Source organism: Pukyongiella litopenaei (genome assembly GCF_003008555.2).
In the GTDB taxonomy this organism is placed as follows: Bacteria; Pseudomonadota; Alphaproteobacteria; order Rhodobacterales; family Rhodobacteraceae; genus Pukyongiella; species Pukyongiella litopenaei.
In genome coordinates this window covers 615,247-671,398 of sequence record NZ_CP027665.1, presented here as the reverse complement: position 1 = coordinate 671,398, position 56,152 = coordinate 615,247, and the positions used below count along the sequence as shown (strand labels likewise).

At 67.3% G+C, this 56,152-nt stretch carries 56 protein-coding genes (2 of these 56 running past the window's edge); 25 read left to right on the top strand and 31 right to left on the bottom strand.

Annotation, left to right across the window (positions count from 1 at the left end; all coding sequences use genetic code 11):
* From C6Y53_RS03355 to C6Y53_RS03325, 7 genes are all read right to left on the bottom strand, one after another.
* On the bottom strand, positions 1-270 hold the 5' portion of the coding sequence (locus tag C6Y53_RS03355; RefSeq protein WP_106471129.1) for a hypothetical protein. Its footprint begins 198 nt before the window's first position; the window shows 270 of its 468 coding nt (coding positions 1-270); it begins with the start codon at positions 268-270; the stop codon falls past the left edge of the window.
* The gene (hemP, locus tag C6Y53_RS03350) at positions 267-431 is read right to left on the bottom strand and encodes a hemin uptake protein HemP (RefSeq protein WP_106471128.1); all 165 of its coding nucleotides are present in this window, start codon (positions 429-431) and stop codon (positions 267-269) included. The genes C6Y53_RS03355 and hemP overlap by 4 nt, the downstream gene beginning before the upstream one ends.
* Positions 432-598: 167 nt before the next feature.
* Positions 599-1,840: an efflux RND transporter periplasmic adaptor subunit gene (locus tag C6Y53_RS03345; protein WP_106471127.1), complete on the bottom strand. Its 1,242-nt coding sequence runs from the start codon at positions 1,838-1,840 to the stop codon at positions 599-601.
* A gap of 5 nt (positions 1,841-1,845) precedes the next feature.
* On the bottom strand, positions 1,846-4,209 hold the full coding sequence (locus tag C6Y53_RS03340; protein WP_106471126.1) for an ABC transporter permease: 2,364 nt from the start codon (positions 4,207-4,209) through the stop codon (positions 1,846-1,848).
* A gap of 7 nt (positions 4,210-4,216) precedes the next feature.
* Complete coding sequence (locus tag C6Y53_RS03335) at positions 4,217-4,924, bottom strand: ABC transporter ATP-binding protein (RefSeq protein WP_106471125.1); 708 nt, start codon at positions 4,922-4,924, stop codon at positions 4,217-4,219.
* A 58-nt stretch (positions 4,925-4,982) separates the two neighbouring features.
* Positions 4,983-6,584, bottom strand: coding sequence for a glycerol-3-phosphate dehydrogenase (gene glpD, locus C6Y53_RS03330; RefSeq protein WP_106471124.1), 1,602 nt, complete (start codon positions 6,582-6,584; stop codon positions 4,983-4,985).
* The gene (locus C6Y53_RS03325) at positions 6,574-7,395 is read right to left on the bottom strand and encodes a DeoR/GlpR family DNA-binding transcription regulator (RefSeq protein WP_211299448.1); all 822 of its coding nucleotides are present in this window, start codon (positions 7,393-7,395) and stop codon (positions 6,574-6,576) included. Before C6Y53_RS03325 ends, glpD begins: the two co-directional genes overlap by 11 nt.
* Positions 7,396-7,525: 130 nt before the next feature.
* Between C6Y53_RS03325 and C6Y53_RS03320 the strand changes: the two genes are divergently transcribed.
* The 6 genes from C6Y53_RS03320 to C6Y53_RS21385 all read left to right on the top strand — a co-directional run bounded on the left by C6Y53_RS03320 (position 7,526) and on the right by C6Y53_RS21385 (position 13,633).
* Positions 7,526-9,265: an ABC transporter substrate-binding protein gene (locus C6Y53_RS03320; RefSeq protein WP_106471123.1), complete on the top strand. Its 1,740-nt coding sequence runs from the start codon at positions 7,526-7,528 to the stop codon at positions 9,263-9,265.
* Positions 9,266-9,366: 101 nt separating this feature from the next.
* Positions 9,367-10,446, top strand: coding sequence for an ABC transporter ATP-binding protein (locus C6Y53_RS03315; protein ID WP_106471122.1), 1,080 nt, complete (start codon positions 9,367-9,369; stop codon positions 10,444-10,446).
* Positions 10,439-11,512: an ABC transporter ATP-binding protein gene (locus C6Y53_RS03310; RefSeq protein WP_106473941.1), complete on the top strand. Its 1,074-nt coding sequence runs from the start codon at positions 10,439-10,441 to the stop codon at positions 11,510-11,512. The genes C6Y53_RS03315 and C6Y53_RS03310 overlap by 8 nt, the downstream gene beginning before the upstream one ends.
* Positions 11,513-11,559: 47 nt before the next feature.
* Positions 11,560-12,420 carry a carbohydrate ABC transporter permease gene (locus C6Y53_RS03305; RefSeq protein ID WP_106471121.1) on the top strand — a complete coding sequence of 287 codons (861 nt, stop codon included), beginning with the start codon at positions 11,560-11,562 and terminating at the stop codon, positions 12,418-12,420.
* The gene (locus tag C6Y53_RS03300; protein ID WP_106471120.1) at positions 12,417-13,214 is read left to right on the top strand and encodes a carbohydrate ABC transporter permease; all 798 of its coding nucleotides are present in this window, start codon (positions 12,417-12,419) and stop codon (positions 13,212-13,214) included. Before C6Y53_RS03305 ends, C6Y53_RS03300 begins: the two co-directional genes overlap by 4 nt.
* A 152-nt stretch (positions 13,215-13,366) precedes the next feature.
* Positions 13,367-13,633, top strand: coding sequence for a DUF2160 domain-containing protein (locus tag C6Y53_RS21385; protein ID WP_342212777.1), 267 nt, complete (start codon positions 13,367-13,369; stop codon positions 13,631-13,633).
* A 110-nt stretch (positions 13,634-13,743) separates the two neighbouring features.
* On the opposite strand, the gene C6Y53_RS03290 is transcribed toward C6Y53_RS21385, so the two are convergent.
* Positions 13,744-13,959 carry a DUF1127 domain-containing protein gene (locus C6Y53_RS03290; protein WP_106473940.1) on the bottom strand — a complete coding sequence of 72 codons (216 nt, stop codon included), beginning with the start codon at positions 13,957-13,959 and terminating at the stop codon, positions 13,744-13,746.
* Between the two features lie 345 nt (positions 13,960-14,304).
* Between C6Y53_RS03290 and ruvC the strand changes: the two genes are divergently transcribed.
* From ruvC to folD, 17 genes are all read left to right on the top strand, one after another.
* A complete protein-coding gene (gene ruvC / locus C6Y53_RS03285) occupies positions 14,305-14,796 on the top strand; it encodes a crossover junction endodeoxyribonuclease RuvC (protein WP_106471118.1) in 492 nt (163 codons plus the stop codon).
* Complete coding sequence (gene ruvA / locus C6Y53_RS03280; protein ID WP_106471117.1) at positions 14,793-15,455, top strand: Holliday junction branch migration protein RuvA; 663 nt, start codon at positions 14,793-14,795, stop codon at positions 15,453-15,455. The genes ruvC and ruvA overlap by 4 nt, the downstream gene beginning before the upstream one ends.
* 55 nt (positions 15,456-15,510) lie before the next feature.
* Positions 15,511-16,539 carry a Holliday junction branch migration DNA helicase RuvB gene (gene ruvB / locus C6Y53_RS03275; RefSeq protein WP_106471116.1) on the top strand — a complete coding sequence of 343 codons (1,029 nt, stop codon included), beginning with the start codon at positions 15,511-15,513 and terminating at the stop codon, positions 16,537-16,539.
* A gap of 60 nt (positions 16,540-16,599) precedes the next feature.
* The gene (locus tag C6Y53_RS03270) at positions 16,600-17,223 is read left to right on the top strand and encodes a hypothetical protein (RefSeq protein WP_106471115.1); all 624 of its coding nucleotides are present in this window, start codon (positions 16,600-16,602) and stop codon (positions 17,221-17,223) included.
* Complete coding sequence (ybgC, locus tag C6Y53_RS03265; protein ID WP_106471114.1) at positions 17,220-17,609, top strand: tol-pal system-associated acyl-CoA thioesterase; 390 nt, start codon at positions 17,220-17,222, stop codon at positions 17,607-17,609. The genes C6Y53_RS03270 and ybgC overlap by 4 nt, the downstream gene beginning before the upstream one ends.
* Positions 17,610-17,716: 107 nt before the next feature.
* The gene (tolQ, locus tag C6Y53_RS03260; protein WP_106471113.1) at positions 17,717-18,412 is read left to right on the top strand and encodes a protein TolQ; all 696 of its coding nucleotides are present in this window, start codon (positions 17,717-17,719) and stop codon (positions 18,410-18,412) included.
* A gap of 3 nt (positions 18,413-18,415) precedes the next feature.
* Positions 18,416-18,886 carry a protein TolR gene (gene tolR, locus C6Y53_RS03255; RefSeq protein WP_106471112.1) on the top strand — a complete coding sequence of 157 codons (471 nt, stop codon included), beginning with the start codon at positions 18,416-18,418 and terminating at the stop codon, positions 18,884-18,886.
* Between the two features lie 9 nt (positions 18,887-18,895).
* Entirely contained in the window at positions 18,896-19,966 is a 1,071-nt protein-coding gene (locus tag C6Y53_RS03250) for an energy transducer TonB (RefSeq protein ID WP_106471111.1), read from the top strand.
* Positions 19,963-21,279 carry a Tol-Pal system beta propeller repeat protein TolB gene (tolB, locus tag C6Y53_RS03245; protein ID WP_106471110.1) on the top strand — a complete coding sequence of 439 codons (1,317 nt, stop codon included), beginning with the start codon at positions 19,963-19,965 and terminating at the stop codon, positions 21,277-21,279. The genes C6Y53_RS03250 and tolB overlap by 4 nt, the downstream gene beginning before the upstream one ends.
* 92 nt (positions 21,280-21,371) lie before the next feature.
* Positions 21,372-21,869 (top strand): peptidoglycan-associated lipoprotein Pal, encoded by a 498-nt coding sequence (gene pal, locus C6Y53_RS03240; protein ID WP_106471109.1) that lies wholly within the window; start codon positions 21,372-21,374, stop codon positions 21,867-21,869.
* A gap of 4 nt (positions 21,870-21,873) precedes the next feature.
* Complete coding sequence (locus tag C6Y53_RS03235) at positions 21,874-22,716, top strand: tetratricopeptide repeat protein (RefSeq protein WP_106471108.1); 843 nt, start codon at positions 21,874-21,876, stop codon at positions 22,714-22,716.
* A gap of 14 nt (positions 22,717-22,730) precedes the next feature.
* Positions 22,731-23,951, top strand: coding sequence for a tRNA lysidine(34) synthetase TilS (tilS, locus tag C6Y53_RS03230; protein WP_106473939.1), 1,221 nt, complete (start codon positions 22,731-22,733; stop codon positions 23,949-23,951).
* Between the two features lie 78 nt (positions 23,952-24,029).
* Positions 24,030-25,946, top strand: a complete 1,917-nt coding sequence (gene ftsH, locus C6Y53_RS03225) for an ATP-dependent zinc metalloprotease FtsH (protein WP_106471107.1) — start codon at positions 24,030-24,032, stop codon at positions 25,944-25,946.
* A gap of 84 nt (positions 25,947-26,030) precedes the next feature.
* A complete protein-coding gene (locus tag C6Y53_RS03220; protein WP_106471106.1) occupies positions 26,031-26,609 on the top strand; it encodes an MOSC domain-containing protein in 579 nt (192 codons plus the stop codon).
* Positions 26,610-26,789: 180 nt separating this feature from the next.
* Entirely contained in the window at positions 26,790-28,466 is a 1,677-nt protein-coding gene (locus C6Y53_RS03215) for a formate--tetrahydrofolate ligase (RefSeq protein ID WP_106471105.1), read from the top strand.
* A 60-nt stretch (positions 28,467-28,526) separates the two neighbouring features.
* Positions 28,527-28,832, top strand: coding sequence for a chorismate mutase (locus C6Y53_RS03210; RefSeq protein WP_106473938.1), 306 nt, complete (start codon positions 28,527-28,529; stop codon positions 28,830-28,832).
* A gap of 47 nt (positions 28,833-28,879) precedes the next feature.
* On the top strand, positions 28,880-29,782 hold the full coding sequence (folD, locus tag C6Y53_RS03205) for a bifunctional methylenetetrahydrofolate dehydrogenase/methenyltetrahydrofolate cyclohydrolase FolD (protein ID WP_106473937.1): 903 nt from the start codon (positions 28,880-28,882) through the stop codon (positions 29,780-29,782).
* A gap of 6 nt (positions 29,783-29,788) precedes the next feature.
* Here the strand turns inward: folD and pdeM are convergent, their stop codons facing one another.
* The 17 genes from pdeM to C6Y53_RS03120 form a co-directional block, all read right to left on the bottom strand.
* On the bottom strand, positions 29,789-30,415 hold the full coding sequence (gene pdeM, locus C6Y53_RS03200) for a ligase-associated DNA damage response endonuclease PdeM (RefSeq protein ID WP_425300356.1): 627 nt from the start codon (positions 30,413-30,415) through the stop codon (positions 29,789-29,791).
* A gap of 98 nt (positions 30,416-30,513) precedes the next feature.
* Positions 30,514-32,922 carry a ligase-associated DNA damage response DEXH box helicase gene (locus tag C6Y53_RS03195; RefSeq protein ID WP_106471103.1) on the bottom strand — a complete coding sequence of 803 codons (2,409 nt, stop codon included), beginning with the start codon at positions 32,920-32,922 and terminating at the stop codon, positions 30,514-30,516.
* Positions 32,923-33,049: 127 nt separating this feature from the next.
* Positions 33,050-34,600, bottom strand: a complete 1,551-nt coding sequence (locus C6Y53_RS03190; protein WP_106471102.1) for an alanine/glycine:cation symporter family protein — start codon at positions 34,598-34,600, stop codon at positions 33,050-33,052.
* 24 nt (positions 34,601-34,624) lie between these two features.
* Entirely contained in the window at positions 34,625-35,059 is a 435-nt protein-coding gene (locus C6Y53_RS03185; RefSeq protein WP_106471101.1) for a universal stress protein, read from the bottom strand.
* Between the two features lie 126 nt (positions 35,060-35,185).
* Complete coding sequence (locus C6Y53_RS03180) at positions 35,186-36,493, bottom strand: ATPase (RefSeq protein ID WP_106471100.1); 1,308 nt, start codon at positions 36,491-36,493, stop codon at positions 35,186-35,188.
* Between the two features lie 77 nt (positions 36,494-36,570).
* The gene (locus tag C6Y53_RS03175; RefSeq protein WP_244614929.1) at positions 36,571-37,065 is read right to left on the bottom strand and encodes a prepilin peptidase; all 495 of its coding nucleotides are present in this window, start codon (positions 37,063-37,065) and stop codon (positions 36,571-36,573) included.
* A gap of 4 nt (positions 37,066-37,069) precedes the next feature.
* Positions 37,070-37,915, bottom strand: coding sequence for a tetratricopeptide repeat protein (locus C6Y53_RS03170; RefSeq protein WP_106471098.1), 846 nt, complete (start codon positions 37,913-37,915; stop codon positions 37,070-37,072).
* A 27-nt stretch (positions 37,916-37,942) separates the two neighbouring features.
* Entirely contained in the window at positions 37,943-38,527 is a 585-nt protein-coding gene (locus tag C6Y53_RS03165; RefSeq protein WP_106471097.1) for a tetratricopeptide repeat protein, read from the bottom strand.
* A gap of 19 nt (positions 38,528-38,546) precedes the next feature.
* Entirely contained in the window at positions 38,547-39,515 is a 969-nt protein-coding gene (locus tag C6Y53_RS03160; protein ID WP_106471096.1) for a type II secretion system F family protein, read from the bottom strand.
* Positions 39,516-39,524: 9 nt separating this feature from the next.
* Positions 39,525-40,493, bottom strand: a complete 969-nt coding sequence (locus C6Y53_RS03155) for a type II secretion system F family protein (RefSeq protein WP_106471095.1) — start codon at positions 40,491-40,493, stop codon at positions 39,525-39,527.
* Positions 40,493-41,932 carry a TadA family conjugal transfer-associated ATPase gene (locus C6Y53_RS03150; RefSeq protein WP_106471094.1) on the bottom strand — a complete coding sequence of 480 codons (1,440 nt, stop codon included), beginning with the start codon at positions 41,930-41,932 and terminating at the stop codon, positions 40,493-40,495. Before C6Y53_RS03150 ends, C6Y53_RS03155 begins: the two co-directional genes overlap by 1 nt.
* Before the next feature lie 43 nt (positions 41,933-41,975).
* Complete coding sequence (locus C6Y53_RS03145; RefSeq protein ID WP_106471093.1) at positions 41,976-43,217, bottom strand: CpaE/TadZ family protein; 1,242 nt, start codon at positions 43,215-43,217, stop codon at positions 41,976-41,978.
* 192 nt (positions 43,218-43,409) lie between these two features.
* A complete protein-coding gene (locus C6Y53_RS03140; protein WP_106471092.1) occupies positions 43,410-44,054 on the bottom strand; it encodes an OmpA family protein in 645 nt (214 codons plus the stop codon).
* A gap of 16 nt (positions 44,055-44,070) precedes the next feature.
* Positions 44,071-45,465: a type II and III secretion system protein family protein gene (locus C6Y53_RS03135; RefSeq protein ID WP_106471091.1), complete on the bottom strand. Its 1,395-nt coding sequence runs from the start codon at positions 45,463-45,465 to the stop codon at positions 44,071-44,073.
* 189 nt (positions 45,466-45,654) lie between these two features.
* Positions 45,655-46,512 (bottom strand): Flp pilus assembly protein CpaB, encoded by an 858-nt coding sequence (gene cpaB, locus C6Y53_RS03130; protein ID WP_106471090.1) that lies wholly within the window; start codon positions 46,510-46,512, stop codon positions 45,655-45,657.
* A 30-nt stretch (positions 46,513-46,542) separates the two neighbouring features.
* Entirely contained in the window at positions 46,543-46,743 is a 201-nt protein-coding gene (locus C6Y53_RS03125) for a hypothetical protein (protein ID WP_106471089.1), read from the bottom strand.
* A gap of 103 nt (positions 46,744-46,846) precedes the next feature.
* A complete protein-coding gene (locus C6Y53_RS03120) occupies positions 46,847-47,089 on the bottom strand; it encodes a hypothetical protein (protein WP_106471088.1) in 243 nt (80 codons plus the stop codon).
* 338 nt (positions 47,090-47,427) lie between these two features.
* Between C6Y53_RS03120 and C6Y53_RS03115 the strand changes: the two genes are divergently transcribed.
* Positions 47,428-48,246, top strand: coding sequence for a lytic transglycosylase domain-containing protein (locus tag C6Y53_RS03115; RefSeq protein WP_106471087.1), 819 nt, complete (start codon positions 47,428-47,430; stop codon positions 48,244-48,246).
* 63 nt (positions 48,247-48,309) lie between these two features.
* On the opposite strand, the gene C6Y53_RS03110 is transcribed toward C6Y53_RS03115, so the two are convergent.
* The 3 genes from C6Y53_RS03110 to C6Y53_RS03100 all read right to left on the bottom strand — a co-directional run bounded on the left by C6Y53_RS03110 (position 48,310) and on the right by C6Y53_RS03100 (position 50,172).
* Positions 48,310-48,951 carry a 3-oxoacid CoA-transferase subunit B gene (locus C6Y53_RS03110; RefSeq protein WP_106471086.1) on the bottom strand — a complete coding sequence of 214 codons (642 nt, stop codon included), beginning with the start codon at positions 48,949-48,951 and terminating at the stop codon, positions 48,310-48,312.
* On the bottom strand, positions 48,951-49,655 hold the full coding sequence (locus C6Y53_RS03105; RefSeq protein WP_106471085.1) for a CoA transferase subunit A: 705 nt from the start codon (positions 49,653-49,655) through the stop codon (positions 48,951-48,953). The genes C6Y53_RS03110 and C6Y53_RS03105 overlap by 1 nt, the downstream gene beginning before the upstream one ends.
* A 91-nt stretch (positions 49,656-49,746) precedes the next feature.
* The gene (locus C6Y53_RS03100; RefSeq protein ID WP_106471084.1) at positions 49,747-50,172 is read right to left on the bottom strand and encodes a VOC family protein; all 426 of its coding nucleotides are present in this window, start codon (positions 50,170-50,172) and stop codon (positions 49,747-49,749) included.
* Positions 50,173-50,237: 65 nt separating this feature from the next.
* On the opposite strand from C6Y53_RS03100, the gene C6Y53_RS03095 reads away from it, so the two are divergent.
* Entirely contained in the window at positions 50,238-50,834 is a 597-nt protein-coding gene (locus tag C6Y53_RS03095; protein WP_106471083.1) for a TetR/AcrR family transcriptional regulator, read from the top strand.
* Positions 50,835-50,873: 39 nt separating this feature from the next.
* On the opposite strand, the gene topA is transcribed toward C6Y53_RS03095, so the two are convergent.
* The 3 genes from topA to tldD all read right to left on the bottom strand — a co-directional run.
* Complete coding sequence (topA, locus tag C6Y53_RS03090) at positions 50,874-53,426, bottom strand: type I DNA topoisomerase (RefSeq protein ID WP_106471082.1); 2,553 nt, start codon at positions 53,424-53,426, stop codon at positions 50,874-50,876.
* A 182-nt stretch (positions 53,427-53,608) separates the two neighbouring features.
* Complete coding sequence (gene dprA / locus C6Y53_RS03085; protein ID WP_106471081.1) at positions 53,609-54,763, bottom strand: DNA-processing protein DprA; 1,155 nt, start codon at positions 54,761-54,763, stop codon at positions 53,609-53,611.
* A 118-nt stretch (positions 54,764-54,881) separates the two neighbouring features.
* Positions 54,882-56,152, bottom strand: the 3' portion of a protein-coding gene (gene tldD, locus C6Y53_RS03080; protein ID WP_106471080.1) for a metalloprotease TldD. 151 nt of this gene lie beyond the right edge of the window; the window shows 1,271 of its 1,422 coding nt (coding positions 152-1,422); the start codon falls outside the window, past its right edge — the gene reads right to left on this strand; it ends in the stop codon at positions 54,882-54,884.

The following is a 56,152-nucleotide window of genomic DNA, read 5'->3' as shown; positions in this document are numbered from 1 at the left end:
GGCGCCCAGGCAGCGGCAGGCAACGTCATGGCGCATCATCGCGCGCCGCCCCTGCCGGGCGATCAGCGCGCAGACATCTTCGAAGGCGCCGAGGGCCGCGCGCGCGGGCTGCGCGCCCAGGGTCGACGCGAATTCGTTCCACATCCGCGCCTTGCCGTCCGGCCCGTCCGACCACAGCCGCAGGTAGAGCACCGCGCCGGCTTCGACCGGGTCGAGATCGGCGACCATCCCGACGGGCGCGCCGCCGCGATTCTTGTGGCAGGTGGTCATTTCGTCAGGATCAGCTTGCCGGCGCGGGTGATGCGCAGCGAATAGACCATGCCGTTGAGCACGATATTCGCCAGCGGTCCGCCGCCGGTCAGGTCGGTGGCGTCATAGGTGGGCAGGGCGGGAACGGCAGAGGTTTCGATGATCTTTGCCATATTGGTCATGTCCGGGTCTCCGAGGCCGAGGCACGCCGCCGGTCACGGGCGGCGGGCGCAGGTGGGGTTGTCGGCTTCCCGCAGGCTGGGACGGGTGGCTGATTCAATAGTTGATAGAAATAATAAGGTATGTCAACCGCGCGTGTTCCGCCGGTGATCGGACAGCGCCGTTCAGGTCAGTCCACCTGTCGTTGCGCGATCGCGGTGCCGTCGACCAGGTTGGCGGACGGGAACAGCACGACACGGTCGCCGGGCGCCAATCCGTCGAGCAGTTCGGCGTCCACCCCGTTGTTGCGTCCGATGCTGACGGGGGTCAGCGCGGCCCGCCCGTCGATCTCGCGAAACACCGCCCAGCCCCCGGGCTGCTGGAACAGCGCGCTGGAGGGAACGATCACGGCATCGTCGCTTTCCCACACCACGATCCGCACCTCGACGCGATAGCCGTGGCCCAGGTTGCCCCGATGGGCGGCGGGATCGGTGAAATCCACGGTCGTTTCCACCCGCTGCTCCTCGACCCCGAGCGCGGAGAACTTGGTGAAGCCATAGGGGTCGATCCGGCTGACCCGGCCGTCGAGATCGCCGGACCCGCCCCAGTTGGTGATGATGACCCGGTTGCCCTCGCTGACCTGCACGGCATCCGAGGACAGCAGTTCGGCCATGACCTCCAGCCCGCTGTCCACATTGCCGATCTCGAGGATCGGTTCGCCGGCGGGCAGGGTGGTTTCGCTCTTGTGCATCACCCGCAGGATGGTGCCGTCGATCGGCGCCTTGAGCGGGATCGCGGGCGCCAGCCTCGTTTCGGTGGCCAGCGCTTCGGCCAGGCCGACATCCTCGAAGCCGATCAGTTGCGCCTGCGCGTTCTTCAGTTCCGCCTCGCGCATGGCGATCGCGGCGGTGACGGTATCGGTCGCGGCCTTGGCCACCCGCGCTTCCTGTTCGGCCCGTTCCAGCGCGACGCGGCTGGTGATGCCGCGTTCGACCAGTTTCTGCACCCGCTGCAATTCGCTCTGGGAATAGTCGCGGGTGGCCTCGGCGGCGGCGAGATCGGCCTTGGCCACGAGCAGCGCCGCCTCGGCCGCCTTGACCGCCGCCTCGGCCTGTTCGCGGGTCCGCACATCGAGCGCGGAGGGGTTGGCGGGGCGCATCTGCGCCACCACGGTCTGGCCCCCGGCGACACGGTCGCCCGGCAGCACTTCGACCCGCTGCAATTCGCCGGCGACCGGCGACGAGACCACATAGGGCTCATGCACCCGCGTGCGCCCTTCCTCGTTGATGGTCACGACCATGTGGCCCCGGCGTATCCCGGCCATGTCCACCAGCATCGGGCGCGGCCAGAAGGCCGCCGCGAGCGCCGCCGCCACCAGCAGCGCCGCGCCCAGTGTCAGCACCGACCGGGACCATTTCTTTCTCTGTGCCATTCGCCTCACTCCCGCGTTTTCAGGGCCTCGACCATGTCGGTTCTGTAGATGTCGCGTTTCACCAGCCAGCCCGAGACCAGCGCCGCGACCAGCACGACGGCGATCGCCGTGCCATAGCTGGCGGCATCGAAATGCGCCGGCACCTGGTAGAGATCGGTGCTGAACCCGGCGGAGATCGCATGGGCCAGGCCATAGCCCAGCACCCCGCCCAGCGGCAGCGCCAGCAGCACCACCACGCCCAGTTCGCCCAGCAGCACGAACGACACCTCGGCCCGCGAAAAGCCCAGCACGCGCAGGCTGGCGAGATCATGGGCGCGTTCGGCCAGCGCCACGCGGGCGGCATTGTAGATCACGCCAAAGGTGATCACCGCGGCGATCAGCGCCATGACATAGCGCATCCCGCCGGCGCCCTGGTCCATCAGCTTCTGCATCGACGCGCGGTTCTCTGCCTTGACGCTCACGCCGGCCAACATCGGCATGTCCTTGAGCGCCCTGTAGATGGCGGCCTGCCGGTCCGCATCCACGCGCAGATAGGCGCCCGAGACGCGCAGCGGTTCCTTCAGCAGCCGGTTCAGCGCGGCCAGGTCCATATAGGCGGGGGCGCCCATCAGGCTCTCGGCCACGCCCGTCACCGGCACCTCCACCACCGGCCGGCGGCCTTCGCGGATGTCGAGGCGCAGAACCTCGCCGGCCCCGATGCCGAGCGTCCGTGCCAGGCCGGTGGACAGGATGATGCCATCCCCGGGCAGGTAGATGTCGCGCCGGTCGCCGTCGAGCGCCCGGAACAGCCGCGCGTCAGGCGCGAGCCCGGTCACCTGGCCGCGATAATCGTCCCGCCCGTTGCGCAGGATCGCGCGGACCATGCGCACCGGTTCGACCTCGATCACGCCGGGCAGGCTTTGCAGGTCGAAGACGCTGCGCGCCTCGATCGGGTGGATGAAGCTGACCATCACGTCGGAGCGGTCGAGCACGTTGAAGGACAGGTCCATCATGTCGTCGAAACTGTTCAGCACCGAGGTCATCGCCGCCGACAGCGCCACGCCCGCGGCCGCGCCCGAGACCGCCCCCAACATGCGCCAGGGCTGGCGGGTCAGGCGGCGCAGCACCATCCGGCTGGGCTGGTCGAGCAGACGCGCCAGGACCGGCCCCAGCCTGCGGGCGCGGCTGAAATCCTCGGGCGCTTCGGCCTGCATCGCATCCGCGGGTGTCAGCGAAAACACCCGGCGCAGAACCACCACGCCACCGGCCGAGGCCGACAGGATCGAGATGCCGAACCCGATCAGGAACGAGGACGGTTCGACCCGGAAGATCAGGAAGGGAAACTTGAAATAGACCAGGTAGAATTCGACCATTGCCCGCCCGGCGGCGATGCCCAGCAACCCGCCCGCCAGCGCGCCGCCGACCGCGATGCTGAGGATCAGCTTGAAATAGTGCCAGCCGATCTCGGTATCGGTATAGCCAAACGCCTTCAGCAGCCCGATCTGGCCTCGTTCCGCCTGCACCAGCCGCGAGATCACGATATATAGCAGGTAGGCCGCCACCGCGAGAAACACCGGCGGCACCGAGGTCGAGGTCGAGCGCAGCCCGCCGATTTCCTCGGTGATGTAGCGGTTCGAGACCAGGTCCTCGATCCCGTAGGCGCCGCTGCCGCCATAGCGGTCCAGGACCAGGTCGATGGCGTCGATCACCGCCTGCGGGCGGGCGTCGCGGGTCAGCGCGACCAGCGCCTCGTTGAACGCGCCCTTCATGTCGAAGGCGGCGCCGAGCGCGGTGCGGCTCATCCAGATCACCGCGTATTTGCCGTCCTCCGACACCATGTCGCCGGGTGCGGCGGAGACCAGGAACTCGGGCGCCTGCGCCAGTCCGGCCACGGTGAAGCCGCGGCGGAACCCGTTCATGGTGGCGCTGATGCTGTCGCCGGGCCGCAACCCGTGGGCGCGGGCGAAACTGTTCAGCAACACCACCTCGTCGGCGCGGTCCCCGGCGAACATCCGCCCGTCCGTGAGCAGTATCCCGTTCAGGCCGGGAGCGCCGAAATCCGGCAGCGACACCGCCCGCGCCTGCACCGGCACATCCCGTCCGGGCAGGTCCACCAGCGCGTTGCCGGTGACGCGGGTTTCCACCGCCGCCACGCCGGGGATCCGGCGCAGGTCGGCCTGCAACCGGTCGGGCGCGCGGGCCACCGGGGCAAAGATACCGGCCAGCCGGTAGCGTTGGTAATAGGCGGCGCGTGTTTCCTCGAGCGAGGCCACGAGGCCGGTCATCATCACCTGCAGCAGCACGCCGACCGCGATCACCGCGCCGATGGCGACTGCCTGCCCCTTGATCCGCCAGAGGTCGCGCGCGAGTTTCCTGTCCAGCGGGGCCATGCCTGCGTTACCAGCTGATCTCTTCCGGCGTCAGTTTGTCGGCGTTGACGGTCACCTCGTGTACCGCGCCGTCGCTGAACCGGATCACCCGGTCCGCCATTGCCGCCTGGGCGGCGGCATGGGTGACGATCAGAACGGTGGACCCGAGCTGTTCGTTCACGTCCTTCAGCACGTTCAGCACCGACCGGCCGGTGGCGCTGTCCAATGCGCCGGTGGGTTCGTCGCAGAACAGTACGTCGGGCTGTTTGGCCACCGCGCGGGCGATGGCCACGCGCTGCTGTTCGCCGCCGGAGAGCTGGGCGGGAAAATGATCGGCCCGGTCCGCCAGCCCCACCAGCGCCAGCGCCTCGTCCGGGTCCATCGGGCTGTCGGCGATCTCGGTCACCAGTTCCACGTTTTCATGCGCGGTCAGGCTGGGCATCAGGTTGTAAAACTGGAACACGAACCCGACATGGTCGCGCCGATACCGGGTCAGCTCCCGGTCGGTCATCGCGCTCAGGTCGCGGTCGCGGAACAGCACCGTTCCCTCGGTTGCCCGGTCCAGCCCGCCGATGATGTTGAGCAGGGTCGATTTGCCGCTGCCCGACGGCCCCAGCAGCAGCACGATTTCACCCTCGGGGATTTCGAGATCGACGCCGCGCAGCGCGTGCACCGCCGCCGGGCCTTCGCCGTAGATCTTGCGCAGCCCGCGGGTGGTATAGGTGTTGGTGGTCATCGGTCCGCCTCCGTCCGCCGAAGGCTAGACCCGTGCGTTCGATATTGGCAAGGGCCGCTCAGGCAGGGTCGAGCGCCGTCAGTTTGGCGCGGGCCTCGATATGCGCCTCGATGGCGGCGATCTGGTCTGCGGTCAGTTTCAGACCCAGCCGGGTCCGGCGCCAGACGAAATCCTCGGCCGTCCGCACCCATTCGTGATCCATCGCCCAGTCCAGTTCGCGCGCGGTGATGCCGGCCCCGAACGCCGCGCCCAGGTCGTCGGCCGATGCGGCATCGCCCAGCAGGTCACGCGATTCGGTGCCGTAGGTGTGCACCAGGCGCCGGGCCTGCGCGTGATCGAGAAACGGGTAATCGGCACAGAGCGCCGCCGCCAGCGCGGGCGCGCCAGCGACGTCGAAATCGCCGCCCGGCAGCGGCACGCCCGCGGTCCAGTTGCCCCGCGCCTGCGGGAAATGCGGGGCGAGCCGGGCCAGAGCCGATTCGGCCAGCTTGCGATAGGTGGTGATCTTGCCGCCGAACACGTTCAGCAGCGGGGCGCCGCCGTCCTCGTTCATGCGCAGCACATAGTCGCGCGTGGCCGCCGTCGCCGAGGACGCGCCATCGTCATAGAGCGGCCGCACCCCGGAATAGGACCAGACCACATCCGCCTCGGTCACCGGCGTGAGGAAATATTCCGACGCGAAGTCGAGCAGATAGCGGCGCTCGGCCCCGGTGCAGACCGGCGGGCTGTCGGCGGCCTCATGTTCGGCATCCGTGGTGCCGATCAGGGTGAAGTCGTCCTCGTAGGGGATCGCGAAGATGATCCGCCCGTCCGTGCCCTGGAAGAAATAGCACCGGTCGTGATCGTAGAGCCTGCGGGTCACGATATGGCTGCCGCGCACCAGCCGGATCCGGTCGGGCGTCGATACATGCGCGGTGTCGCGGATGATGTCGCTGACCCATGGCCCGCCCGCGTTGACCAGCGCGCGGGCGGTGACGGTGGTTTCCCGCCCGTCGCGCGTGTCTTTCATCGTGACCGACCACAGCCCGTCCTCGCGCCGCGCCGACAGCACCCGGGTCCGGGTCATGATCCGGGCGCCGCGCGCGGCGGCATCGCGGGCATTCAGCACCACCAGCCGCGAATCCTGCACCCAGCAATCGGAATATTCATAGGCCTTGCGGAATTTCGGGTTCAGCGCCCGTCCCGCCGGGTCGCGGGTCAGGTCCAGCGTGGCGGTGCCGGGCAGGATCTCGCGCCCGCCCAGGTGATCGTAGAGAAACAGGCCCAACCGGATCAGCCAGGCCGGGCGGCGCCCCTTCATCCAGGGCATCACCAGCGACAGCAGCCGCGACGTGGGGGTGTCGTTCTCGAACCGCATATCCGCGTGATAGGGCAGCACGAACCGCATCGGCCACGCTATATGCGGCATTGCCCGCAGCAATACCTCGCGTTCGATCAGCGCCTCGCGGACCAGCCGGAACTCGAAATACTCCAGGTATCGCAGCCCGCCGTGGAACAGCTTGGTCGAGGCCGACGAGGTGGCCGAGGCAAGATCGTCCATCTCGGCCAGCGCCACCGTCAACCCGCGCCCGGCCGCGTCGCGGGCGATGCCGCAGCCGTTGATCCCGCCCCCGATCACGAACAGGTCGAAAGGCGCGTCGCCGCCGCGATCAGCTGTCATGGCCGTGCTCCGCGATCAGGATTTCGGTGCCCGCCCGTTTCGCCGCCGCGCAGAATTCGGGCGGCGGCGGGGCGTCGGTCACGACATAGTCCAGCTCGCCGACATCGCAGATGCGCACCTGTGCCGACTGGTCGAATTTCGACCGGTCGCAGGCCAGGATGCTGGTGCGCGAGTTGCGCAGGATCGCGCGCGCCACCGAGACCTCGCGCGAATCATAGTCCAGCACCGCGCCGTCGGCATCCAGCGCCGAGGCGCCGATCACCGCGTAATCCACCTTGTAGCGGGAAATGAACTCGACCGCATCCTCGCCCACGATGGCGCCGTCGCTCAGCCGGACGGCGCCGCCCACCAGCACCAGCTCGCGCGGGTTGCACCCGATCAGGGTGGTGATGATGTTGATGTTGTTGGACAGCACCACCAGATCCTTGTGGCCGGCCAGCGCACGGGCGACCTGTTCGGTGGTGGTGCCGATATTGAGCGTGAGCGAACAGGCGTCCGGGATCAGCGAGGCGGCAAGCCGCGCGATCGCATCCTTGTTGCGGGCATTCTGCCGGCGCCGCTCTGCATAGTCGCGATTGGCGACCGTGTCGATGTGACGGGCGCCGCCATGGGTGCGGGCCAGCAACCCGCGATCGGCCAGGTCGCGCAGGTCGCTGCGTATGGTCTGGGTGGTCACGTCGAAACGCGATGACAACTCGTCCACGTCGACGCGTTCGTGCCTGCGAAGCAGCTCCAGAATCGCCTCCTGACGGCCGTGAACGCCCACCTGTTCCGCTCCTCCCAATCGTTTGGTCCCGGTTGCCCCGGCCATGCGGGGTAACCTGCAATGTAGTCGATGCGGTGAAATTCGCCACTGAAAATTTTCTTTTGACTTTCATTTTCTTTCGAATGACGATGCAGGCGCTCTTTTCCAAGGAAAAGCGAAACACAGGGAGGATCAAATGCGAAGGCTTCTACTCTCCGCCGTTGCGGCATCTGCCGTGATCGCGGTCACGAATGCCGCGAGCGCCGACGAGGCGGCGGCACAGAAATGGATCGACGAGGAATTCCAGCCGTCGGTGCTCGGCAAGGACGAGCAGCTGGCGGAAATGAAGTGGTTCATCGACGCCGCCAAGCCTTTTGCCGGGATGGAAATCAACGTGCTGTCGGAAGGCATCCCGACGCATGGCTACGAATCCGAAACGCTGACCAAGGCGTTCGAGGAGATCACCGGCATCAAGGTCAATCACCAGATCCTCGGCGAGGGCGAGGTGGTGCAGGCGGTGCAGACCCAGATGCAGACCAAGCGGAACCTCTATGACGGTTATGTCAACGACAGCGACCTGATCGGCACCCATTCGCGGCTGCAACTGGCCTACAACCTGACCGAACAGATGGCGGGCGACTGGGCGGCGACGACCTCGCCGACGCTGGATCTGGACGATTTCATGGGGATCCAGTTCACCACCGGTCCCGATGGCAACCTCTATCAGCTGCCGGACCAGCAATTCGCCAACCTCTACTGGTTCCGCAAGGACTGGTTCGACCGCGAGGACCTGAAGACCGCCTTCAAGGAGAAATACGGCTATGACCTCGGCGTGCCGGTGAACTGGTCGGCCTATGAGGACATCGCGGAATTCTTCAGCGAGGACGTGAAGGAAGTCGACGGCACCACGATCTACGGCCACATGGACTATGGCAAGCGTGCGCCCGACCTCGGCTGGCGCATGACCGATGCCTGGCTGTCGATGGCTGGCGCGGGCGACAAGGGAGAACCCAACGGCGTTCCGGTGGATGAATGGGGTATCCGCATGGAGGCCGGCACCTGCAACCCGGTCGGCGCGTCAGTATCGCGCGGCGGGGCGGCCAATGGCCCGGCAGCGGTCTACGCGATCCGCAAATGGGATGAATGGCTGCGTAAATATGCCCCTCCCGGTGCGGCCAGCTATGACTTCTACCAGTCATTGCCGGCGTTGAGCCAGGGCAACGTGGCACAGCAAATCTTCTGGTACACGGCCTTTACCGCCGACATGGTGGCGCCGAAATCCGCGGGCAACAACACCGTGGATGACGATGGCAATCCGCTGTGGCGCATGGCGCCCAGCCCGCACGGCCCCTATTGGGAAGAGGGCCAGAAGGTCGGCTATCAGGATGTGGGGTCCTGGACCTTCCTGAAATCCACCCCGTCCGACCGGGCGCAGGCGGCCTGGCTCTATGCCCAGTTCGTCACCTCCAAGACGGTGGACACCAAGAAGAGCCATGTCGGCCTGACCTTTGCCCGCGACAGCACCGTGCGCCACGAGAGCTTCACCGAACGCGCGCCGAAACTGGGCGGCCTGGTGGAATTCTACCGCTCGCCCGACCGGGTGGCGTGGTCGCCCACCGGCATCAACGTGCCGGACTATCCCAAGCTGGCGCAGATCTGGTGGCAGCAGATCGGCGACGTGAACTCGGGTGCGTTCACCCCGCAAGAGGCGATGGACCGTCTCGCGCAGGAAATGGACACCGTGATGGGCCGGATGCAGGCCGCCGACGAACAGGCCAATGTCTATGGCGGTTGCGGTCCGCGCCTGAATCCGGAAAGCGATCCGGCGGAATGGCTGTCCAAGCCGGGCGCCCCCAAGGCCAAGCTCGACAACGAGAAACCGCAGGGCGTCACCGTCAACTATGACGAGCTGGTCGCCCGCTGGGCCGAGAACTGATCCCGCCGATCAGATGACACCGCACCGGGGCGCCTTTGCGCGCGCCCCGGTCGCACCGACAAACGGCAGCCGGGCGCAGGCCCCGGGACCAAGGAACAACGATGACGCTGGAACTGAAGAACGTGACCAAGCGCGTCGGCGCCGAGTTGCATGTTCACGAAACATCCATGCTGCTTGAACCGGGCGGGTTCAATATCCTGCTGGGCGCGACCAACGCGGGCAAGAGCACGCTGATCAAGCTGATGGCCGGGCTGGAAAAACCGACCGCCGGGCAGGTCTTCGTCGACGGGCAGGACGTCACCGGCCTGTCGCCGCAGAAACGCCGGATCTCGCTGGTGCACCAGTTCTTCGTCAACTACCCGCATATGAGCGTGTTCGACAACATCGCCTCGCCGCTGCGCGTGGCGGGGGTTCCAAAGGCGGAAATCGCGGATCGGGTCGAACAGGCCGCCGACATATTGCAGCTGCGCCCGATGCTGGGCCGGCGCCCGCAGGAACTGTCGGGCGGTCAGCAACAGCGCTGCGCGCTGGCCCGCGCCATCGTCAAGGAAAGCACCGCCATCTTCCTCGACGAACCCCTGGCCAATCTCGATTACAAGCTGCGCGAGGAACTGCGTGAACAGCTGCCCGCCCTGCTGGCTGGGCGCGGCACCGTGGTGGTCTATGCCACCTCCGAGCCGACCGAGGCGCTGCTGCTGGGCGGCAGGACCGCGCTGCTGCACGAGGGCCGCGTGACCCAGTTCGGCCCCACCGCCGAGATCTATCGCGCCCCGGCCAACCTGACCTCGGCGGCGGTGTTCTCGGACCCGCCGATCAACCTCGCGCCGGTCGTCAAGCAGGGCGGCAGGATCCTGCTGGGCGATCTCGACTGGCCGGCGACGGGCGAGGTGGCGGGCCTGGCCGATGGCGACTATACGCTGGGCGTGCGCCCGCATCACATCACTCCCGTGCGGCCCGATGCGCCCTCGGTGCAGATGACCGGCATGGTGCGGATCACCGAACTCAGCGGATCGGAAAGCGTGGCGCATTTCGAACTGGGCGGGCGCAGCTGGGTGTCGGTGGCCTCGGGCATCCACCCGTACCGCGTCGGCACCGCGCATGGTTTTCACATGATCCCCGGCCAGTGTTTCTATTTCGGCCATGACGGGGCGCTGGCGGCGAGGGGGGCGGCGCATGGCTAAGATCACGCTGGAAAAGCTGCGGCACAGCTACCTGCCGAACCCGGCGGGAGCGCAGGATTATGCGCTCAAGGAAATCGACCTCGATTGGACCGATGGCGGGGCCTATGCGCTGCTGGGGCCGTCAGGCTGCGGAAAATCCACCCTGTTGAACATCATCTCGGGGCTGCTGACCCCGTCCGAGGGGCGGGTGCTGTTCGATGGCCGCGACGTGACCGGGTTGCCGCCGGACCAGCGCAACATCGCGCAGGTGTTCCAGTTCCCGGTGATCTACGACACCATGAGCGTCTATGACAACCTGGCCTTTCCGCTGCGCAACCGGGGCGTCGACGCGGCGCGGGTCGATGCCCGTGTCCGCGAGATCGCGACCATGCTGGAACTGGACGGCCAGTTGCAGATCCGCGCCGCCAACCTGACCCCCGACAGCAAGCAGAAGATCTCGATGGGGCGCGGGCTGGTGCGCGACGACGTGAACGTGATCATGTTCGACGAACCGCTGACCGTGATCGACCCGGCGCTGAAATGGAAACTGCGCTCCAAGCTCAAGGAACTGCACCAGAAGATCGCGGTGACGATGATCTATGTCACCCATGACCAGACCGAGGCGCTGACCTTTGCCGACCAGGTGGTGGTGATGCAGGACGGGGTGATCGTGCAGATCGGCACACCGGTCGAACTGTTCGAGCGGCCGCAGCACACGTTTGTCGGCCATTTCATCGGATCGCCGGGCATGAACATCCTGCCCTGCGAGGTGACGGGGGGCGGCGCCCGGTTCGAGGGCCATGCCGTGGCGCTGGAAGGCCCTGTCACCCGCACCGGGGCGCTGACCGAGATCGGCGTGCGTCCCGAACATGTGCGCCTGGCCGATGACGGCATCCCGGCGGTGGTCCACAAGGCCGCGGACCTGGGCCGGCACATGGTGGTCGAGGCGCATGTGGGCGACCGGGTGATCAACGCGGTTACCGATGGGCCGGCGCCCGCGCAGGGGGCGCGGGTCCACCTGGCCTTCGACCCGGCGCAGACCCGGGTCTATGCGGATGGATGGATCGCGACCGAGGTAACGCGATGACGGGGGTGGCGCGATGAGGGCGGTGGCACGATGACGAGGGTGGCGCGATGAAGACGGAAAACCAACGCGGCTGGCTGTTCGTGCTGCCGGTGCTGGTGCTGGTGGCGTTCAACGCGCTGGTGCCGCTGATGACGGTGGTGAACTATTCGTTGCAGGAAACCTTCGGCGACAACCTGTTCTTCTGGCACGGGGTCGGCTGGTTCCAGGATGTCCTGCGGTCCGAACGCTTTCACGCGGCGCTGGGCCGGCAGGTGCTGTTCACCGCCACCATCCTGGCGATCGAGATCCCGCTGGGCGTGGCCATCGCGCTGGCGATGCCGCGCAAGGGGTTTTGGGTATCGGTCTGCCTGGTGCTGATGGCGCTGCCGCTGCTGATCCCGTGGAACGTGGTCGGCGCGATGTGGAACATCTTTACCCTGCCGGATATCGGCCTGCTGGGGTATTTCCTGAACAACGTGGTCGGCATCGACTACAACATGACCCAGAGCCCGGTGGCGGCCTGGATCACGGTGATCGTGATGGATGTCTGGCACTGGACCTCGCTGGTGGTGCTGCTGGCCTATGCCGGGCTGATCTCGATCCCCGAAGCCTATTACCAGGCCGCCAAGATCGACGGCGCGTCGAACTGGGCGGTGTTCCGCTACATCCAGCTGCCCAAGATGAAGCGGGTGCTGACCATCGCGGTGCTGCTGCGGTTCATGGACAGTTTCAACATCTACACCGAACCCTTCGTGCTGACCGGGGGTGGGCCGGGCAATTCGACCACGCTGCTGTCCATCGACCTGGTGAAGGTGGCGCTGGGGCAGTTCGACCTGGGCAACGCGGCGGCGATGTCGCTGATCTACTTTGCCTTTACCCTGCTGGTGAGCTGGCTGTTCTACACGATCATGACGAAGGACGAACAATGAAACCGCGCGCCCTGGTCCCGATCCTCTACATCCTGTTCCTGATGCTGCCGATCTATTGGCTGGTGGCGATGAGTTTCAAGACCACCAACGAGATCCTGGGGGGGTTTTCGCTGTTTCCGCAGCAATGGACGCTGGAAAGCTACCGCACCATATTCACCGATCCGACATGGTATTGGGGCTACATCAACTCGATCATCTATGTGTCTCTGAACACGGTGATTTCCCTGGCTGCGGCGTTGCCGGCGGCCTATGCGTTCTCGCGCTTCACCTTCTTGGGCGACAAGCATCTGTTCTTCTGGCTGCTGACCAACCGCATGGCCCCGGCGGCGGTGTTCGCGCTGCCGTTCTTCCAGCTCTATTCCGCGGTGGGGCTGTTTGACACCCACCTGGCGATCGCGCTGGCCCATTGCCTGTTCAACATCCCGCTGGCGGTCTGGATCCTCGAGGGTTTCATGTCGGGCGTGCCGCGCGAACTGGATGAAACCGCCTATGTGGACGGCTATTCCTTTCCGGCCTTCTTCGTCAGGATCTTCGTGCCGACGATCAAGGCGGGTATCGGCGTCACGGCGTTCTTCTGCTTCATGTTCTCGTGGGTGGAACTGTTGCTGGCCAAGACCCTGTCGGCGGTCGAGGCCAAGCCGATCGCGGCGGTGATGACCCGCACCGCGTCCTCGGCGGGCTACGAACTGGGCCTGCTGGCGGCGGCGGGCGTGCTGACCATCATCCCCGGCGCCATCGTCATCTATTTCGTGCGCAATTACATCGCCAAGGGCTTTGCCCTGGGGAGGGTGTGATGCGGCGTCTGTGGTTCCTCGCGCTGCTGGCGCTGGCGATCCCCGGTGCCGTGCTGGCGCAGCAGGCCGGCTGGGGCAATGTGGGCAAGCCCCAGGACGAGGTGTTTTCCTGGGCGAAATGGTGGACCGAACCGGCCTTTCCCGGTTTCTGGATGGCCTGGACGCGGGCGACCATCGCGTTTTTCCTGTTCATCTTTGCCTGTATCGGGCTGATGGCCGTGCTGGAACTGCGCCGCCCCGGCGGCAATGAACGCCACGGGGTGTTGGGCCTGACCACCACGCGCGGCGACCGGTTGTTCATCACGTTGCTGGGCTCGGCCTATATCTTCCTGGCCTGGCTGGGCCTTTTCGGCACGCCGCTCTGGGCGCCGCTGGCGATCGCGCTGTGCTGGGCCGCGTTCTGTTTCTGGAAGGTCTGAGCCGGTCCTTGATGCCGGACCGGCGTCTGCCGCGAGGCTGCGGCAGGAAAAGGCCCGCCGCTGGATGACAGCGGCGGGCCCGGGTCGCACCCTTTCGGGGGCGTGACGGCTCAGAGGTCGCGGACGCGCGCGATCAGGTCGACATCGCCGCGCACCAGGCCGATATCTTCGAGCTGGCGGTCGGTCAGGGCGAGCAGCACCTTGCGGGTCACGCGGGCGTCGTTCCATGCGACGACGGCGGCGACGGTTCCGGAAAGCGCTGCGCCGATACGGCCGATCAGACCGTGCGAGACGTAAACAGTACGAGTGGTATCAAGAGCAGCCATATCATGTCCTCCGATGGGTTTGTGTGAGTGGTAGCCGTTCATTTCGATCTTCGGCAGGTAGGCCGGACCATCGTGTCCGGCAACCGGCAAAAACGCATGACACCCATGCACGGGATGCAGAGCTGGTCCGGTCCGTAACAGTATCTGGGAAAAGGGAAAATTCCCGGTCGCCCAGTGTCGCAATCGGCGATTTCGATGTCGTTTCGGGACCGGGTTCCGCGGCCGGTGTCGCAACCGGATCGCGCGGTGTCGCGTTCAGGCCGGGTGGCAAAACGCTTGGATGGTGTTCGCCTTTCGTGCTAACCGTGTCCGCGAGGCAACAAAAACGGGCAGGGCCGGCGTTTCATGCGGATTCTGGGTGTCGATCCGGGGCTGAGAACCCTCGGCTGGGGCGTGATCGAATCGCGTGGCAGCCGTCTGACGCATGTGGCCAACGGGCTGTGCCGCTCGGGCGAGGGCGCGCTGGCGGACCGGTTGCTGGCGCTGTTCCGGCAATTGTCGGCGGTGGTGGCCGCGCATGACCCCGATGCGGCGGCAATCGAACAGACCTTCGTGAACAAGGACGGGGCCGGCACGCTGAAACTGGGCCAGGCCCGCGGCGTGGCGCTGCTGGCGCTGGCGCAGGCGGGGCTGGAGGTGGGCGAATACGCCCCCAACCGGGTCAAGAAGACGGTGGTGGGCGTGGGGCACGCGGAAAAGGCGCAGGTCGATCACATGGTGCGGTTGCAGCTTCCCGGCTGCGCGCCCGAGGGTCCGGACGCGGCCGACGCGCTGGCGATCGCGATCTGCCATGCCCACCATGCCACGGCACCGCGATTGCGGGAGCTGCGGGCATGATCGGGCGGCTGACGGGGCGGCTGGCCTATCGTGGTGCCGACCATGTGATGATCGACGTGGGCGGGATCGGTTACGAGGTCTATTGCTCGGAACGGGTGCTGGCGGCGCTGCCGGGGACGGGCGAGGCGGTGGCGCTGCATACCGATCTGCTGGTGCGCGAGGATCTGTTGCAGCTGTTCGGGTTTTCGACCCCGGTCGAGAAGGAATGGCACCGGCTGCTGACCTCGGTTCAGGGGGTGGGCGCCAAGGTGTCGCTGGCGATCCTGGGCGCGCTGGGGGCCGACGGGGTCGGCCGGGCGATCGCGCTGGGCGACTGGAACTCGGTCAGGGCCGCCAAGGGGGTGGGTCCGAAACTGGCGCAGCGGATCGTGCTCGATCTCAAGGACAAGGCCCCCGGCGTGATGGCGCTGGGCGGAACGGTGGCGGAGGCGATGGAGGGCGCGGCAGCGCCCGGGGAACAGGCTGTGGCCCCGAGGGCGGCGCTGGCCGGGGTCGCCGAACCGGGCGCGCAGGCGGATGCGCTTTCGGCGCTGGGCAATCTCGGCTATGCGCCGGGCGATGCGGCCGCGGCGGTGGCCGAAGCGGCCGGGGCCGAGCCGGGGGCGGATGCGCCGGGGCTGATCCGCGCGGCGCTGAAACTGCTGGCGCCGAAGGGATGAGGCCGCTCGTCCGCCCGACGGGCGACCTCGCTGGCGTCGCGGCCAAGGAGAGGACATGACCGAACCGGATCCGACCCTGCGGCCCGAACCGCTGCCCGAGGATGGCGACCGCGCGTTGCGTCCGCAGGTTCTTGACGATTTTATCGGCCAGGCCGAGGCGCGGGCAAATCTCAGGGTGTTCATCCAGTCCGCCCGGCAGCGCGGCGAGGCGATGGACCACACGCTGTTTCACGGGCCGCCGGGGCTGGGCAAGACCACGCTGGCGCAGATCATGGCGCGCGAGCTGGGGGTGAATTTCCGTATGACCAGCGGTCCGGTGCTGGCCAAGGCGGGCGACCTGGCTGCGATCCTGACCAATCTCGAGGCCCGTGACGTGCTGTTCATCGACGAGATCCACCGGCTGAACCCGGCGGTGGAGGAGGTGCTCTATCCGGCGCTGGAGGATTACGAGCTGGACCTGGTGATCGGAGAAGGCCCCGCGGCGCGCACGGTGCGCATCGAGCTGCAGCCCTTTACCCTGGTGGGGGCGACCACGCGGATGGGGCTGTTGACCACGCCGCTGCGCGACCGGTTCGGGATCCCGACCCGGTTGCAGTTCTATTCCGTGGACGAGCTGCACGAGATCGTGACCCGCAATGCGCGGCGGCTGGGTGCGCCGGCGGATGCGGCCGGAGCGCGCGAGATCGCGCGGCGCGCCCGTGGCACCCCGCGCATCGCGGGGCGGTTGCTGCGCCGGGTTGTGGATTTCGCGGTGGTCGAGGGGGATGGGCAGATCACCCGCGCGCTGGCCGACGGGGCGCTGACCCGGCTGGGGGTCGATCACCTTGGGCTCGACGGGGCCGACCGGCGCTATCTGCGGCTGATCGCCGAGAACTATGGTGGCGGGCCGGTCGGGATCGAAACCCTGTCGGCGGCGCTGAGCGAGAGCCGGGATTCGCTGGAGGAGGTGGTCGAGCCCTATCTGCTGCAGCAGGGCCTGATCCAGCGCAGCCCGCGCGGGCGGATGCTGGCGCGCAAGGCCTGGGAGCATCTGGGTCTGGCGGCGCCCGCGCCGCGCAAGGGGCAGAGCGATCTCTTCGGTTGATGCCGCCGCGATAGGCTTTTATGCCTCCGGCGGGGATATTTCGGGCAAGAGGAAGCGGCGGTGACACCGGACGAGATCGAGAGGCTGTTCACCCGCGATGACGGGGCCTATGCCTTTGCCCGTTGGGGGCGGCCCGTCGCGCCGGTGGTGTTCGGGGTCGACGCGGCAACGCTGGGGGTGGTCAAGGGCGCCTTTGAGGCGGTGTCGTCACTGACCGGCCACCCGCTGGCGGAGACCGATCCCGAGCTGGGATCGAACTGCATGGTGTTTTTCTTTCGCGACTGGGCGGAGTTGCTGGACGTGCGCGATCTGGACCGGCTGGTGCCGGACCTCGCGCCGCTGGTCGCGCGGCTGAAAGCTGCGGGGGCCAACCAGTACCGGGTTTTCCGTTTCGACGAGGCGGGCGCGATCCGGGCGGCGTTCGTGTTCCTGTGCATGGACGATGCGCTGGCGGCGCAGCCCGCCGAGGAGCTGGCGCTGGCGCAGGTGGTGCAGGTCATGCTGCTGTGGGCGCCGGGCGCGTTTCGCGACCGTTCGCCGCTGGCGCGGGCCGGGCAGGCCGTGATCCTGCGCCCGGACATCGCGGGGGTCATGCGCGCGGGGTATGATCCGGTATTGCCGGTCCAGGCCGGGGACCGGAGCCACGCGTTGCGGATTTTCGCGCGGCTGGAGGCGTCGGCATGAGCGTGCATCTGTTCCCGGTGCGGGTCTATTACGAAGATACGGACATGGGCGGGATCGTCTATCACGCCAATTACCTGCGCTATGTCGAACGCGCGCGCAGCGACTGGGTGCGGCAGCTGGGCAATGACCAGAATGCCATGCGAGAGGCCGGCATCGTCTGGGTGGTGCGCCGGATCGAGGCGGAATACCTGTCGACCGCGAAATTCGATGACGAACTGGTGGTGGAAACCACCATGCGGAAGGTGTCGGGGGCGCGGCTGGTGATGGATCAGCTGGTTCTCAGGGGTGAAACGCCGATCTTCCGCGCCTCGGTCACGGCCGTCTGCATGAACGCCGCGGGCCGCCCGGTGCGGCTTCCGGCAGAGATTCGCGCATTGCTGGCGTAACATGTCCTCACGGGTGGTTGTGTTGGCAATCGCTGCCTATCTGCGATAGTCTGCGCGCAATGACACGGCCTTGCGCAGGGCCGGACACGAGAGAAAAGAGCAGGCAGATGGAAGCAGAAACCTTGGCGTTGGCGCAGGGGATTGATTTCTCGTTGTGGGGATTGTTCGCGCGCGCGACCTTCCTGGTGAAACTGGTGATGCTGTCGCTGCTGGTGGCGTCCTTCTGGTCCTGGGCGATCATCATCCAGAAGCTGATCACCTACCGGGCGGCGCGGTCCGAGGCGTCGGTCTTCGACCGCGCCTTCTGGTCCGGCGAGCCGCTGGACGGGCTCTATGAGCAGATCGGCGCGCAGCCCGCGGGCAATTCGCAGAAGATCTTTGCCGCCGGGATGACCGAATGGCGGCGGTCGCACCGGCAGGATGGCGGGTTCATCGCCGGGGCGCAGGCGCGGATCGACCGGTCGATGGACGTGGCGATCAGCAAACAGTCGGAACGATTGCAGAACGGGCTGTCGGTGCTGGCCACGATCGGGGCCACGGCGCCGTTTGTCGGGCTGTTCGGCACCGTCTGGGGCATCATGAACGCCTTTATCGAGATCGCCGAGCAGCAGAACACCAATATCGCGGTGGTGGCGCCGGGGATCGCCGAGGCGCTGCTGGCCACTGCGCTGGGGCTGCTGGCGGCGGTTCCTGCGGTGATCTTCTACAACAAGCTGAGCGCGGATTGCGACCGGATCGTGGCCGGGTACGAGGCCTTTGCCGACGAGTTCGCCACCATCCTGTCCCGGCAGCTGGATTCCTGACCGATGGGCGCGGGCGTGCAGCAGAAACCGGCCGCGGGGCGGCGGCGGCGCGGGCGCGGGCGCGGCCGCCCGATGGCCGAGATCAACGTGACCCCGTTTGTGGATGTCATGCTGGTGCTGCTGATCATCTTCATGGTCGCCGCGCCGCTTATGACCGTCGGCGTGCCGGTCGAACTGCCCAGAACCGCCGCCAACGCGCTGCCGGCCTCCAGCGAGGAACCGCTGACCGTGACGCTGACGGCGGATGGCGAGGTGCAGATCCAGACCACGCCGGTGGTGCGCGACGAACTGGTGGCCAGGCTGCGCGCGATCGCCGGCGAACGCGACGATGACCGGGTATTCCTGCGCGCGGATGGCGCGATCCCCTATGCCGAGGTCATGCAGGTGATGGGCGCGCTGAATGCCGGGGGGTTCTTCAACGTGGGGCTGGTGACCGATACCGGCGGCCCGACGCTGGATCATGGCGGGCAGTGAGGCGGCGGCGTGCAGACCGGCACCAAGATTTCCGGGGCGGCGCATCTGGCGCTGATCGGCTGGGCGTTGCTGGGGGGCGCGTTCCGGTCCGAACCGCTGCCATACGAGGTGCATGAGGTGTCGCTGATCTCGGCCCAGGATTTTGCCGCGTTGGGTGCACCTAGCGCATCCGATGCGCCGCAGGTGTCCCAGCGGCCGCCCGCGCGGCCCGAACCAGCGCCCGAGCCGCCAGCGGATGACCCGGCCGAGCCGCCTGTTGCCGAGGCGCCCGACCTGACGCAGGAAACCGCGGCGCTGCCGCCGCAGCCCGAGGTGCCGGATGCCCCCGAGGCGCCGCTGGCGCAGCCCGAGCCGCGCCCGGCGGAACGGGTCGCGCCGGATCCGGTCGCACCGCCGCCGGTCGATGCCGCGCCCGACACCGACACGACGCCCGCGGTGGTCGAGGAGGATGGCGCGCAGACCGACCGCGACGCACAGGAGGCCACCGCGCCCGAGGAAGCCGGGGACCGGATCGAAACCGAGGCCAATGAACGCGAAACGCTGGCGCCGCTCGCCTCGGCCCGGCCGGTGTCGCGCCCCGACCGGCGCCCGGCCCCCGATCCGCAACCCGACACCACCGCTGAGCCCCGGCCGGAACCGCCGGTGGCCGATCCCGATCCCGATACCAACAGCGCCATCGAGGATGCGCTGGCCGCGGCGTTGGCGGACGGGGGCGACGAGGCGCCAGAACCCGCCGCGCCCGCCGCGCCCACGGGACCGCCGCTGACCGCGGGCGAACGGGAGGGCCTGCGGGTCGCCGTGTCGCGCTGCTGGAATGTCGGATCGTTGTCCTCGGAGGCGCTGCGCACCACCGTGGTCGTCGGCGTCAGCATGGCCCGCGACGGGGTTCCGGTGCGCGAATCGATCCGGATGCTGTCGGCCAGCGGAGGCTCGGGCGGGGCCGCCGAACAGGCGTTCGAGGCGGCGCGTCGCGCGATTATCCGCTGCGGGGCGCGGGGCTTCGATCTTCCGGCAGAGAAATTCGACCAGTGGCGTGATATCGAGATGACGTTCAACCCTGAAAGGATGCAGATCAAATGAGGAAACTGCTGACCGGCGTTCTGTTCGCCGCATCCCTTCTGACGGGAGGCGCCTTTGCCCAGACCGGCCCGCTGCGCATCGAGATCACCGAGGGCGTGATCGAACCGCTGCCCATCGCGGTGCCCGATTTCGAAGCCGCCGATGCCGGGTCGGCGGACCTGGCGCGGTCGATCTCGCGGCTGGTCGCGGCGGATCTGACCGGCACCGGGCTGTTCCGCGAGATACCGGCCGATGCCTTCATCAGCAGCGCCGGCGATTTCGACGCGCCGCTGCAATATGCCGACTGGAAGGCGATCAACGCCCAGGCGGTGGTGACGGGCTGGGTCGCGGTGTCCGGGTCGCAGCTGACGGTGCAGTTCCGCCTCTACGACGTGTTCTCGGACGCGGAACTGGGCGGCGGGCTGCAATTCAATGGCAGCACCGACACCTGGCGGCGGATGGCGCATAAGGTGGCGGATGCGGTCTATAGCCGGATCACCGGCGAGGGCGGCTATTTCGACAGCCGGGTGGTGTTCGTGTCCGAAACCGGGCCAAAGAACGACCGGCAGAAGCGGCTGGCGCTGATGGATTATGACGGGGCGAACCTGCAATACCTCACCGACAGTTCCACCATCGTGCTGGCGCCGCGGTTTTCACCCAGCGGGGACCGGGTGCTCTATACCAGCTATGAAAGCGGGTTTCCGCGCATTCATGTGCTCGACGTGGGCAAGGTCAAAAAGACAGTGCTGGAGAGCGGCGACGGGACCATGAGCTTTGCGCCCCGGTTCGCCCCGGACGGGCGCACGGTGGTGTTTTCGCTCAGCAAGGGGGGCAACACCGATCTGTACGCGATGGATATCGCCACCGGGGCGCAGACGCGGCTGACCAGTGCGCCTTCGATCGAAACCGCGCCCAGCTTTTCGCCCGATGGCAGCCGGATCGTGTTCGAAAGCGACCGCTCCGGCGGCCCGCAGCTCTATGTGATGCCCGTGGGCGGGGGCGAGGCGCAGCGGATCAGCTTTGGCCAGGGGCGCTATGGCACGCCGGTCTGGTCACCGCGCGGCGACATGATCGCCTTTACCAAGCAGAACAAGGGGCGGTTCCATATCGGCGTGATGCGGACCGATGGCAGCAACGAACGGTTGCTGACCGCGTCATTCCTGGACGAGGGGCCGACCTGGGCTCCCAACGGGCGCGTGATCATGTTCGCCCGCGAAACCCAAGGGGCGGACGGGCGCGCGGCGCTCTATTCGGTGGACATCACCGGGCGCAACCTGCGCCGGGTGCCCACACCCGAAGGCGGGTCCGACCCGTCCTGGTCACCGCTGCAATAGCGGCGCTGTTGAAAAAGCCGCTGCAATAGCGGCGCGTTCACATGCAACATGGCCTGTGCTAGGAAGGCCGCAACAATGAAAGAGGAACGGGCATGACCAAGGCAGGCAAGTTCGTAATTATCGCCGCGATGCTGGCGCTGGGCGCGTGTTCCAACGCCGCCAAGACGGGGGGCGGCAGCGCGCTGGGCGGCCCCGGCGCGGCGGGCACCGTGTCGGACCCGGCATCGCCGGCCTATTTCCAGCAGGTCGTGGGCGACCGGGTGCTGTTCGAGATCGACCAGTCCACGCTGACGCCCGCCGCCCTGAGCGTGCTTCAGGGGCAGGCGAACTGGCTGATGTCCAACGGCGCGTTTACCGCCGTGATCGAAGGCCATGCCGATGAACAGGGAACGCGGGAATACAACCTCGCGCTCGGTGCGCGCCGGGCCAACGCGGTGCGCGAATTCCTGGTGTCGCGCGGCGTCGCGGCCAACCGGCTCGAAGTGGTGAGCTATGGCAAGGAACGGCCTCTCGAGATCTGTTCGCAGGAAGCCTGCTATGCCAAGAACCGCCGCGCGGTCACTGTGCTGGCCGCCGGACTGACGGGGTAGGGCGATGAAACGTCTCGCGGCCCTGGCGCTGGCGATGACGGTGATGGCTGCGCCGCTGACGGCGCAGTCCGCCGATACGCTGGCCGATATCCGGCAGGAACTGACCGTCCTGCATGTCGAGATCCAGAAGCTGAAGCGCGAATTGTCCACGACCGGCGGCGCATCGGCCGCCGTCACCGGCGACAGCGTGTTGCAGCGGATGGCCTCGATGGAGGCCGAACTGCAGCGGCTCACCTCGCAGACCGAGGAACTGTCGCATCGCATCGACCGTATCGTTGCCGACGGCACCAACCGGATCGGGGATCTCGAATTCCGCCTGGTCGAACTCGAAGGCGGGGATACCAGCAAGCTTAGCGAGACGACCACCCTCGGCGGCGGGTCCGCCCCGGCCGCGCAGGGCACGGCCACGCCGCCCCCGGTAACCGGCGGCGAGGCGCCCGGCACCGCCGGGAGCGGCGAGATGGCCATCGGCGAAGAGGCCGATTTCCGCGCCGCCGAAACCGCGTTGCAGGCCGGGGACTACCCGCAGGCGGTCGCGCTCTATTCCAGGTTCGGCGACAGCTATCCCGGCAGCCCGTTCGCGGCGCGGGCGCGGCTGGGGCTGGGCCGGGCCTATGATGGCCAGGGCAAGACGCGCGAGGCCGCGCGGGCCTATCTCGACGCGTTTACCGCCGATGCCAGCGGCACCGACGCGCCCGAGGCGCTGTTCGAACTGGGCCGGGCGCTGGGCAAGCTGGGGCAGGTGGACCAGGCCTGCATCACGCTGGGCGAGATCTCGGTGCGCTTTCCCGGTGCGGCGGTCGAAACCAACGCGCGCTCGGAGATGACCGCGCTCAACTGTTCTTGAACGACCGGACCGGATTGATCGGGCGGCTGCGCGCGGCGCTGCCCGATCCGTTGCCGGTGCCGCTGGGCGTTGCCGTATCCGGCGGTGGCGATTCGGTGGCGTTGCTGCACTTTCTGACCGGTATCGTCCCACCATCCGCACTGGCCGTGGCCACGGTCGACCATCGCCTGCGCCCGGAATCGGCGCAGGAGGCAGAAGCGGTCGCGCAGCTGTGCGCGCACCTGGGCCTGGCACATGACGTGCTGGTTTGGGAGGACGGCTGGGACGGGTGCGGCAACCTGCAGGATGCGGCGCGGCACGCGCGCTATGGGCTGCTGGCGGGCTGGGCGCGGGACAAGCGGCTGGCCGCGGTCGCGTTGGGCCATACTGCCGACGATCAGGCCGAAACCGTCCTGATGCGGCTGGCGCGGGCCTCGGGCGTCGATGGTCTGTCGGGGATGCCCGCCGCGCGTTCGATCGACGGCGTCCGGTTCCTGCGGCCGTTGCTGGGGGTGACCCGCGCCGAACTGCGCGCCTGCCTGCACGCCGCGGGGCTGGGCTGGGTCGAGGATCCCGGCAATGAAAATGATGATTTCGACCGGATCAAGGCGCGGCGGGCGCTCGCGGCGCTGGCGCCTCTGGGCGTGTCGGCGCAGGGATTGGCCGAGGTCGCCGAAAATCTCCGGCAGGGCCGTGTGGCACTGGACCGTTTCGCGCATGACGCGGCCCGCCATGTGGCCCGCGTGGATGGCGGCGATGTCCTGCTGGACCGCGCCGCCCTGGCCGACCTGCCCGAAGAGATCGCCCGCCGGCTGGTGATCGGCGTGCTGCGATGGGTCGGCGATGCGGGCTATCCGCCGCGCCGCAGGGCGGTGGCGGGCATGTTGGCTGCGCTGCGCGAGCGGCGCGACATCACCCTGTCGGGCTGCCGGCTGGTCGCGGGCGACCCGGCCCGCATCTGCCGCGAATACGATGCGGTGCGCGACACGGTCTGCGCCGCCGGAACCGCCTGGGACGGGCGCTGGACCGCGACCGCGACCGGACCGGGACAGCAGCTGCGCGCGCTGGGCCGCGACGGCCTGGCCCGGTGCGGGAACTGGCGGGCGACCGGCCGGCCCCGCGCCGCGCTGCTGGCGGCGCCGTCGCTCTGGCAGGGCGACCGGCTGGTGGCGGCACCGCTGGCGGGGCAGGGTGAGGCGGTCATCGACCGGATCGGCGGGGCAGAAGGCTTTGCCCGGTCCCTTTTATCGCATTGAACCTCGCCAGAACCTCTCTATTTTAGATACAGGCCGTCGCACCCCCGGCGCCGGCCCGCTCGACATGGGAGATATTCCTTGGGAAATGCACGCAACATCGCCTTCTGGGTGGTCCTGTTTCTGCTTGTGCTGGCGCTGTTCAATCTGTTCAGCGGCGCAGGCGGCACCCTGCAAAGCCGCGAGATCACCTATTCCGAATTCGTCGGCGCGGTGAACAAAGGCGAGGTCAGCCAGGTCACGCTGGATGGTGAACAGGTCCGGTTCCGCGGATCTGACGGTCAGGACTATGTGACCATCAAACCGGCCGACGCCGAAGTCACGCCGATGCTGATCGACAAGGGCATCCCGATCCGGGCCGAGAAACAGCAGCAGTCGGGGTTCCAGTCCTTCCTGATCACGCTGCTGCCTTTCCTGCTGCTGATCGGCGTCTGGATCTATTTCATGAACCGGATGCAGGGCGGCGGCAAGGGCGGCGCCATGGGGTTCGGCAAATCCAAGGCCAAGATGCTGACCGAGAAACACGGGCGCGTCACCTTTGACGACGTGGCCGGCATCGACGAGGCCAAGGAGGAACTCGAGGAAATCGTCGAGTTTCTGCGCAACCCGCAGAAGTTCTCCCGCCTGGGCGGCAAGATCCCGAAAGGCGCGTTGCTGGTGGGCCCGCCGGGCACCGGCAAGACGCTGCTGGCCCGTGCGATCGCGGGCGAGGCGGGCGTGCCGTTCTTCACCATCTCGGGATCGGATTTCGTCGAGATGTTCGTGGGTGTCGGTGCGTCCCGTGTGCGCGACATGTTCGAACAGGCCAAGAAAAACGCGCCCTGCATCGTCTTCATCGACGAGATCGACGCCGTGGGCCGTCACCGGGGTGCCGGCTATGGCGGCGGCAATGACGAACGCGAACAGACGCTGAACCAGTTGCTGGTGGAAATGGACGGGTTCGAGGCCAATGAGGGTGTCATCATCCTGGCGGCCACCAACCGCAAGGACGTGCTGGACCCGGCGCTGCTGCGCCCCGGCCGGTTCGACCGGCAGGTGACGGTGGCCAACCCCGACATCAAGGGCCGCGAGAAGATCCTGGGCGTGCATGCGCGCAAGACGCCGCTGGGCCCGGACGTGGACCTGCGCATCATCGCCCGCGGGACGCCCGGTTTCTCCGGCGCGGATCTGGCCAACCTCGTCAACGAGGCGGCGCTGATGGCCGCCCGCGTCGGCCGGCGTTTCGTGACCATGGAGGATTTCGAGAACGCCAAGGACAAGGTGATGATGGGCTCCGAGCGGCGGTCGATGGTGCTGACGCAGGACCAGAAGGAAAAGACCGCCTATCACGAGGCCGGCCACGCCGTGGTGGGCTTGGCGCTGCCCGAATGCGACCCGGTCTACAAGGCCACGATCATCCCGCGCGGCGGCGCGCTGGGCATGGTGGTGTCGCTGCCCGAAATCGACCGGCTGAACTGGCACAAGGACGAATGTGAACAGAAGCTGGCGATGACGATGGCGGGCAAGGCCGCCGAGATCATCAAATATGGCGATGATCACGTCTCCAACGGCCCGGCGGGCGACATCCAGCAGGCCAGCCAGCTGGCTCGCGCGATGGTGATGCGCTGGGGCATGTCCGACAAGGTCGGCAATATCGACTATGCCGAGGCGCATGAGGGCTATCAGGGCAATACCGGCGGGTTCTCGGTTTCGGCCCATACCAAGGAACTGATCGAGGAAGAGGTGAAACGGTTCATCCAGGAAGGCTATGACCGTGCCCATGCGATCCTGACCGAACAGCAGGAGGAATGGGAACGGCTGGCGCAGGGCCTGCTGGAATATGAAACGCTCACCGGCGAGGAAATCGCGCGGGTGATGCGCGGCGATCCGCCCACCGCCGATGACGGTGGCGATGATGGCGCGGATGCGGGCAATGCCCCCAGCGTCACCGCGATCCCCAAGACGCGGCCCAAGAAGGCCCCGCCCGAAGGCGGGCTGGAGCCTGAACCCAGCACCTGACCAGACCATGTGACGCACCCGGAGCAGCCTGCTCCGGGTGTTTCTTTTTGCGGCGACCAGAGATGCCGAACACGGGAGCAGGCCATGCCGGTGATGAAGGACAGCGGATATGCGGGCGAGGTGATGTGGCTGGGCCATGTGGCGGCGGGCGGCGGCATTCGCGCGGCGGCGGTTGAGGCGCTGGATCTCGGCTTTGCCGGCGTATCCGGCGGGCGCCACGCGGGCGTCAACCGCCCGTCCTGTTCGCGCGTGCGCAACCTCTATCCCGATGGCACAGAGATCCGGAACGTGCGCCAGCTGTCGATCCTGTCCGCCGAGGAAATGGCGGCGATCGCCGAGGAGATCGGCCTGGCGGCGCTGGATCCGCGCCATCTGGGCGTGTCCATCGTGCTGCGCGGGATTCCCGATTTCACCCATGTGCCGCCGTCGTCGCGCCTGCAGGGGCCGGATGGGGTGACGCTCACCATCGACATGGAAAACCGTCCCTGCACGCTGCCCGCGCGCGAGATCGAGATCGACGAACCGGGGCACGGGCGGCGTTTCAAGCCCGCCGCCGAGGGGCGGCGCGGGGTGACGGCCTGGGTCGAACGGCCGGGCCGGCTGGTGCTGGGGGACGCGATGCGGCTTTTCGTGCCCGAGCAGCGCGGCTGGGCACCGGCCTGAGGCGGTGATGCGGGCCGGGCAACCCGGTTTCCGATGCGGGGCTGATGCAGACCCGTGCGCCGTTTCGCGGCATCAACAGGTCGCAATCCTTGCCCCGGGGTCAAGCCTTTGCGATATCACGATCAGAGAGCCTTGCCGCGAGGCGGGAAAACATGGCCGGAAAGACAACGGGGACCGGGAATGAGCTACAAGACCGATATCGAAATTGCCCGCGAGGCGAACAAGAAGCCGATCCAGGAGATTGGCGCGATGCTGGGCATCCCGTCCGACGATCTGCTGCCGTTTGGCCATGACAAGGCCAAGGTGTCCGCCGATTTCATCGCCGCCCAGAAGGATCGCCCCGATGGCCGGCTCATCCTCGTGACCGCGATCAACCCGACGCCCGCGGGCGAGGGCAAGACCACGACCACCGTCGGGCTGGGGGACGCGCTCAACCGGATCGGCAGGAAAACCGCGATCTGCATTCGCGAGGCCTCGCTCGGCCCCTGTTTCGGGATGAAGGGCGGCGCCGCGGGCGGCGGCTATGCGCAGGTTGTGCCGATGGAGGAGATGAACCTTCATTTCACCGGCGATTTCCACGCCATCACCAGCGCCCACAACCTGCTCTCGGCAATGATCGACAACCATATCTACTGGGGCAACGAACTGGGGATCGACGAACGCCGGGTGGCCTGGCGGCGGGTGATGGACATGAACGACCGGGCGCTGCGGCAGACCGTGGTGTCGCTGGGGGGTGTGGCCAACGGGTTCCCGCGCGAGGGCGGGTTCGACATCACCGTCGCCTCCGAGGTGATGGCGATCCTGTGCCTGGCCACCGACCTGGCGGACCTGCAGAAACGGCTGGGCGACATCATCGTGGCCTATCGCCGCGACCGCAGCCCGATCTATGCCCGCGACATCAAGGCCGATGGCGCGATGACGGTGCTGTTGCAGCAGGCGATGCAGCCCAACCTGGTGCAGACGCTGGAAAACAACCCTGCCTTCGTCCATGGCGGCCCGTTCGCCAATATCGCCCATGGCTGCAATTCGGTCATCGCCACCACCACGGCGCTGAAACTGGCCGATTACGTTGTGACCGAGGCCGGGTTCGGGGCCGATCTGGGCGCCGAGAAATTCATGAACATAAAATGCCGCAAGGCCGGCCTGGCGCCCGATTGCGTGGTGCTGGTGGCGACCGTGCGGGCGATGAAAATGAATGGCGGCGTGGCCAAATCCGACCTGGGGGTGGAAAACGTGCAGGCGGTGGTGGCGGGATGTCCGAACCTTGGCCGCCACATTTCCAATCTCAAGACCTTCGGCGTGCCGGTGGTGGTGGCGATCAACCATTTCGTCACCGATACCGAGGCCGAAATCCAGGCGGTGAAGGACTATGTGACGAGCCAGGGCTCCGAGGCGATCCTGTCCCGGCACTGGGAACTGGGCGGCGAAGGGGCAGAGGATCTTGCCCATCGCGTGGCCCGCATTGCCGATAGCGGCGTGTCGCAATTCGCGCCGCTCTATCGCGACGACATGGGCCTGTTCGAAAAGATCGAAGCCATCGCCAAACGCATCTACCGCGCCGACGAGGTGCTGGCCGACAAGAAGATCCGCGACCAGCTGCGCCAGTGGGAAGAGGCCGGATACGGACACCTGCCGGTCTGCATGGCCAAGACCCAGTATTCGTTCTCGACCGACCCGAACCTGCGCGGCGCGCCGACCGGCCATTCGGTCCCGGTGCGCGAGGTGCGGTTGTCGGCGGGGGCCGGTTTCGTGGTGGTGATCTGCGGCGAGATCATGACCATGCCGGGGCTGCCGCAAGTGCCGGCGGCGGAATCGATCGGGTTGAACGAAACCGGCCAGATCGAGGGGTTGTTCTAGGCCGCGCGGCGGTCCAATACGCGTGTCGCGGCAACCGGCCGCGTTTCCAGGAGAATGCTCATGTCCACGCTCACGGCCCCTCGGGATTGCCCGACCATGCAGGCGCTGCGAACCCAGATCGACCGGCTGGACAAGGACTTGGTGGCGATGCTGGCGCTGCGCGCGCGCTATATCGACCGGGCGGCCGAACTGAAACCGGGCGAGGGCCTGCCGGCGAACATTCCGGACCGGGTCGACGCGGTGCTGGACAACGTGCGGGCGTCGGCGGACGGGGCGGGGCTCGACCCCGACCTCGCCGAACAGGTCTGGCGCCTGCTGATCGGCTGGGCGATCGAACGGGAAACGGTGGCGATGGGTCACGGGTGACGCCGGCCGATACCGGCGGTGACAGGGACAACAGCGAGGAAAGACGGATGGTGGCGCAGACAATCGACGGGCGGGAATTTGCCGCCGGGATCCGGGGCGACGTCGCGGCGCATGTGGCGCGGCTGCGGGACGATCACGGGATCGTGCCGGGGCTGGCGGTGGTGCTGGTGGGCGAGGATCCGGCCAGCCAGGTCTATGTGCGCTCCAAGGGCCGGCAGACGGTCGAGGTGGGCATGAATTCCTACGAACACGGCCTCGACGCCACCACCTCCGAGGCCGAGCTGCTGGCGCTGATCGACCGGCTGAATGCCGACCCGGCGGTGCATGGCATCCTGGTGCAGCTGCCGCTGCCGGACCACCTGAACGAGGACCTGGTGATCAACGCCATCGCGCCGGAAAAGGACGTGGACGGCTTTCACATCTCCAATGTCGGCCGGCTGGCGACGGGGCAGAAGGCCATGGTGCCCTGCACGCCGCTGGGCTGCCTGATGATGCTGCGCCGGCATCACGGCAGCCTGTCGGGGCTGGACGCGGTGGTGATCGGGCGGTCGAACATCGTCGGCAAACCGATGGCGCAGCTGTTGCTGGGCGACAGCTGCACGGTGACCGTCGCCCACAGCCGCACCCGCGACCTGCCGGAGGTGGTGCGCCGGGCCGATATCGTGGTGGCCGCGGTGGGCCGTGCGCAGATGGTGCCGGGCGACTGGATCAAACCCGGCGCGACGGTGATCGACGTGGGCATCAACCGCATCGACGCGCCCGAGCGGGGCGAGGGCAAGACCCGGCTGGTGGGCGACGTGGACCATGACAGCGCGGCCGCGGTCGCCGGCGCGATCACCCCGGTGCCCGGCGGGGTGGGGCCGATGACCATCGCCTGCCTGCTGGCCAACACCCTGACCGCCTGCTGCCGCGCCAACGACCTGCCGGAACCCGAGGGCCTGACCGCCTGAGACGGATCAGCGCCGGGCCAGAACCGCGGCCAGCGGCACCGCCCGCGGCGTGGCCCCGGTGAGGATGGCAATGGCGCGCGGCCCCATCAGGGCGTGCAGCTCGGGCGCATCCGCGTGCAACCCGCCGGTATAGGTGCCATAGGCGGGCAGGATCATCCGTGCCTCGTCGACCAGGAACGCGGCCCGCGTCACGGTGCGGCCGCGCGTCGGCAGCCGCAGTTTGGGGTGATAATGTCCCGAGATCTCGCCCCGCGCATCGGGCCGGGCGATATGGCGGAACCGGACCGGACCGCAGGTCCAGCCGGGCAGATGGGCTCCGCCCGACCCGACCGGCCCGACCGGTCCGGGGTCGTGATTTCCCTCGATCCAGATCCAGCGCCGGCCGGCCTGCAACCCGGCGATCCGGTCCCGCATCTCGTCGCCCAGATCGCTGGCGGCCTGCGGGTCGTCGAAACTGTCGCCCAGGCAGACCACCGTTTCCGCCCCCGTCCGCGCCAGATCTCCGGCCAGCCGCGCCAGCGTATCGGCCGTGTCATAGGGCGGCAGCGGCGTGCCGCCGCGGCGGATATGGCGGCCCGATTTGCCCAGGTGCAGATCGGACACGCAGAGCAGCCGCCGGTCCGGCCACCACAACGCGCCCGAGCCGAGCGCGGCCAGGTCGGCGCCGCAGAAGGTGAAGCGATAGGCGTTCATGGTCCGTTCCTGCCGCGTTTCCGTGACCGGCGCAAGGGTCAGGGCGTCAGGCCCGCCGCGGCCATCAGCGCCGCGCTTTCCTGCGCCAGCAGCCGTTCCTCGGCCATGCCCCTGACCGGCACCTTGCCGACCTCCAGCAGCAGCGGCGCGGCCAAGGGCGTGACCCGGTCCAGCCGAACGAGATCGATGCCGCCCCGGATGCGCGTTACCATCTGCGCGATGCGGCCGAAATCGACCATCCCGCGCATCGCTTCGGTCCGGGTGATGCGCATCAGCAGGTGGTCGCGGTCGTATTTCAGCAGCGTGTCATAGAGGATGTCGCTGGAGAAGGTCGCCTGCCGTCCGCTCTTGCGACTGCCCATCACGTTGCGTTCGATCAGCCCGGCGATGGTGGCGCTGGCGCGGAAGGTCCGTTTCATCACCGCGTTGCCCGCCAGCCAGTCGTCCAGCCTGCCGCGCAGCGCATCGATGTCGAACAGCGGCGCCGGGTCGGTCAGCGGATCCAGCCCCCAGATCAGCGTGGCGTAATCGGTGGCGATGAACCCCAGCGGATGCAGGCCAGTTTCCTCCATCCGCTTGGTCAGCAGCAGCCCCAGCGTCTGCTGCGCGTTGCGCCCGGCGAACCCGTAGATGCAGGCATGTTCGTGCCCCTCGTGGGGAAAGCTCTCGATCAGCAGCCGCCCGCGTTGGGGCAGGCGCGAGACCTGCCGCTGCAGGGCCAGCCATTCGGCGGTATGCGGTGGCATCTCCGGCCAGCCGGGCTGCGCGAGCTTGTCGAGGATACGCGCCGACAGCTGGGTCGAGGTGGCGAATTTCGTGCCCGAGAACACGGCGACGCGGGGTTTGCGCGCGGCGTCGCGGCTGACCTCGACGGTCATTTCCCGCAACCCTTCATAACGCACGATCTGCCCGCCGATCAGGAAGGTGTCGCCGGGGCTGAGCGAGGCGGCAAAGCCTTCCTCGACCTCGCCCAGGGGGCGGCCGCCGCGCGACCGCATCATCCGCACCTTGAGCAGGTCGGTATCCTGAATGGTGCCGATATTCATGCGGATACGCGCGGCCATGCGCGGATCGCGCAGGTGCCATCGGCCATCCGGATCCCGCACCAGCCGCTGCCAGCGGTCATAGGCGCGCAGCGCATAGCCGCCGGTGGCGCAGAATTCCAGGCAGTCGTCGAAATCGGCCCGCGCCAATGCCGCATAGGGTCCGGCAGTGACGACCTCGGCATAGAGCGCATCGGCGTCGAACGGCCCCGAACAGGCGGCGATCAGGATATGCTGGCACAGCACGTCGAGCGGGCCGGGCCCGCGCGGTTCGCCATCCAGATCGCCCGCGCGCACGGCGTCGAGCGCGGCCACGCATTCCACCACCTCGAACCGGTTGGCCGGCACCAGCACCGCATTGGAGGGGGCGTTGTAGCGGTGGTTGGCCCGCCCGATCCGCTGCACCAGCCGTTTCACGTTTTTCGGCGCGCCGATCTGGATCACCAGGTCCACGTCGCCCCAGTCGATGCCCAGGTCCAGGCTGCCGGTGCAGACCACGGCGCGCAGCTCGCCGCGCACCATCGCCGCCTCGACCCGTTCGCGGCGGCCCCGGTCGAGGCTGCCGTGATGGATGCCGATGGGCAGGGCATCGTCATTGGCCAGCCACAGCTTGTGAAAGAAGATTTCCGCCTGCGCGCGGGTGTTGTGAAAGATCAGCGTGGTGCGATGCCGGTGCAGCAGTGCCAGAACCTCGGGGATCGCGTACCCGCCACCGCCGCCGGACCAGGGCGGCGGCGCAGCGGTGTCCAGCATGGCGATATCGGGAACGGGGCCGGGGTCGGCGGTCAGGATCGCGCAGCTGTCGGGATGGTGGGCCAGCAAACGGGCAACGGCCTGCGGGTCCTCGACCGTGGCCGACAGCCCGACCCGGCGCAGGCCGGGGCAGAGCGTCTGCAGACGTGCCAGCGTCAGCAGCAGCTGGTCGCCGCGTTTCGACTCGGCCAGCGCGTGGATTTCATCCACCACCACCCGTTGCAGCCCGGCAAAGGTATGGGCCGTGTCGTCATACGAGATCAGCAGCGCCAGGCTCTCGGGCGTGGTCAGCAGGATATGCGGCGGATCCGCGCGCTGGCGTTTCTTGCGCGTGGCCGGGGTGTCGCCGGTGCGGTCCTCGATGCGGATCGGCAGGCCCATCTCCGCCACCGGCCCGCGCAGGTTGCGCTTGATGTCGGCGGCCAGGGCCTTGAGCGGCGAGACATAGAGCGTGTGCAGCCCGTCATGGTCCCCGTCCGCCAGTTCGGCCAGCGTCGGCAGGAACCCGGCCAGCGTCTTGCCGCCCCCGGTGGGCGCGATCAGCAGGGTCGCGGGATCGTCGGCCCGGTCCAGCATCGCCTGCTGGTGCGGGTGGATCGTCCAGTCGCGGGTGGCGAAGAAATTGGCGAGGATCGGGGGCAGGACGGCCATGCGACCGGTTTACGCGACTGTGGAAAGCTCTTGAAAGGGGTTTGCGACCGTGGTGACGGAAAATCGCGCGGGACGGTCCCTGTGCCCGTGATGCGGGGGCCGTGCCGTGGCCGGCCCCCGCGTAGTGTCATGCTTCCGAGAATTTCCGGATCTCGCCGGATTTCAGCCGCGACAGGTAGCTGTTCAGTTCACGCTTCACGATCGGCATCAGGAAATACAGACCGAACACGTTGACCACGGCCATCGAGAAGATCGCCGCATCCGAGAAATCGATGACGGGGCCGAGATTGGCCGCCGCGCCGATCACCACGAAGATGCAGAAGATCACCTTGAACGCCAGTTCCTTGGTCTCGCCTTCGCCGAACAGGTAGGTCCAGGCCTTGAGTCCGTAGTAGGACCAGCTGATCATGGTCGAAAAGGCGAACAGGATCACCGCCAGCGCCAGCACATAGGGGAACCAGGTGAACGCGCTGGCAAAGGCGTCCGAGGTCAGCCCCACGCCCGAGGAACCGGTCGCGGTCTTGATCGCCCCGTTTTCGACCACATAGAGCCCGGTTGCCGGATCGGTCACCAGCTGGCCCGAGATGATGATCACCAGCGCGGTCATGGTGCAGATCACCACCGTGTCGATGAACGGCTCCAGCAGCGACACGAACCCTTCGGTGATCGGCTCCTTGGTGCGCACGGCCGAGTGCGCGATGGCCGCCGACCCGACGCCGGCCTCGTTCGAGAACGCGGCCCGCTTGAAGCCCTGGATCAGCGCACCGACCATGCCGCCGGCGACGCCAAGCCCGGTAAAGGCCCCGGCGAAGATCTGGCCAAAGGCCCAGCCGATCTTGTCGTAGTTGGTCAGGATGATGATCAGCGCCGCGATCACATACATCACGCCCATGAACGGCACGACCTTCTCGGTCACGCTGGCGATGGATTTCAGGCCGCCGATGATCACCGCGAACACGACCGCGGCAAAGATCACCCCGGTGATCCAGCCCGGATAATCGCCGACGATGCCCGCGATCTGCTGATGCGCCTGGTTGGCCTGGAACATGTTGCCGCCACCCAGCGAGCCGAGAATGCAGAAGATCGAGAACAGCACCGCGAGAATGCCGCCGCCGGGCAGGCCGCGTTCGGCGAACCCCTTGGTCAGGTAATACATCGGTCCGCCCGAGACATGGCCGTCCGCGAATTCGTTGCGGTATTTCACGCCCAGCGTGCATTCGGTGAATTTCGACGCCATGCCCATCAGCCCGGCGAGGATCATCCAGAATGTCGCTCCGGGGCCGCCGATCCCGACGGCGACCGCGACGCCCGCGATGTTGCCCAGGCCCACGGTGCCCGACAGCGCGGTGGCCAGCGCCTGGAAATGGCTGACCTCGCCCGCGTCGTTCGGGTCCGAATAATCCCCGCGCACCAGCGCGATGGAATGGCCGAAGGCGCGGAACTGGATGAACAGGAAATACAGCGTGAACACGGTTGCCGCGATCACCAGCCAGGCCACGATCCAGGGGAATGACGTGCCCGGAAAGGGGCTGAAGATGAAGGCGACGAACCAGCCGGTGGAGTTGGCAAAGATCTGGTTGACCTTCTCGTCGATGGACTGCGCCTGGGCCGGGCTGTGCGCCAGCACCAGCGCCAGCAAGGCCGCCAGGCCGAAAGCGCGTTGATACAGATGTTTCATGTCTTCTATCCCTCGTTTGTCCGGTTACGGCACGATGGTGCAGGGCACCGGCGCGATCTGAACCAGCGTGCCGGCGACCGATCCGAAGATGCGGGCGCCAACCCCCGAATGGCCGTTGCGGCCGATGAAGATCTGTTCGACGCCATCGGCATTCGCCAGCTCGTTCAGCGTGTTGGCGATATGGCCGTATTTCAGCGCCGTTTCGACCTCGACGCCCTTGCCGGACATCTCCGCGATCACGGGGGCCAGGAGCGCGGTTTCCGCGCGTTCGATTTCCTCTTTGCGCCGCGCGTGGCGTTCTTCCAGTTCCGTTGGCGTCAGGAAGGAATAGGGAGACCATTCCAGCACATGAGCGATCACCACCGACCGTCCGGCGGCTGCGGCGCGTTCGACGGCAAAGCTGAGCGCGCGCTTGGACGCCTCGCTTCCGTCGAAGCCGACTAGGTATTTTGCTGACATGTCTTGCTCCGTAATGGGTGCGCCATAACAGCGCGGTGACCTCAGGTAACATAACCTCAGGGTTGTTTGTTCGATTTTCGATCCGAATCGGGGTTTTGTGTTGCTGTCAGGCCACGAGCCAAGAGCCTACTGGACGATTTTCTCGTTTCTGACGAACATGTTATCCCAGGCCCGATCCACCAGTTCGGGCGACATGCGATAGCCGGTTCCCTCGAAATCGCAGACCGCCATCATCTGGTCGATCAGGAACACCGGCTGGTAATTGGCATAGACATTGTCGATGGTCGGATATTTCACCGTCAGCAGGTGGGTCAGCGCGGCCTCGTCCAGTTCCATACCCTTTTTCGCCGCGACCAGCGAAAAGATCTTCAGGAAATTCTCCTGGTCCGGGCCGTCGATCTTGATCTTGAAGAAGAGACGCCGGAGCGCGGCCTGGTCGAAGATCTCGTTGGGGTGGAAATTGGTCGAAAAGATCACCAGCGTGTCGAACGGCACCTCGAATTTCTCGCCCGATTGCAGGCCGAGAATGTCCTTGCCTTCCTCGAGCGGCACGATCCAGCGGTTGATCAGGGCCTGCGGCGGTTCGACCTGGCGGCCGAGATCGTCGACGATGAATATGCCGCCGGTCGATTTCAGCTGCAGCGGCGCCTGGTAGGTGCGCGCGGTCGGGTTGTAGACCAGGTCGAGCATGTTCAGCGACAACTCGCCGCCGGTGACCACCGTGGGCCGTTCGCAGCAGACATAGCGGGCATCGAACCGCCGCGTGCGGCGCAGGCTGCGCGGGTCGTCCGGTGTCACGTCGACCGCGCTGTGCACGATGGGATCATAGACGGTAATGACCTGCCCGGAATATTCGATCGCGCGCGGCACATAGACCCGGTCGCCCAGCGCGTCGCGAATGCCGTTGGAAATCGAGGATTTGCCGTTGCCGGGCGGACCATACATCAGGATCGACCGCCCGGCGCTGACCGCGGGGCCGAGATGGTCCAGCAGGCTGGGCGGCAGGATCAGGTGACCCATCGCCCGTGTCAGCTGGTCGCGGGTGATCCTGATGTTGCGGATCGACTGGTGCCGGACCTGGTCGCGATAGGCGTCCAGCGGCACCGGCATCGCGCCGAAATACTCCGATTGGGCCAGCGCATCCAGCGCGCGGGCCCGGCCCGCATCGGTCAACCGGTATCCCATTTCGTTGCCGTTGTTGGCGTTCAGGGTTCCGGTCGCCTCGACCAGTTTCTGTTCGCGGGCCCGGTCGACCAGTTCCTGCGCCACCTGCACCGGGACGCAGACCGCCGCGGCGATGTCGCTGACCAGTTCCAGGTTCTTGCGAAAGACGGTTTTCAGCAGGATGTCCCGCATCATCACCAGAGGCAGGCCGACATCGTCGATCCCGCGTGGCGCGGCCGGTGCCGTGACCGGCGTCCCTTGCATGTTCATGGTTGCAGCTCGCTCCCTGGCCCGGGTGGTCCCGGGGCATGTTGCCCGTGCCGGGGTTTAGAAACGGTGAATTCGGGTCAGCGGCCCAGCACCGCGCCCAGCCCGAGATAGAGCGCCAGCGTGCCGCCGAGCGACAGGCCCATGGGGAAACTCTGGCCCGAGCCCCAGCTTTGCCAGCCCGGCGCCAGGCGGCGCAGCGGCGTGGCGCGGGCCAGCCGGTGCGTCGCGATGGCGGCGAGAAGATTGGCGGCGAGGATCGCAAGCAGCAGCCGCATATCGCCGGGCGCGATGAACGGGGCCGCCGCGGCGGCGAATTTCGCGTCACCCGCACCCAGCGCCCCGCCCGCGTTCAGGATGAACCCCAGCACCAGCACCAGCGCCAGCTGCGCGAGCCGCACGCCGTAATCGGGCCATGGCAGCGCCAGCGGCCCCAAGAACACGAACACCGCCGCCAGCGCGACCACCGTCCAGTTGCGGATGCGCAGCGCGCGCAGGTCGGTATAGGCGGCGATCAGGCACAGCGGCAGCACGAGCGGCAGGAACAGCCGCGCCTCGGCGGCGGTGACATGCACGCGCTCAGCCGGTTTCCAGCGCCCGCAGCGCGCGCACCGCATCCTCGAAATGCTGCGGGTGGGTGCTGATCGCCTCGCGCAGCAGGCCCTCGCCGGTTTTGACGTCGCCCTGCTTCACCGCCGACAGCGCCATCGTGTGCAGCAGCTGCGCCCGTTCCGTCTGTGACATCGGCACCACCGGCAGGGCATAGTTGCGCTGCGCGCCGCGTGCCATCACCAGGTTGTTCTTGGCGGTGAACATCGACGCATCCTGCCGGATCGCATCGGAAAACAGCCGTTCCGCCCTGGCATAATCGCCGCGGGACAGCAGCGAATAGCCCCAGTTGTTCATCACGCCCGCGGGGCGGGTGGTCAGCCCGATCGCGGTTTCATAGAAATCGTCCGCCTTGTCCCATTCTTCGTTGGCATCGGCCACCATCGCCGCCAACCGGTAGCGTTTGAAGGTCTCATGGGTGGGCGGCACGGCTGCGAGCGTCTTTTCCGCCCTGGACCAGCTGCCGGTGCGGATCAGCGCGTCGGCGAGGTCGACCTTGTCCGATGCCGTCGCGCCGGGCATTGCCGCGACCCTGGTCCAGGCGGCGACCGCTTCGGTGTTGCGGCCCGAACGAACCAGCGATTGCGCCAGCCCGCGGCGCAGGTCGATCCGGTCCGGGTTGCCGGCGACCGCGCGGCTGAAATAGTTCACCGCCTCGTCGGCATCGGCCACCGTCAGCATCACGTCATTGAGGTTGGCCTCGTCGATGACGTTCAGATCCTTGATGGTGCGGTCGACCGTTTCCTCATCCTTTCCGGTGCAGGCGCCAAGCGCCAGCGCCGCAACCAGCGCGGAGATGAATGCCGGATGGCGCATGGGATGCGTCCTCTGCTGCTCTTGCCCTCATCCGCCGGTGTCCTGCAGCCGCCAGCTGCCGCCGCCCTGCCTGACCAGCGTGTATTTTGCCTGATCCTGCCCTGTTTCGGCAGGATTTTCAACCTTAGCGGTAGCGTGAATGAGATTTTCCCGTATTGCGCCGTCCCGTCCGGCATCGGCGGCAAAGGCGCGGCGGAACACCTGCTCAGCCTCGGGATACATGCCGCGTTCCATCAGCACCACGCCCAGGTTGTTCCAGGCCGCCGGATACGAGGGATCGGCGGCAACGGCACGGCGCAGGATGGTTTCGGCCTGTCCCAGCCTGCCCTGGCCCAAGGCGGCGGTGCCCAGCCCGGTCAGGATCTCGGGCGTCATGCCTCTGTTGAGCGCGGCGCGGGTGAACGCGTCGGTGGCCAGCGCATATTCGCCCGCCTCGAGCAGCCGCCCGCCGACGATCTCGCCATCCACCGCCGTGCCGCGCGGATCCACACCGGGCGCGTGTGGGCCGTCCGCGACCCGCGGCGCACATCCCGCCAGCGCCGCCGCCAGCGCAAGGATGCCGAAGCCCAGCCATGTCCTCCGCGCGCCTGCCCGCCGATCCAGCCCTGTCACGCCCCCGGCCTTTCCCCTGCTAGTTGCTCATTCCGCCCAGATTGGCGATGCCATTGGCCGACGGGCCCACCAGGATGATCAGCAATGGCGGCACCGTCAGCATCATCGTGGCCAGCGTCATCTTGGTCGGCAGCTTGTTGGCGGCTTCTTCGGCGCGCATCACGCGTTTGTCGCGCATTTCGCTGGAATAGACCCGCAGCGCATCGGCGATCGAGGTGCCGAAACTGGCCGACTGGATCATCACCGTGACAAAGGACGACACGTCCTGAACCCCGCAGCGGGTGCCGAGATCGCGCAGCACGGTGGCCTTTTCCTTGCCCGCCTTCATCTCGTGGGCGACGATCTCGAACTCGTCGGCGAGATCGGGGTAGGAGGCGCGCAGTTCGCGCGCCACGCGCACGATGGACTGGTCCAGCGACTGGCCCGCCTCGACGCAGACCAGCATCATGTCCAGCGCGTCGGGAAAGCCCTGGGTGATCGCCTCCTTGCGTTCCTCGACCCGGCGCGTGACCCAGTATTTCGGCAGGAAATACCCGGCGCCGCCCGCACCGATCACATGGATGGCCATCTCGCGCGGGGCGAATGCCTCGCCGCCGCCCTGCAGCATCACATAGGCGACCCCGGCCGCCAGCCCGGCGATCCCCAGCGCGAACTGGGCAAAGTGGTAGATGCGCACCGCGTCCTTGGACTGATAACCCGCCTGGCGCAGTTTCAGCTGCACCGCCGACAGTTCCTCGGCGCTCTGGGGTTCGAGGAAGGTGGCGAATTTCTCCAGCTGTTCGTTGCGCCCCGCCTGGCGCAGTTGCTCCTTGCGCCCGGCCGTATCCGCCGCCGGCATCTGCGCGCGCCCGAGTTTCTTCAGCGGATCCTCGGGCTGGTTCAGCAGCAGCACCGTCGCGACCAGGGCCAGCGCCAGCCCGGCGCCGCCCATCAGGATCAGCGGTCCGAAACTGCCCAGCGGCGCGATGAATTGCCCGATCATATCCATGATGCCCCCTCAGACCTTGATGTTGGTCAGTATGCGCATGACGAAAAGATTGGCGGTCAGCAGGATGCCGACCACGAAACAGGCCGGGATGAACCACGCGTGGTCGACCACCTCGTCGTAGTAGCCGGGGTCGTTGACCAGGATCATCACCAGGCAGAACAGCGGGAACCCCGACAGGAACTTGCCCGACCACTTGGCCTCGGCGGTGATCGCGTTGACGCGCCGGAACAGCCGGAACCGGGCGCGGATCACGCGGGCCAGCCCTTCGAGGATCTCGGCCAGGTTGCCGCCCGATTGCTGCTGGATCGTCACCGCCACCGCCAGAAATCGCAGGTCCTGCATGTCCAGCCGTTCCGCCATCTCGTTGAGCGCCTCTCCGATGTCGCGGCCATAGGCGCTTTCATCGGCGATGATGCCGAACTCGGTCGCCAGCGGATCTTCGATTTCGCGGGACACGATCGAGACGGCGGACGAAAACGGATGACCGACCTTGAGGCTGCGCACCATCAGTTCGACCGCGTCGGGCAGTTGCTCCTCGAGCATCGCCATCCGTTTCCTGGCCTTGGAGTTGATCCAGACATAGACGCCGCCGACCCCGATCACGACCGACAGCAACACGCGCAGCTGCGTGTCGGTCTGGGTGCCGATGGTCAGCCCGGCAAAGGCGATCGCCGAGACGCCGGCCATGATCCCGATCAGCTGTTTCGGCGTAAAGGCGATCGCCGCCTTCTGCGCCTTGTCCGCCAGCAGCGAATAGAGCGGGATCGACCGCGATTTCATGTGCTGGCGCATTTCCTTGCGCAGCTGTTCCAGCACCTGTTCGCGGCCGGTGCCCCTGTCGAGCATGTCCAGCCGGCGGTTGACGCGGGAATTGAGGCTGATCGATTTGCCGAAGGCCACGAGGTAGAGCCCTTCGACCAGCACCAGCACGCCGACGAAGATCAGCGCATAGATCAGCGGTTCGGCACTCAGCTGCATCAGCCTGCCCCCGTGGTCGGTTCGTAGATCCCGGGCGGCAGGTCATAGCCCCACATGCGGAACCGTTCCGCATAGTGGCTGCGCACGCCCGTCGCGGTGAAATGGCCGACGATCCTGTTCTCGGGCGTCAGCCCGGTGCGCTGGAACCGGAAGATCTCCTGCATCGAGATCACGTCGCCCTCCATGCCGGTGATTTCCGTCACCGAGGTCATCCGGCGCGATCCGTCCTGCAGCCGGCTGGCCTGCACGATCAGGTTCACCGCGCTGGCGATCTGGCTGCGCACCGCCTTGATCGGCATTTCGATCCCGGCCATGGCAATCATGTTTTCCAGCCGCGAGATCCCGTCGCGGGCGCTGTTGGCGTGGATCGTGGTCATCGACCCGTCATGGCCGGTATTCATCGCCTGCAGCATGTCGATCACTTCCTCGCCGCGGGTTTCGCCGACGATGATCCGGTCGGGGCGCATCCTGAGCGCGTTCTTCAGGCAGTCGCGGGGGGAAACCTCGCCCTTGCCCTCGACATTGGGCGGGCGGCTTTCCATCCGGCCCACATGCACCTGCTGCAACTGGAGCTCGGCGGTGTCCTCGATGGTCAGGATCCGTTCGGCATTGTCGATGAAGGACGACAGGGCGTTCAGCGTGGTGGTCTTGCCCGACCCGGTGCCGCCCGACACGATCACGTTCAGCCGCGTCGCCACCGCCGCCTGCAGATAGGCGGCCATTTCCTCGCTGAACGCGCCAAAGCCCACCAGGTCGTCGATGCCCAGCTTGTCCTTCTTGAACTTGCGGATCGACACCAGCGACCCGTCCACCGCAATCGGCGGCACCATGGCGTTGAACCGCGAGCCGTCCGCCAGCCGCGCGTCCACATAGGGGTTCGATTCATCGACCCGGCGGCCCACCGCCGACACGATCTTGTCGATGATCCGCAACAGGTGCTTTTCGTCGCGGAAGGTCACGCCGCTGAGTTCCAGCTTGCCCGCGCGTTCGACGAAAACCTGTTGCGGGCCGTTGACCAGGATGTCGTTCACGCTGTCGTCCTGCAGCAGCGTTTCCAGCGGCCCCAGCCCGGTGACCTCGTCATACAGTTCCTTGTTGAGCGTCTGCCGGTCCTCGCGGTTCAGGACGATGTTCTTTTCTTCCAGCAACTCGCCCGCGATCGTGCCTATTTCGTTGCGCAGTTCCGCCTCGGAGGCATGTTCGAGGGCGGCGAGGTTGAGATTGTCCAGCAGCGACCGGTGCAGTTCGGTCTTGATCTCGCCCATGCGTTCCTTGCGCTTGCGGTCCTTGTCGGACACCGCCGTTTCGGCGGGCTTGCGGGGCATCGGCTTGCGCAGGCTGACGCCGGTCTCGGGCTGGTCCGGCGGCGGCGCCGTTTCGACGGCCCCGCCCGGTGGATTGACGGCGGCGGGCCCGGATTTGCGGTAGCGTGAAAACATCCCGGTCCCCCTTGTCCGGTCAGGTGGTTGCTCAGGCGGTTGCTCAGGCGGCTTCGGCCTCGTTGCGGCGGCCCAGGTCGTGCAGCGACCGGGCCAGCCGGGCGATTTCCCGGCGCAGCGGGTTCTTGGCGGCGCAATCGGCCAGCGGCAGCCCGTGATCGCAGGCCTGCGCCACCGGGCGACCGCCATCGGGCAGCAGCAGGTCGATGGAGATGTCCAGGCTCTCGGCCATGCGCCGGACACGGCTCTTGCCGGCCAGGTCGGTGAAGCGCGGCGCGCGATTCAGGGCAAAGCGCAGCTTGCCGAACGGCAGATCCTCGGATTGCAGCGCGCGTTTCAGCCGCAGCGTGTTCTGCGCCGACCGCAGGTCGAGTTCGATCAGCGCGAGGAACACATGGGCCGCCTGCAGCACGGTTTCCGACCACATCACCAGGGTCGAGGGCATGTCGATCACGACGTAGTCGAAATGCCGCCGCGCCTTGTCGATCAGGCGCTGGATGTCCTCGGGCGCGGCGAAATCGAGCGGCACCATGTCGGGCGGCGCGGTCAGCACCTGCAGGCGGTCGCGAAAGCTCTGCAGCGCCTGGGCGAACAGGTCGTCATCGGCGGTTTCGCTGTCGGTCAGCAGCTCCATCACCGCTTCGCGGCGCGGCAGGTCGAGATAGGTCGAAACCGACCCGTATTGCAGGTCGAGATCGATCAGGCAGACGCGCGGGTGCCTGTCCCCGTCCAGCGCCGCGAGTTCCCAGGCCAGGTTCACCGCCAGCGTGGTCGCGCCGGCGCCGCCCGCCAGCCCCTGCACCACGATCAGCGCCGCCTCTTTCGCGGCACCCGGATCGAGTTGGGGCGTCCCGGCGGGCGCCGGCGGGGGATCGGGGCGATTCAGCCGCTCGATCGCCGCCGCCAGTTCGTTTTCCGGCAGAGGGTAGGGGATGAATTCATCGGCGCCCCGGCGCAAGAGCCGGTGCAGCGCGGCCGGTGTCACGTCCTCGGCGATCAGCACCACCCGGATGTCGCGCGCGCTGGCCCCGGCGATGATCTCGCCCATCAGGGCCAGCATGTCGTCGCTCTCATCGCGCTTGTCGAGCGCCATCGCCACGAATTCCAGCGCATCCGCTTCGGGCTGGGCAAAGAAGGCCAGTGCCTCGTCGAACCCGAGATCGCCCCAGCTTTCGCCCATCGCGGCTTCCATGTCCTCGATCAGCAGGTCGAAATTCTGCACGTCCCGGCTGATCGTACAGGCCCGGATCGGCGTCGAAGACGACTGCTGCGGTATCGCGCTCATTGCCCACACCCTTTCGGGCGGCGCGGGGCAGGCCGGGTCACGGACAGGATCCGCACCCGGTGGCCGTCGTGCCGCCACCGATGGCGCCGGTCCACGGACCTGCGCCTTGGGCATCCATTCTGATGGTGAATTGGGGCGGCATCATGACGGGATTTCCGCATTTTCCGGGCATCTGTCCGCACCCCCGCCCCCTCAGTCGCCGGACGAGAACCCGCCGGTATCGGCATATCCCGTCAGCTTCGAGGGCGGCACCGCGCTGGCAACGTATTCGCGATAGACCACGCTGGCATATTTGCCGTCCAGGATGGTCGGATGGGAGGCCACGAACCCCGATACCTCGGTGACCGTGCGGCGGTTGCGGCGCTCGGGGGCCGAGGTGTCGATCACGGGGCGGGTTTCGCCATAGGACACCACCGCCTCGAGCCGCGACCGGTCGATGCCGCGGGCGCCCAGATAGGCCACCGCCGCCTGCGCCCGCCGCAGGCCCAGCGACTGGTTGTAACCGGCGCTGCCGACCATGTCGGTATGGCCGTAGACGCGGAACCGCACCTCGGGGAACTGCCGGATCCAGTCCGCCTGCCGGTCGAGCACCTGCCGCGCCCCGGCATCGAGGAGGGCGCTGTTGAAGGCAAAGTTGATGGTGGCGGGCACCTCGCGGGCAAACCGCCGGCCCAGGTTCAGGCCATATTCGCGGGCACCGCTCATCACGCCGGTATTGTTGCGCGTGGCATCGCCGAAACTGTCCGCCGCGATCCCCTGTCCGGCCTCCTGGCTGCAGGCCGCGATACAGGCTGCGATACAGGCCGCGAGAATGATGGTCGCTGCTTTCCGATACATGGGTCCGCCCTCCGTTTCAGTCCATCACATAGCCGTAGGAGCCGCCGAAATCCTGCCGCGCCACTTCTTGTGCGGCATGGCCGCCGGGATGGTCGTCCTGGCTCAGCCTGCCATAGAGAAACAGCTGGTTTTCGCTCGGCGGGCGGATCCGGTCGGTGGGCAGCACCAGCGCCTCGCCGCGGGTCGGCGTGACCAGGTGCGCGGTGATCACGATCACCAGTTCGGACTGGTTGCGCTGGTAATCGGCGCTGCGGAACAGCGCGCCCAGCACCGGCACGTCGCCCAGCCAGGGAACCTGCGAATTGTTGTCCATGAACTCGTCCTCGATCAGCCCGGCGATGGCAAAGCTTTCGCCGTCGCGCATCTCGACTGTGGTCGAGGTTTCGCGCCGGGCGAAGGCATCGACGTTGAACCCGTTGATATTGACCGAATTCGACGGGTCAATCGACGATACGGCGGCGTTCAGTTCAAGGTTGATGACCTTCGCGTCCACCACCCGCGGGACAAAGTTCAGCTCGATCCCGAAGGGTTTGTATTCGACCGAGAACAGCCCGTCCTCCTGCGCCACCGGGATCGGGTATTCGCCGCCGGCCAGGAACTTGGCCTCCTGCCCGGACAGCGCGGTCAGGTTGGGTTCGGCCAGGGTGCGGATCAGCCCCTTGCTCTCCAGCGCCTCGAGCAGAATGCCGATCTGGACCGAACCGGCGCCGAACTGAAAGGCAACGGCGCTGTTGGCGAGGCCGCCGACCTTGATCGGCTTGCCCAGGCCGTTGTTGTTCTGCAGCCAGGTGCCGGTCTCGGCGATGACATCGGTGCCGCGCAGGGTGACCGACGAACTCAGCGACTTGGAAACCGACCGCTGCATTTCCGCGAACCGGACCTTCAGCATCACCTGCTGCACGCCGCCCACGCTCATCAGGTTGGACACCCGGTCAGGGGCATAGCGCACCGCCAGGTCCAGCGCGCGCTGCAGCTTGACCGAACTGGACACCACGCCCGACAGCACGATGCCGTCATTGGCGGTGCGCACCTCGATCGGTTCGCCGGGCAGGATCTGCCGCAGCCGTTCCTTGAACTCGGCCACGTCGGGGGCGACGCGCACCTCGACATTGGTGATCAGGTCGCCGGTTGCGTCCAGCAGGGTCAGCGTGGTCATCCCCGGCGCCTTGCCCAGCACATAGATCGACCGGTCGGACAGCGACGAGATGTCGGCAATGCCCGGATTGGCGATGCTGAGCTCGGCAAAGGCCACGTCGCTTTCGACCACCGTCGCCCGGTTCATCGCCACGTCGAGCGTGGCCGACACGCCTTTCTTGACCTCGCGCACGCCCTGGGCCTGCGTTGCACACGCTATGGGAGAAACCGCCAGCGCGAGCCCCAGCAGGATCAGCCTCAATCCTCTGCCTGTCATTGCTTTCCGCCTCAATCCGCAATCGTTGGAACCGGGTCTTTGCCCGTTTGGCAGGATTCTGTCAGGAATTGAAAGCTATGCAATAATCAATGGGTTACGTTAACGAATTTATGTTGAAAACCCGCAACAGATGTGGTTATGCGGCGATTCGGTGGCGGCTCGGGTGGCTCGTAACAACCTGAAGTTGCGTCACTTTCTGCAGGGGATCGGAATATCGATCACTTCGGCCCCGCGCCGCGTGCGGATGGTGCAGACCCGTTTCTTAACCTTTTCCGGCGCCCGCTGAACGTCGCCGAGCCCCAGCAGCTTGCGCTGGTTGACCTCGATCACCGACGCGATGGTGTCGTCGCCCGCGCCCACCAGCGCCAGCGACAGCCGCCCCGTGGTCTGCGCCTGGGCCAGCGCCGCTACCTGTTCGGGGCTGGCGGTCACGGTGACGGTGCGGGCGATCATCGTGCCCTCGACATCGCGCCCGGCCACCTGGTCGATGGCGATCAGTTCCACCGCCGGCAGGATCAGCCGGGTGACCTCGCCGCGGGCGCCTTCGATCGCGTTGTTGACATTGCCGGTCCAGTAGACATCGACCCTGTCGCCGGGGCGCAGGAACCCCGAGACGCCCGAGGCCACGTCGACCCGGATGGCAAAGGCGCGCATACCCTTTTTCAGGCGCGAGGTGATGCCCGCGTCTTCGCCGGGCGCGGTCACCTTCAGCGCCATGATCGCCTCGTCGGGTTGCATCGCGCGCAGCACCACCCGGTCCTTGTCGCGGCCTTCGGGAAACAGCGCGGCGATGTCGGTGAAACTGCCCTCGGGCACCGCGTTCTCGGGCCAGGCGACGGCGCGCACCGCGTCGCGGGTCAGCGTTTCACCGTAGCCCAGCGGCCGCTTGGCCACCATGACCTGCACCGTCGGCACCACCGTGCCGCGCGCGGCGCGTTCCTGTTCCAGTGCCGCCTGATAGGCGCCGACATAGTCGCGGGCCATGTAGACCGCCCCGCCCGCCAGCGCGATGCCGATCATCAGCACCAGTCCGAATATCGCTCGCATCCTGTCACCCCCGGATGTTTGCCGCCTGCATCAATCCCCGGCATTGGGGTCCGCATCGAAATCGAACCCCGCCATATGGGTCGAAACCTTGTCGCCCAGATCCACGGTGTTGTCGGTCATGGTGGTCGCGATCAGCGCCGCCAACCCGACCGCCGCGGCGGATACCACCACCCAGTCCACGGTGATGGCGCCGGTCTCATCCCGGATGAACGGCCCGGATTCTTCGTCCATGACGCATCCTTTCGTTCCGCCCCCGGAGAGGAAACAGGGCCGCTTCCGGACGATGCGGATGCGGCCCTGTTCGAATATTGCCGTTCCGGCTGACCGATCAGGTTCAGCCAGGGTTCTCACCCCCGCCGCCACCTTCACCGCCACCAGCGCCTGCGCCGTTACCGGCAGCGCCAGGCTCCTGGCTTTGGAGATAGGTCGCGGTCTTGCTGGTCAGACCGGTGGTGCCGGTCTTGATCGAGCCATAGGCCAGCCCGGCCAGGGCGACCACGGCCGCGGTCAGAACGACCCAGTCCACCGTGACGGCGCCGTCCTCGTCCTTGCGGAAATTCCTGATGAACCTGAACATGTCATTTCCTCCATGGGAATACAGGATAATGGTTTCACTACGCCGCCCTCGGGTTGACCGGTTTGCGGGCCGTCCCTCGCGGTGTGATTTCATCAAAGCCTTGCCGGGTGGCCGCAGCAGGGCGGAATCATGGAGATCGGGCAAAATCGGCGGAAAATCCGGGAAATCACCTATCACAAGGAAAAGAAACGGAAAAACCTGTGCCGCCAAAACACAAGAGATGCAGAAACGCACCAATTCTGGCGAAAATGACAGGTTTTCGGCAGATTTCGCGGCCGGTTTTCGAAAGCTCTCGTTTAAGTTGTGTCCGAAACGGCGGAAACCGCACCGGGGCAGGCATGGACATTCGGGATATCTGGCGAAGCGCGGCGGTTGCCGCCTGCCTGGGGATGACGGCACCAACGGTCACCGCCGAGATGGTGCGGGTCGAATTCTCGGCAAAGCGGGTCAAGCCGCCGGCGCCGGGGGTCTCGCGCCGCATCACCGTTCAGATCGACCCGGCACAGCCCGTATTCCTGCCGCGCGCCCCGGTCGAGATCGTGACGCCGGAGCCGATGGCGCCACACGGCACCGGTGGCCATGACTGGTTCTGGGACAGGATATCGCCGACGCTGGACGCATCCGGGCCGGGCCGGTTGCAACAGGCATTCGACGCGCTGGCCGGGGCGGCGGGCGGTGTCGCCGCGCCGCGTCTGCAGATGTTGCAGGAGATCGCCCGCGCCCATGGTACGCCGATCCTGCGGGCCACCGTGGGGCGCGACGTGTCACCGGCGCTGGTGCTGGCCATGATCGCGGTCGAAAGCGCGGGCCGGGCCGACGCGGTCAGCCATGCCGGCGCGGCCGGGCTGATGCAGCTGATGCCCGCCACCGCGCAACGGTTCGGGGTCGGCGATCGCCTGCAGCCCGACCAGAACATCACGGGCGGGGTGAAATACATCGACTGGTTGCTGGACGAGTTCGGCAACGACCCGATCCTGGCGCTGGCGGGATACAATGCCGGTGAAGGCGCGGTGCGCGCCCATGACGGCGTGCCGCCCTTTGCCGAAACGCGGGGCTATGTGCCGAAGGTGCTGGCCGCCTTCCGGGTCGCCAGCGCCCTGTGCGCCACGCCGCCCGAGCTGATCTCGGACGGCTGCGTCTTTCGCGGCCTGAACTGAATACGGTGCCAACCGAAAACGGCCGGGGCGCTGCCCCGGACGTCGCGATCGGTGGTGGCGGTGTCAGCCGACGATGGTCGCCTCGGTCGCGGCGCGCAGGTCGGCCTCGGTCACGCCATCGGCGCATTCGACGATCTTCAACCCGCCCTCGACCACGTCGAGCACGCCGAGATTGGTGATGATGCGGTCGACCACGCCCTTGCCGGTCAGCGGCAGGGTGCAGGCCTTCAGCACCTTGCTGTCGCCGTGCTTGTTGGTGTGGTCCATCACCACCACGACACGGCCGACGCCCGCGACCAGGTCCATCGCGCCGCCCATGCCCTTGACCAGCTTGCCGGGGATCATCCAGTTCGCCAGGTCGCCGTTTTCGGCCACTTCCATCGCGCCCAGGATCGCCGCCGCGATCTTGCCGCCGCGGATCATGCCGAAACTGGTGGCGCTGTCGAAATACGAGGTGCGGGACAGTTCCGTGATCGTCTGCTTGCCGGCGTTGATCAGGTCCGCGTCCTCTTCGCCCTCGATAGGGAACGGACCCATGCCCAGCATGCCGTTTTCCGACTGCAGGGTGATGTCCTTGTCGCCCACATAGTTCGCCACCAGCGTCGGGATGCCGATGCCGAGGTTCACATACATGCCGTCTTCGAGTTCCTCCGCCGCGCGGGCGGCCATCTGGTTGCGGTCCCAACCTTTGATGTCTTGGGGCATCAGGCTTCCTCCCTCTTGCGAACGGTGCGCTGTTCGATGCGTTTCTCGTGCTCGCCCTGGATCAGGCGGTGCACATAGATGCCGGGCAGGTGGATCATGTCGGGATCGAGGCTGCCGCGCGGCACGATTTCCTCGACCTCGGCCACGCAGACGCGCCCGCACATGGCGGCGGGCGGGTTGAAGTTGCGCGCGGTCTTGCGGAACACGAGGTTGCCGGTGTCGTCCGCCTTCCAGGCCTTGACGATGGACAGGTCGGCAAAGATGCCTTCCTCGAGGATGTAATCCTCGCCGTTGAAGCTTTTCACTTCCTTGCCCTCGGCGATCACGGTGCCGACGCCGGTCTTGGTGTAGAAACCGGGAATGCCGCAGCCGCCGGCGCGCATCCGTTCGGCCAGCGTGCCCTGCGGGTTGAATTCCAGCTCCAGCTCGCCCGAGAGATACTGGCGCATGAATTCGGCATTCTCGCCCACATAAGAGCTGATCATCTTTCTGACCTGCCGTGTCTGCAGCAGGATGCCGATGCCGAAATCGTCCACGCCGGCGTTGTTGGACGCGAATGTCAGGTCCTTCACGCCGCTGTCCCTGATCGCATTCAACAGCAGTTCCGGAATACCGCAGAGCCCGAACCCGCCAGCCGCGATCAGCATCCCGTCCTGCAACACCCCGTCCAGCGCCTCAGCCGCGGAGCCATAGACCTTCTTCATACGATTGATCTCCCCTGATCCGTTCGGTCGCCCCGCTTGTGCCGTGGGGTCAGGGGAGAGTCAATTGCGCGCGGCAGCCGCCGGGCCGGGGTCAGGCGGGCAGGGCGTCGGCCCGGTATTGTTCCGCGAATTCGGCGCTGGGCGGGATCGGTGTGATCACGTCGATCAGCACGCCGTTGGGGTCCGCGGTGATAAAGTGGCGCTGGCCGAAAGCCTCATCGCAGAGCGGTTTCAGGATCGGCAGGCCGGCATCCGCCAGCCGCGCATGTTCGGCATCCACATCCGCGACCTCGAAATTCAGGATGATGCCGCGGGCGGTGCCCCGGCCGGGTTCGGGGATGGTTTCGTGCTGCCCGTCCAGCACGGCGATGTTCACCGACGGATCGGCGGCGGATTGCAAATGCACATACCAATCCGCGGCAAAGGCCGGGCGAAATCCGAAATGGTCTTGGTAGAAGGCGGCGGTGCCCGCCACGTCGTCGGTCTGGATGACCGGATAATACTGGGTCGGTTTCATCTTGCGCTCCTTTCAATAAGCATACAGTCTGTATGTATGTGCCATTAAACATACAGGCTGTATGTATGCAAGAAGAATCGAAACCCGTCCCCAATGCCGACCGCCGGGCGGCGATGCGGGCCAGGCTGATCGCCTGCGCGCGGGCGTTGTTCGTCGAGAAGGGATATGCCGAGACCTCGACGCCGGAAATCGTGCGTGCGGCCGAGGTGACGCGCGGCGCGCTCTATCATCATTTCGCCGACAAGGCCGATCTGTTCCGCGCAGTGGTTGCCGCCGAAGCCGGCGATCTCGCCCGCGCCATCGACGCCGGGGCGCAGCCGGGTGGGGCAGGGGCGATGGCGGCGGGCAGTTCCGCCTTCTTCGCCGCCATGGCCGAACCCGGGCGGGCGCGGCTCCTGCTGGTCGACGGTCCGGCGGTGCTGGGGGTCGCGGAAATGGACCGCATCGATGCCGGCGGGGGCAGGGCGGCCCTGCGCACCGGCCTGGCGCAGGCCGCGGGCGGGCGCATCGACGCCGCGCTGCTGGACGCGCTGTCAGAAGTGCTGTCGGCGGCCTATGACCGCGCCGCGCTGGCGATATCGCTGGGCGCCGATCCCGCCCCCTTCGAGGCGGCGATGGCCAGGATCATCGCCGCCGTTGCCCCGGAGCGGGACGGCCCCTGACGCGGGTGCCGGTGCCCGCGCGCGCAGGCAGGGACGGTCTCAGGCGGTTTTCTTGGCGGGCTTCTTTGCCGGTTTCTTTGCCGCACCGGCCTTCTTCCGGGTGCCTTTCTTGGCCTCTTTCTCGGCGATCAGCTGCACCGCCATTTCCATCGTGACCGCGTCGGGCTCCACGTCCTTGGGCAGGGTGGCGTTCACCTTTTCCCACTTCACATAGGGCCCATAGCGGCCATCCATCACGTTCACCGGCCCGCCGCTCTGGGGATGTTCGCCCAGTTCCTTCAGCGGCTTGGCGGCGGCACGGCCCCGGCCGCGCGGATTGGCGCGTTTCTCGGCCAGCAGTTCGACCGCCCGGTTCATGCCGATCTCGAACACGTCGTTGGGGTCCTTGAGATTGGCATAGACCGGTTTGGCCTCGTCCGGCAGCTGGTGCATCAGGTAGGGGCCGAAACGTCCGAAATTGGCGCTGATGGTGCCGCCATCGGGATGGGCCCCGATCTCGCGCGGCAGGCTGAGCAGCGTCAGCGCCTTGTCGAGGTCCATGTCGGCGGCGCTCCAGCCACGCGGCAGCGAAGCGCGCGGCGGTTTCTTGTTGTCCTCGGTCGGTTCGCCGCGCTGCACATAGGGGCCGAACCGCCCGGCCTTCAGCCAGATCTCGTCATCCCCGTCCGCGCCCAGCATCCGTTCCTCGCCCTGCGCGCCCTCGCCCGAGATCGGGCGGGTGTAGCGGCATTCGGGATAGTTGCCGCAGCCCACGAAGCCGCCGGTGCGCGACGATTTCAGATGCAGCTGGCCGGTGCCGCATTTCGGGCAGAGCCGCGGGTCGCTGCCATCCTCGCGCGGGGGATAGAGCTGGTCGGCCAGCGCGTCGTCCAGCACGTCGAGCACGCGGGCGTTGCGCAACTCCTTGGTTTCCGCGATCGCGGCCGAGAAATCGGTCCAGAACCGGTTCAGCACATTGCGATAGTCGCGCTTACCGGCGCTGACATCGTCCAGTTCCTCTTCCAGGTTGGCGGTGAACTCGTAGCCCACATATTGCCGGAAGAAATTGAGCAGGAACACGGTGACGATACGGCCCTTGTCCTCGGGGATCAGGCGGTTCTTGTCCTTGCGGACATATTCGCGGTCCTGAATCGTGGTGACGATGCTGGCATAGGTCGATGGCCGCCCGATGCCCAGTTCCTCCATCTTCTTGACCAGCGTCGCCTCGGTATAGCGCGGCGGCGGCTGGGTGAAATGCTGGTCCGGGATGACATCGCGTTTCTCGGCGGTTTCGCCGCGGGCGATCTGCGGCAGGCGCTTGTCGTCCTCCTCCTCCGGGACCTCGTCGCGGCCTTCCTCGTAGACCCGCAGGAACCCATCGAACAGCACCACCTGACCGGTGGCGCGCAGGCCCACCTGACCGTCGGCGCTGCCGATCTCGACCGTGGTGCGTTCCAGCCGCGCGCCCTCCATCTGGCAGGCCAGGGTGCGTTTCCAGATCAGGTCATAGAGCCTGCGCTGGTCCTGGTCGGTCACCTTCAGTTCGCCCGCGTCCCGCATCATGTCGGTGGGGCGGATGCATTCATGCGCCTCCTGCGCGTTCTTGGCCTTGTTCTTGTAGACCCGCGGCGATCCCGGCACATAGGCCTCGCCATAGCGCGCGGCGATCGCCTCCCGTGCCGCGCTGACCGCCTCGGGCGCCATGTCGATACCGTCGGTCCGCATATAGGTGATGTATCCCGCCTCATACAGCCGCTGCGCCGCGCTCATCGTCTGGCGCGCGCCCATGCCGAACTTGCGGCTGGCCTCCTGCTGCAGGGTCGAGGTCATGAACGGCGGGGCGGGGTTGCGGCTGGCGGGTTTGGCCTCGACCGCCTGCACGGTCAGGTCGCGGCTGGCAATCGCCTGAACCGCCATCTCGGCCTGGGTTTCGTTGCCCAGCGACATCTTGTCGAGCCGGTCGCCCGCCAGCGAGACCAGCCGGGCCTCGTATTCCTGCCCGCGCGGGGTGGCGAGGGTCGCCTTGACGGTCCAGTATTCCTGCGGATCGAAGGCCTCGATCTCCATTTCGCGTTCGACGATCAGGCGCAGGCAGACCGACTGTACCCGGCCCGCCGACCGCGCGCCCGGCAGCTTGCGCCACAGCACCGGCGACAGGTTGAACCCGACCAGGTAGTCCAGCGCCCGCCGTGCCAGGTAGGCCTCGACCAGCGGCGCGTCGATCTCGCGCGGGTTCCGCATCGCCTCGGTGACGGCGGATTTGGTGATCGCGTTGAACACCACCCGGCTGACCGGCGTGTCCTTCTTCAGCGCCCGGCGCTTGCGCAGCGCCTCTTCCAGATGCCAGGAGATTGCCTCGCCCTCGCGGTCGGGGTCGGTGGCGAGAATCAGGGCATTGTCCTCTTTCAGCGCGTCGGCGATCGCCTTGACATGCTTGCGGCTGTCGGCGCCGACCTCCCACGTCATCGAGAACCCGGCATCGGGGTCGACTGATCCGTCCTTGGCCGGCAGGTCGCGCACATGCCCATAGGAGGCCAGCACGGTGTAATCATCGCCGAGATACTTGTTGATCGTCTTGGCCTTGGCCGGGGATTCGACAACGACGACGGGCATTGGACGGAGTTCCTCGCGGTTGGGATTTGCGGCGTCTATGGCGGCGCAACATGTGGGGCGCAAGGGGAGATTGTCAATCCGCGGCCCAGTCCGCAGTCCAGTCCGCTGCCCTGTGGCATCCTGCAGCCATCTGAAAACGCGGGAAAAACGCCGGTTCGCGAAAGCCTTGCGCGACCCGCCGCTCAGTCCTTGCGCGTCAGCAGGCCGCCGGGCTGGCGCTGTATCCGCCCGTCCAGTTCGAGATCCACGATCACCGGCGCCGCCTCGCCGGGTGTCAGCGACAGGTCGCGGATCACCTGGTCCTCGGGCACCGGCGCCATGCCCAGCCGCGAAAGGATGATGTCATGCAGGCCGGCCGTGTCGCGCAGGCTGCGGCGTTCCGGCGGCGGCGGTGGCAGGTCGCGCAGCGCCTCCGGCGTGGCCGGGGCGGGGTCGGGTCCCGGCTGCGCGGGCAGGGTGGCGAGCACGTCCTCGGCCCCGCGCACCAGCGTCGCGCCGTCGCGGATCAGCATGTTGCACCCCGCGGCGCGGGCATCGAAGGGATGGCCCGGCACCGCCAGCACCTCGCGCCCCTGGTCGAGCGCGTCGCGCGCGGTGATCAGGCTGCCCGATTTCGCCGCCGCCTCGATCACCACGACCGCGCGGGACAGGCCCGACACGATGCGGTTGCGCGGCGGGAAATGACGGGCATGCGGCTCGACCCCCATCGGCTGTTCCGACAGGCGCAGCCCGCAGGCGGCGATGTCCTGCGCCAGCTGCGTGTTCTCGACCGGATAGACGTGATCGACGCCGCCGGCCATCACCGCGACGGTGCCGGTGGCCAGCGCGCCGATATGGGCGGCGGTGTCGACGCCGCGCGCCAGCCCCGACGCGATCACATGACCGGACTGGCCCAGGTCGCGGGCCAGCCTGCGGGCCATGCGCGTGCCCAGGCTGGAGGCGTTGCGAGCGCCGACCAGCGCGATCGCGGGGCGGCGCAGCAGCGCGGTGTCGCCGATCGCCCAGAGCAGGGGCGGCGCATCGGATATGCCGGCCAGCAGCTCGGGATAGTCGGGATCGCCGAGGCACAAGAGCCGCGCACGCGCGGCCCTTGCCCGTTTCAATTCGGCCTCGATGATGCCGGCGGGACATGGTTCATAATCCCGGACCCCGGCGGCGCGCGCCACTTCGGGCAGCGCATCCAGCGCGTTCTGCGCGGTGCCGTAATCGGCCATCAACCGGTGAAAGGTCGACACCCCGACCCGGCGCGAGCGCAACAGGCGAAGCCACGCGAACCGATCGTCTTCCGTGGTGGGTGGGAATTGGGGGTGAGTGGAAGAACTGAATTCTCCGGTCATCCGCCGCTCCGCCTGATTGCAGGGACAGGCATAGCGCGGCGGAGGTTAATGACAGGTGAATAATCGCCTATTCCGCAAGGATTTTCCGAAAAACCCGCGAACGGCCCCGCCGGGGCGGTCAGGCGGCCGCGCCGCCCACGGTCAGCCCGCCGATCAGCACCGTCGGCTGGCCGACGCCGACCGGCACCCACTGACCGGCCTTGCCGCAGGTGCCGATGCCGGGATCCAGCGCCATGTCATTGCCCAGCCCGCGCACCTGCCGCAGCGCGGTGGGGCCGTCGCCGATCAGGGTCGCACCCTTGACCGGCGCGCCGACCCTGCCGTCCTTCACCCGGTATGCCTCGGTGCAGGAGAACACGAATTTGCCATTGGTGATGTCCACCTGCCCGCCGCCAAAACCCACCGCCCAGATCCCGTCGCGCATGCTCGCCACCAGGTCGGCCGGGTCGCTGTCGCCGCCCAGCATGATCGTGTTGGTCATCCGCGGCATCGGGGTATGCGCATGACCCTGCCGGCGGCCGTTGCCCGACGGCGCGACCCCCATCAGCCGCGCGTTCTGCCGGTCCTGCATGTAGCCGGTCAGGATGCCGTCCTCGATCAGCACGTTGCGCCGCGACGGGGTGCCCTCGTCGTCGAAGGAGATCGAGCCGCGCCGGTCGGGCAGGGTGCCGTCATCGACCACGGTGACGCCGGGGGCGGCGACGCGCTGGCCCATCAGCCCGGCGAAGGCCGACGTGCCCTTGCGGTTGAAATCGCCCTCGAGCCCGTGGCCCACGGCCTCGTGCAGCAGGATACCGGGCCAGCCGGGGCCCAGCGCCACCTCCATCACGCCGGCCGGGGCCGGTTCGGCGTCGAGATTGACCAGCGCGATGCGCAGCGCCTCGCGCACCTGTGCCTGCCAGCCGGCCGGGTCCAGCAGCCCGTCGAGCCCGGTGCGGCCTCCGCCGCCGGAACTGCCGGTTTCCCGCCGGCCGTCGCGTTCCACGATCACCGAGACGTTGACCCGGCTCATCGGGCGCACGTCGCGCAGATGGGTGCCGTCGGGGCGCAGGATCTCGATTTCCTGGTGCCCGGCGGCAATCGTCGCCGAGACCTGCACCACCCGTTCGTCGAGACCGCGGGCAAAGGCGTCGATCTCGTGCAGGGTTTCGACCTTGACCGGAAAGGCGGTGGCGCCGATCGGGTCGGCATCGGTATAGAGCCGCCGGTTGGTGGCGGGCGGCGCGTCGGCCACCACGCCGCCGCCGGCGCCGACCGCCAGCCGCGCGGTTTCGGCCGCCCGCCGCAGCGCCGCCACCGACATCTCGGTCGAATGGGCATAGCCGGTGGTTTCGCCGCGCACCGCGCGCAGCCCGAAACCCTCGGTGGCGTCGAAACTGGCAGTGCGCA

Excerpts from the sequence above, each read along its gene's own strand:
- hemP (WP_106471128.1), bottom strand. The coding sequence starts at position 431 with ATGACCAATATGGCAAAGATCATCGAAACCTCTGCCGTTCCCGCCCTG.
- C6Y53_RS03345 (WP_106471127.1), bottom strand. The coding sequence starts at position 1,840 with ATGGCACAGAGAAAGAAATGGTCCCGGTCGGTGCTGACACTGGGCGCG.
- C6Y53_RS03340 (WP_106471126.1), bottom strand. The coding sequence starts at position 4,209 with ATGGCCCCGCTGGACAGGAAACTCGCGCGCGACCTCTGGCGGATCAAG.
- C6Y53_RS03335 (WP_106471125.1), bottom strand. The coding sequence starts at position 4,924 with ATGACCACCAACACCTATACCACCCGCGGGCTGCGCAAGATCTACGGC.
- glpD (WP_106471124.1), bottom strand. The coding sequence starts at position 6,584 with ATGACAGCTGATCGCGGCGGCGACGCGCCTTTCGACCTGTTCGTGATC.
- C6Y53_RS03325 (WP_211299448.1), bottom strand. The coding sequence starts at position 7,395 with ATGGCCGGGGCAACCGGGACCAAACGATTGGGAGGAGCGGAACAGGTG.
- C6Y53_RS03320 (WP_106471123.1), top strand. The coding sequence starts at position 7,526 with ATGCGAAGGCTTCTACTCTCCGCCGTTGCGGCATCTGCCGTGATCGCG.
- C6Y53_RS03315 (WP_106471122.1), top strand. The coding sequence starts at position 9,367 with ATGACGCTGGAACTGAAGAACGTGACCAAGCGCGTCGGCGCCGAGTTG.
- C6Y53_RS03310 (WP_106473941.1), top strand. The coding sequence starts at position 10,439 with ATGGCTAAGATCACGCTGGAAAAGCTGCGGCACAGCTACCTGCCGAAC.
- C6Y53_RS03305 (WP_106471121.1), top strand. The coding sequence starts at position 11,560 with ATGAAGACGGAAAACCAACGCGGCTGGCTGTTCGTGCTGCCGGTGCTG.
- C6Y53_RS03300 (WP_106471120.1), top strand. The coding sequence starts at position 12,417 with ATGAAACCGCGCGCCCTGGTCCCGATCCTCTACATCCTGTTCCTGATG.
- C6Y53_RS21385 (WP_342212777.1), top strand. The coding sequence starts at position 13,367 with ATGGCCTGGACGCGGGCGACCATCGCGTTTTTCCTGTTCATCTTTGCC.
- C6Y53_RS03290 (WP_106473940.1), bottom strand. The coding sequence starts at position 13,959 with ATGGCTGCTCTTGATACCACTCGTACTGTTTACGTCTCGCACGGTCTG.
- ruvC (WP_106471118.1), top strand. The coding sequence starts at position 14,305 with ATGCGGATTCTGGGTGTCGATCCGGGGCTGAGAACCCTCGGCTGGGGC.
- ruvA (WP_106471117.1), top strand. The coding sequence starts at position 14,793 with ATGATCGGGCGGCTGACGGGGCGGCTGGCCTATCGTGGTGCCGACCAT.
- ruvB (WP_106471116.1), top strand. The coding sequence starts at position 15,511 with ATGACCGAACCGGATCCGACCCTGCGGCCCGAACCGCTGCCCGAGGAT.
- ybgC (WP_106471114.1), top strand. The coding sequence starts at position 17,220 with ATGAGCGTGCATCTGTTCCCGGTGCGGGTCTATTACGAAGATACGGAC.
- tolQ (WP_106471113.1), top strand. The coding sequence starts at position 17,717 with ATGGAAGCAGAAACCTTGGCGTTGGCGCAGGGGATTGATTTCTCGTTG.
- tolR (WP_106471112.1), top strand. The coding sequence starts at position 18,416 with ATGGGCGCGGGCGTGCAGCAGAAACCGGCCGCGGGGCGGCGGCGGCGC.
- tolB (WP_106471110.1), top strand. The coding sequence starts at position 19,963 with ATGAGGAAACTGCTGACCGGCGTTCTGTTCGCCGCATCCCTTCTGACG.
- pal (WP_106471109.1), top strand. The coding sequence starts at position 21,372 with ATGACCAAGGCAGGCAAGTTCGTAATTATCGCCGCGATGCTGGCGCTG.
- C6Y53_RS03235 (WP_106471108.1), top strand. The coding sequence starts at position 21,874 with ATGAAACGTCTCGCGGCCCTGGCGCTGGCGATGACGGTGATGGCTGCG.
- C6Y53_RS03220 (WP_106471106.1), top strand. The coding sequence starts at position 26,031 with ATGCCGGTGATGAAGGACAGCGGATATGCGGGCGAGGTGATGTGGCTG.
- C6Y53_RS03215 (WP_106471105.1), top strand. The coding sequence starts at position 26,790 with ATGAGCTACAAGACCGATATCGAAATTGCCCGCGAGGCGAACAAGAAG.
- C6Y53_RS03210 (WP_106473938.1), top strand. The coding sequence starts at position 28,527 with ATGTCCACGCTCACGGCCCCTCGGGATTGCCCGACCATGCAGGCGCTG.
- folD (WP_106473937.1), top strand. The coding sequence starts at position 28,880 with ATGGTGGCGCAGACAATCGACGGGCGGGAATTTGCCGCCGGGATCCGG.
- C6Y53_RS03195 (WP_106471103.1), bottom strand. The coding sequence starts at position 32,922 with ATGGCCGTCCTGCCCCCGATCCTCGCCAATTTCTTCGCCACCCGCGAC.
- C6Y53_RS03190 (WP_106471102.1), bottom strand. The coding sequence starts at position 34,600 with ATGAAACATCTGTATCAACGCGCTTTCGGCCTGGCGGCCTTGCTGGCG.
- C6Y53_RS03185 (WP_106471101.1), bottom strand. The coding sequence starts at position 35,059 with ATGTCAGCAAAATACCTAGTCGGCTTCGACGGAAGCGAGGCGTCCAAG.
- C6Y53_RS03180 (WP_106471100.1), bottom strand. The coding sequence starts at position 36,493 with ATGAACATGCAAGGGACGCCGGTCACGGCACCGGCCGCGCCACGCGGG.
- C6Y53_RS03170 (WP_106471098.1), bottom strand. The coding sequence starts at position 37,915 with ATGCGCCATCCGGCATTCATCTCCGCGCTGGTTGCGGCGCTGGCGCTT.
- C6Y53_RS03160 (WP_106471096.1), bottom strand. The coding sequence starts at position 39,515 with ATGGATATGATCGGGCAATTCATCGCGCCGCTGGGCAGTTTCGGACCG.
- C6Y53_RS03155 (WP_106471095.1), bottom strand. The coding sequence starts at position 40,493 with ATGCAGCTGAGTGCCGAACCGCTGATCTATGCGCTGATCTTCGTCGGC.
- C6Y53_RS03150 (WP_106471094.1), bottom strand. The coding sequence starts at position 41,932 with ATGTTTTCACGCTACCGCAAATCCGGGCCCGCCGCCGTCAATCCACCG.
- C6Y53_RS03145 (WP_106471093.1), bottom strand. The coding sequence starts at position 43,217 with ATGAGCGCGATACCGCAGCAGTCGTCTTCGACGCCGATCCGGGCCTGT.
- C6Y53_RS03140 (WP_106471092.1), bottom strand. The coding sequence starts at position 44,054 with ATGTATCGGAAAGCAGCGACCATCATTCTCGCGGCCTGTATCGCAGCC.
- C6Y53_RS03135 (WP_106471091.1), bottom strand. The coding sequence starts at position 45,465 with ATGACAGGCAGAGGATTGAGGCTGATCCTGCTGGGGCTCGCGCTGGCG.
- cpaB (WP_106471090.1), bottom strand. The coding sequence starts at position 46,512 with ATGCGAGCGATATTCGGACTGGTGCTGATGATCGGCATCGCGCTGGCG.
- C6Y53_RS03125 (WP_106471089.1), bottom strand. The coding sequence starts at position 46,743 with ATGGACGAAGAATCCGGGCCGTTCATCCGGGATGAGACCGGCGCCATC.
- C6Y53_RS03120 (WP_106471088.1), bottom strand. The coding sequence starts at position 47,089 with ATGTTCAGGTTCATCAGGAATTTCCGCAAGGACGAGGACGGCGCCGTC.
- C6Y53_RS03115 (WP_106471087.1), top strand. The coding sequence starts at position 47,428 with ATGGACATTCGGGATATCTGGCGAAGCGCGGCGGTTGCCGCCTGCCTG.
- C6Y53_RS03110 (WP_106471086.1), bottom strand. The coding sequence starts at position 48,951 with ATGCCCCAAGACATCAAAGGTTGGGACCGCAACCAGATGGCCGCCCGC.
- C6Y53_RS03105 (WP_106471085.1), bottom strand. The coding sequence starts at position 49,655 with ATGAAGAAGGTCTATGGCTCCGCGGCTGAGGCGCTGGACGGGGTGTTG.
- C6Y53_RS03100 (WP_106471084.1), bottom strand. The coding sequence starts at position 50,172 with ATGAAACCGACCCAGTATTATCCGGTCATCCAGACCGACGACGTGGCG.
- C6Y53_RS03095 (WP_106471083.1), top strand. The coding sequence starts at position 50,238 with ATGCAAGAAGAATCGAAACCCGTCCCCAATGCCGACCGCCGGGCGGCG.
- topA (WP_106471082.1), bottom strand. The coding sequence starts at position 53,426 with ATGCCCGTCGTCGTTGTCGAATCCCCGGCCAAGGCCAAGACGATCAAC.
- dprA (WP_106471081.1), bottom strand. The coding sequence starts at position 54,763 with ATGACCGGAGAATTCAGTTCTTCCACTCACCCCCAATTCCCACCCACC.